We start from the raw sequence: 57,671 nt of genomic DNA on the forward strand, positions 1-57,671 counted from the left end.
GGAATTTATTTTGATTTTAAAAAGATTTGGGGAGATATAAGCGGATATCCGCTTATATCTCCCCAAATCTTTTTAAAATCAAAAATGATCAAATCTGCAAAATCAGTAAAATCAGCGTAATCCTGAGAAAGACAAAATCCGCTACAATAATTTCATCTCGTCAATCAACCGCGTACAGCCCGCGTATTTGTCCACGATAAACAGTACATAGCGGATATCCACCATGATATTCCGGCAAATGGAAGGGTCGAAGTTAATATCGCTCATCGTACCTTCCCAGGTGCGGTCGAAGTTCAGCCCCACCAGGTGGCCGTACGCATCCAGCGCAGGACTGCCGGAATTACCACCGGTGGTATGATTGGAGGCAATGAAACACACCGGCATCTTGCCATTGGCGCCGTAACGGCCATAGTCTTTCTTCTTATAAAGTTCTATTAACCGGGCAGGCACATCAAATTCATAATCTCCCGGAACATATTTTTCCATCACGCCATCCAGGTAAGTATAGAAATCGTAGTGAATAGCATCGCGGGGATTATAGCCATCTACTTTTCCGTAAGTAACCCGCAGCGTGCTGTTGGCGTCGGGATAGAAGCTTTTTTTACTGCCCATTACATCCATTTGCGCCTGCATATAAGTGCGTTGCAGGTTGTTGATGTTCGACTGCAGATCCGCCAGCGGGCGGCTTACATTATCCACATAACCTTTGCGCATAGCCATTACCAGCCGGGTAGCCGGATCTTTCCACATCTGCGCCACCACCGTATTATAGGGTTGTTGTACAAAAGCGGTTAGTTTATCGATAGAGGTTAAGCCGGATATCGCATATAGTTTATCAGTCAATGCGCGGCTGTCTTTGTTGTTTTCCTGCCAGATCTGTGCAAACTCCGCCCCTGCAAATTGCGCCGGAACGCCTTTGGCATACAAGGCAATCAGGCTCACAGCCACATCATGATCTACCTTTGCATTGTAATTCTGATAAAATCCCTGCATAGATGCGAGGAACTGCTGCCGCATGGTTTCATACTGCGCTTCTCCCCTTTCATGCACATCGTTGAGGAAGGTGATGAGGCGGTCGCCGACAGTGAACAGCTCCACATTTTTTACCAGCTCACTGTAATAGTCGCGGGCCTGTGCATAAGGTTGCACCTGCTGATAGTACCCGTTGAGCGAATCCAGTACGCCGTTGTACTTTTGCTTCCATACCGGGTTGCTTTCCAGCTGCTGCCGGTAAACATCTTCATACTGTAGTTTTTTACCTACGCCGTTGGTTTGCTTTACGCCCTGCATTTCTCCCATCCATTTCTTCCAGTAGTTGGCGGTGCCGGCGAATTTAGCTGCATACTGGATTTTTATCTGCGGGTCTTTCCGCATGTAGCTATCCATAATTTTGAGGGCGGCATCGCGCATTTCCACTTTGGCGGCATCGAGCACCTCTACGGTTTGCTTTACTCCTTCGGAGGGCAGATATTCGGTGGTGCGGCCGGGAAAACCCATCACCATAGTGAAATCATTTTGTTTCACTCCCTTCAGGGAAATGGTAAGGGCATATTTAGGCTTTAAAGGCACATTATCCTTTGAATAAGGCGCCGGGCGGCCATCCTTACCAGCGTAGATGCGAAACATCGAAAAATCGCCTGTATGACGCGGCCAAACCCAGTTGTCGGTGTCTGATCCGAACTTACCAATGGAAGAAGGCGGCGCGCCTACCAGGCGTACGTCGCGGTAAGTTTCCGTTACGAACAGGAAATACTGGTTGCCCTCATAAAAAGGCTTTATCATGGTTTCCTGCCAGCTTTCCCTGCGGGCATTCTGGCGGATTTCGTTCAAACGTTTGTCGATAGCCGACTGCCGCTCTCTTTCGCTCATACCGGGCGTTACATCCTGCAGGGCGGCTTTGGTCACGTCATCAATGCGTACAATGAAGGTGGCAAACAAACCGGGGTTAGGCAGTTCTTCTGCCGCCGACTTTGCCCAGAACCCGTTTTCCAGGAAGTTATTTTGTAAGGAAGAGTGCTTCTGAATGGCGTCATAACCGCAGTGATGATTGGTGAGCAGCAATCCCTGCTCAGAGATCACTTCTGCCGTACAAAAACCGCCAAAGCTCACGATGGCATCTTTCAGGCTGCCTTTGTTAATATTGTAAATATCCGCGGCAGTGATTTTCATGCCCATTCCCTTCATCTCTTTTTCATTAAGACCGGAAAGCAGCTGTGGCAGCCACATTCCCTCGGTGGCATAAGTGTGCCCGCCAAGTACCAGGAGTACCAATAAAAGCACCGGTTTCACGATTCGTTGCAACATATCTGATATTCTTTTTATAAAAGAGGCAATTTACTATAATTCGGGGAGCAGCGAAAAGATAACCCCATGTTTCCGATCATTCATCGACATAAACCCGCGATTTACAGAGAAGACAGCTATTATCCGGCTGGAAAGTCAGAATTTCAGCCCTATATCTATCTGTCGCAAATGTTCCGGTTAAAATCTTCGGTAGTAATAGCACACATTACAGGGTGGCTGATATGCCTGAGTTTACCCCTGCTGTTTGTCAGTGGGCAAACGGGCGACCGCAAAGCGCTCTCTATCTTATTCTCAACAGATTACCTGGTATTCCTGGTAACGTATGTAGCACTGTTCTATTTTCATACCACCTTCCTGTTTCCCAGGCTGTACTTCCGGAAACAATATGTTCTTTACTTCCTGTCTGTTTTACTGTTGCTGATCATGGTCAACTATATGCGGCCCTATGATCACCTGTTCTCGTTGTCGCATCCGCGTGGAGAAATGCCATGGCGCCAGCAAATGCCGCCCGGGGCAGCACCAGGCCCGCGGCCGGAAGGAATGCGGCCACCCGGCCGACCACACAGGCCCATCGACATTGTAAGCGACTTCCTTTTCCTGCTCACCATTGCACTGAGTATCGCCATCGAAACCACACGCCGCTGGCGGCAAACCGAAAAAAGAGCACTGTACGCAGAAACCCGCAAAACCCAGGCAGAATTGTCCTTTCTGAAAGCCCAGATCAATCCGCACTTCCTGTTTAATACCCTTAACAATATTTACTCCCTCGCTATCACACGCAGCGATAACACCGCCATGAGCATCATGAAGCTCTCTAACATGCTGCGCTATGTAACCGAGGATACGAGAGATGATTATGTACTGCTGGAAAGCGAAATTGATTGCCTCCGGGATTATATTGATCTCCAGAAACTCCGGCTCACCACTAAAACGAAAGTCAATTTCGCAGTTACCGGCAGCCCGGGCATTAAGTGCATTGCCCCGCTGGTACTGCTACCCTTCCTTGAAAACGCGTTTAAGTATGGCGTCAGTAATCACGAACCGTCTGAAATTACCATCCTGCTACAAACGTCCGAAAACAGGATCCACTTTTACTGCAGTAATAAATTATTCAGAATGGCGCCGGACACAAGCCGCACGGGCATTGGCATTTCCAACACACGGCAAAGACTGGAACACCTCTATCCCGATAAATACGAACTGCAGATCAGTGAAGATAACGGCGCATATTCTATTTCCTTACAATTACAGGTATAAGCGATGGAGATTAAATTTATTGTGATAGACGCCTGCCTTACAGGTGATCAAAACCTATGCACAGGAATTTCCCTGGCTGAAATTACAGCATACTTTTACAGATGCCATTTCCGCAGCGGAATACCTGCGGCAGTATTAATATCATCGGGGAATGCCATCTGCGTAGTTCCTTTCAGTTTATCATTCACGTATACCTGTGCATGAATATGCGTTACCCTGCCTTCATACCAGCCCGGGTAAATGGAAGTAAATTTAACCTGCCCGGCTGTATCCGAATACTGCAATCCCCTGCAGAAAACCAGCGCGGTATTATCCTGCGTACCGAGGTATCCCCGGTTGCTGTAGCCGGAATAATAACCATCCTTATCGCAATGCCAGATATCTACCCTCGCGTTGGCAAGCGGCTTGCAGCTGTTGTTGGTGTTCAGAATGTTAATGGTAATGTGCAACGGGGTACCTGTTTTGCCATCGGTGATATCCACGCGCTGAATGGAGGAGCCCCTGCTGTTGTAGAGTGGATAGGGACCATCTGTTTCTTCCGGGGAAACGGTACAGGCGCCGCTGCTGCTATCTGTTCCGGGATCGGCAGCATCACTTTTTTTACAGGCTTCAATCAGCACCGGCACAGCGGTAGCGCTGATAAACAGTTGTTTCAGGAATTGTTTACGGGAGTTTTCCATCTCATCATTTTTGATCTGCTATAAAGGTTTTGATTATGTAACAGATTTACAAAAAAGATAGATGAACCGGCCCTATGTACCGGAGAATAGCATTTCCGGAGCGGAAATAAAATCCCGGCTCCGGAAATGTTTTAACAGATTAGCTCATGCAACGATTAGTGATACAGATAATTAAGCGCAATGATATCATTGGCATTAAATGTACGGTTGCCGCCATTGGAGCAGGCCAGCATCCAGGAGTTGGCATCCGGTGCAGAAGGAGTGCCCGGAATATATACTGCGCCTACGTTGCTTGCGCCTTCGTTGGTGGCAGTACCGCCGCAGCTGTAGGAACGGTCCATGTAATCGGTATGACGCATACCAATGCAGTGACCAATTTCATGCTGGATAACAGAACCTACATACAATACGTTGGGATTAGATCCGTAGGCGTACTGGTTGGTGTTCATCTTAATGGTGCCATACGGATTACCACCGCTGGTAGGAAATCCGGAAGAACCGAGTGTGATGTAACCACCGCTTGGTCCCTGGTTAAATCCTCTGATGGTAATGTCAGCGGCGCCGCTGGTTACACGCTGAAAGGTCATGCGCAGCCCCAGCCTGTTGTAACGTGCAATGGCAGTGTCAGTGCCTGCGATAAAGGCAGTACCTAAACTGGTCACCTTAATTCTGATAACGCGGGGTAATGCTGTAACCAGGTAATTAGTGCGGTACTGTTCTGTTTTGGCCACCCGTAAAACAGGGCTCGTAACGGTTTCTTTCAACTGTGCAGCTGTAAGCAGGATGTCACCTTCCACAAGGTAGCCATCTTCGGTTTTTACCACGTTCTCTGTGCTAAAGCCATTTGCTTTAATCTGGGCTAACACTTCTGCTGACACGGGATCGGGCTGCGCTTCTTTTTGTGCGCCGTTCTTCTGACAGGACGCAAAGAGGAAAGCCGCTGCCATGCAGCAGAGCACAGGAATTGATTGTGTTCTCATAATTCAGATTTTTGGTTTTGGTTTAGAAAAAAAAGTTCAGATTTTTGGTTTAGATTTTAAAAAAAGATATCCCTGTCGCCTGTTTTTTCAAACAGGCCACTGTTAACAACACTAAATGCCCGCGCTGATCTGTGGCTGAATAAGACGCGGAATAAAAACAATTGCGTACTAAAAGCACATTGTTTTTTTTCTTCTTATTGCCGCAAACGCGATCGCCCAGCTTTGATTATCTTCCGGAAACTGCAGTTGTGATACTGTGCTCTCGTTTTCGGATACATACAACAGCTAATATGCCCTGCTATGGCATAGCATCAGTTTTTAATGGGTTGGTAGTGATTCAGTAATGCCGGTTATTTCCGGTGACTAAGATTTGCTCTATCAATTAAGAAACTGTGTAACAGATTCAGATCGTTGTTCAGATTTAGTTGAATTTTATATTAGGTTTTCCTCTTTCAATATTACAACATTCGTTTAATTTAAAAAAAATATTTTGTTTTAGTATTGATAAAAAATTGTGTTGAAAATCTAAATACAGTAGCTTTAGGTAGCAACACTAAACCAAAATCACTCACCCGTTGTCGACACCTGCATGCGGATAATACCCTCTAAAATATGGCCCTTGCTGTTTTTGCAGCTTTGTTATTTTTACTATGCTGCTGCACAGCGATCACACTATCCCGACAGCCTGGTGCAACGGTATGCTACCGATACATTTTCATTGCAACGGAAAAGTGGTCCTTTCCTGGTGAAGTTTGCAAAACTGCCAAATGAGTCAAAGCTGCAGCAATGGGGACTTGTACAGCCTCTCTCCCGCTATCATTACATATTACAACACGTACCGGAAGATAGTACGCTCGTATATTGTTACAGTGCAGGTTATAATTTTAAAGCAAGCATTCCGCTGCTGCAACAACTGGAACAAACATCCGCGCGGGATAGCATCACCATACAGGTGTCGTGCCACCCGGCAGAAAAGCAATTAATGTATGCCCGCGTGCAGTCGTACTCCACGCAGTACCACGTAGCCAGGGCAAAGGTTAAAAAGCAGGACTGGCCCTTGTTTATCAGTCAGGCGGCCATACAGTTCGCAGACCTTATCCGGCGACCAACCCCTGAAATTATTATCAATACCGGCAACCTGGCAGTGAACCGGATCCCTTTCGCACAACAGCAATTTCCACTTATCACAGGAAAACGTGTAACCGTTTCCGTTAAAGAAGATTTATTTGATACCACTGATATCGATTTACAGGGACGATATATTCCTTCTTCCTATAATTCCTCCCTCCAAACCGCGCATGCTTTGATAATGGCTACGCTGATTGGCGGCGCGGGCAACAGTGGTGCAGGTGGCAAAGGCGTGGCGCCTGAAGTAAAGCTGAGTTCTGCAGACTACAACAGCAGTCTCCTTCCGGATGATGATGCCTATTATCAACAATCCGGCATCACGGTACAAAATCACTCCTATGGTACCGGCATCGAAAATTATTATGGCGCCGAAGCCGTGGCCTATGATCAGCAGATTTATGAAGCAGATACTTTAGTGCATGTCTATTCTTCCGGGAACATTGGTACATCACCAGCCTCCGGCGGGCGTTACCAGGGCATTACAGGGTACGCTAATTTATCCGGCAATTTTAAACAGGCTAAAAATATTATTGTCAGCGGTGGTACAGATGGCGCCGCCCAACTGATCGCACTCAGTTCCAAAGGCCCAGCCTACGATGGCCGCATTGTCCCACATGTAACCGCTTATGGCGAAGATGGCACCTCCGGCGCAGCAGCGCTTACCAGCGGTGTGGTGGCATTACTCCAGGACGCCTGGCGTATGCTGCACAACACGTCCGTTTCCGCCGCCCTCATCAAAGCCGTTATCATTAACAGCGCCTTCCGGCCCGCAGGCGTACATCCATCATTTGGCAGCGGATATGGCAACCTGCACGCATATGGCGCTATCAAAACCATACAGGACAACCGCCTCCTCCAGGGCAGTGCCGGCAACCATACGGCTACGTCCTTCAACATCGCTGTTCCGGAGGGCATACAGGAGGTGAAAGTAACCCTGTGCTGGAATGATCCACCGGCCACTGTTAATACCGTTAAAGCGCTTATAAACGACCTCGACATAACAGCTACCACCGCCGACGGCAAAACCTGGCTGCCGTGGACGCTGAGCACCTATCCGTTAATTGATTCATTATTGCTACCCGCAAAACGTGGCAGGGATAGCCTCAACAATACAGAACAGATCAGTATTGAAAATCCGGTGCCCGGCAATGTGCGGGTGCAGGTATCCGGCGCACAGGTTACTGCCGGCACACAGCCTTTCTACCTGGCTTATGAACTGGTGCCGGTAAAAACCTTCCAGTGGCAAAACCCCGCCACAGGCACTACGGCAGCCGCAGGACAGGCATTGCCGCTGCAATGGGAAACTACGTATAGTGGTAACAGTGAGCTTTCCTACAGCAGCGACAGTGGCCGCACCTGGCTCCCCATTGCACAAAATATCCCGGTAGAAAACGGGCTGTATAACTGGAACGCACCGGATATTTTCAGCCCGGTGATCCTGAAACTAACGTTAACGGATACCTCGTTTATCAGCAACCCTTTTTACATTTCGCCGGCACTCACCATGCGCGCAGGATTTAACTGCATAGATACGGTACTGCTGTACTGGAACGGACAACCGGGCGCAACTGCATACCAGTTGTACACCATGAGCAATACGGCGCTGATTCCGTATAGCCAGGTCCATGATACTTTTGTTTTTATCCCCAAGGCTACGGCGTCGTCGTTGTATTTTGCAGTAAGCCCCGTCGCTGCGGGCGGCTGGACAGGCATCCGCAGCTATGCCGTTAATTACACGCAACAGGGTGTAGGCTGCTATGTACAAAACCTGCTGGCCGATCCTACTACCGATAATAAAGTAGCCCTGTCGCTCACACTGGGCAGCACCTGGCAACTCCAAACGGTTTACTGGGAGCGGTTTACACGGGAAGGCTGGATAACGCTGCAACAACAGCCCGTAGGCGACGCCATGAACTTTAACTACCTCGACGACACCGCACCGGAAGGACTGCTCCGCTACCGGGTGAAGTTGCTCACCTCCAACGGGCAGTATATTTATGCCGACCCGGTTACTGTTACCATCATTGCAGGCAATCATATCTTACTTTTCCCCAACCCCGTAAGCAGCCAGTTCACCGTTTTGGATGGCACCCCACGCAGCCGCCAACTGGTAATTACGGATATGAGCGGACGGATAGTATTGCAGCGGAATCTTGAGGATATCCAGGAAAAGGTGGAAGTGCAGCGCCTGGCAAATGGGATTTATAACTGTAGTATTTATGCAGATAATAAACGGATCTACTCCGCACAGTTTGTAAAGCAGCAATAATTGCTGCACAATGCCGGGTTATGATGAGCTTCCTGCTAAACAAAACAGCTGCTCCGGTAAACCGGAACAGCTGTTATTATACTTACAATGAGATAAGACTACAGGTGAATTGCTTCGCCGTAAGCTACTTCTATGGCGTCTTTTACAGATTCGCTCATAGTTGGATGCGGGTGGATGGAATCCAGCACTTCCTGGTAAGTAGTTTCCAGTTTACGTGCTACCACTGTTTCTGCGATGATTTCAGTAACGTTGGCGCCGATCATGTGGGTACCTAACCATTCGCCGTATTTGGCGTCGAAGATCACTTTTACGAAACCTTCAGTGGCACCAGCTGCAGAAGCTTTACCGGAAGCAGAGAATGGGAATTTACCCACTTTCACTTCATAACCGGCTTCTTTTGCTGCCTTTTCAGTATAACCTACAGAAGCAATTTCAGGTGCGCAATAAGTACAGCCCGGAATGTTCATGTAGTCAATTGGTTCTGGTTTGTGCGCATATTTCTTTTCATTGTATGCGATAGCTTCCACGCAGATGATACCTTCTTTGGAGGCAACGTGTGCGAGGGCCTGACCAGGCACCATATCTCCGATAGCGTAAACGCCCGGGATATTTGTCTGGTAATATTTATCAACCAATACACGGCCTTTGTCGGTTTTGATACCCATTCCTTCCAGGCCGAGATTTTCGATATTGGCAGCGATACCCACCGCGCTCAGTACCACATCTGCTTCCAGGGTGATTTCGCCGGTTTGGGTTTTCACTTTTGCTTTCACACCGTTACCACTTGCTTCAACAGCTTCTACAGAAGCGTTGGTCATGATTTCGATGCCTTTCTTTTTGTATATCTTTTCCAGTTCTTTGGAGATGTCTTCATCTTCCACTGGTACAATGCGCGGGAGGAACTCAACGATGGTTACTTTAGTACCCAGGGTTGCGTAGAAGTAGGCAAATTCAACACCGATAGCGCCGGAACCCACAACGATCATGGATTTAGGCTGCTGAGGGAGGGTCATTGCTTCACGGTAGCCGATTACATTCTTACCATCAATCTTCAGGTTTGGCAACTCACGTGCACGTGCGCCGGTAGCCAGGATGATATGTTTTGCGTCGTGTACAGTGGCTTTACCGTCTTTATCGGTTACTTCCACCTGGCCTTTGGATTTTACCTTTCCATTGCCCATTAACACGTCGATCTTATTTTTCTTCATGAGGAACTGAACGCCCCTGCTCATTTTATCAGCAACACCGCGACTACGTTTGATCACCGCCTCGAAATCCACTTTTGCATCACCGATCGTGATACCATAGTCTTTTGAATGCTGTGTATATTCAAAAACCTGTGCAGTTTTTAACAAAGCCTTCGTTGGAATACAGCCCCAGTTTAAACAGATACCACCCAGACTCTCTCTTTCCACTACTGCAGTTTTAAATCCCAGCTGAGAAGCACGGATAGCAGCCACATATCCGCCGGGCCCACTACCAATTACGATTACGTCGTATGCCATATTGTTTAATTTTTAAATTGAACTTGCCAAAGGTAAATAAATAAGCAGAAAGCACAAAGCCTATTGCAAAAAGCCACCGGAGCGGAGATTACGGGGATGTTTTGCAACATTTACCGCTGTAATCCGCGCTCCGGTGGCTTTTATACTAAAATCTTATACTATCGCAGATCTACTACTTCCACGCCAGGGTAATTTTTGGCATCGAAAGTAAAGGTAGCATCGCTCAGGTTGGTATTTGGTGTAAAATTGGTGATTTCGTAAGTATAATGGTTACCATTCTTCTCAAACACCTTCATCCTGGCAATGCTCTGGTTTTTCTTATCTACAGAAACAATCACCTTAAATATAGTCTTAGATTTATCTGTAGGCGTCAGTTCCACATTCTGGAACACCTTACCTTTTTCCTGCGTTTCTGCTTCCAGTTTGTACAGGTAATCTTTATCGTAGAAGTTGGTGAACAGTTTGGCCGGTGTCATGGCGCCACTGCTCTGATCCACGTTATTAATAGTTACTTCATTCACATCTTTCGCGTATGTCCAGGAAGTTTTGTTATCGCTGATGATTTCCTGTCCTGGCAGCGTTACTTTATATTTAGCTCCCTTCAGGTAAACAGTACCTTTTTTGGAATCAGACACGCTGTTATTAGCGCCTTCTACTTTTAATATAAAATTAGCGACTACTGTTTTTAATGACTTAAATTTATTACTAACACCATCCAGAACGGTTTTTGCCTTTGGGTCGGAAGCGCCCTTAGATTGTGCCATGCCGCTGAAAATGATACCACTCAACAACATTCCGGTTAATACAAATTTCTTCATCGTAGTTTTTTTTAGTTTGTGCTATCCAACAAAGACAAATGCCATGCCGGTATAGCCGTGTAGGTTTTTACAGGGTGCAAAATTCATTATATTTCCTGAAAAAGGGTAATAAATTCCGACCGCCTTAACATATTATAACAAATTATTAAGGATTTCATTCAGCTCGCTTTCTGTTTTCACCAGCACATCCCTGGCCTTGCTTCCCATATTGGGGCCTACGATGTTGGCGGCTTCCAGCTGGTCCATCAGGCGCCCTGCACGGTTGTAGCCCAGCTTCATCCTGCGTTGCAGGAGGGAGGTGGATCCCTGTTGGGTGGTAACAATCACCTGGGCAGCCTCTTCAAACAGCGGATCCCGGTCAGCGATACTCAGTTCGCGGCCATCCGGGTCCTTGTCATCCACGTATTCCGGTAGCAGGAAAGCATCGGGGTAGCCTTTCTGGTTACCAATGAATTCAGCCACGTTTTCCACTTCCGGCGTATCCACGAAGGCACATTGCAGGCGTACCAGTTCCCCGTTGAAGGAAACCAGCATGTCTCCCTGCCCTATCAGCTGTTCGGCGCCGCCGATATCCAGGATGGTACGGGAATCTATTTTTGAAGATACCTTAAAGGCCACGCGGGCCGGGAAGTTCGCTTTAATGGTACCGGTAATGATGTTTACAGAAGGGCGCTGGGTGGCAATGATCAGGTGAATACCTACTGCACGGGCCAGCTGGGCCAAACGGGCAATCGGCATTTCCACTTCCTTGCCGGCTGTCATGATCAGATCCGCAAACTCATCTACCACCAGCACGATGAACGGCAGGTAGCGGTGGCCTTTCAGCGGATTGAGACGGCGTTGCGTAAACTTACCATTGTACTCACGGATGTTGCGGGTACCGGCTTCTTTCAGCAGATCGTACCGCAGGTCCATTTCAATACACAGGGCATTGAGCGTGTGGATCACCTTTTTGGTATCGGTAATGATCGCATCATCTTCACCGGGTAATTTGGCCAGGAAGTGTTTCTCAATGAGCTTGTATAACGACAACTCCACTTTTTTCGGATCTACCAATACAAACTTCAGCTGGGAAGGATGCTTTTTATACAGCAATGATACCAGCAAAGTGTTGATACCAACGGATTTACCCTGACCCGTAGCACCTGCCATCAGCAGGTGGGGCATTTTGGCCAGATCGGCAATAAAGTTTTCGTTGTCGATCTTTTTACCAATGGCAATGGGCAGATCCATGGTGCTGGTCTGGAATTTTTCCGAGGCCAGCATATTTTTAAGAGATACGATGGTTTTCTTCACATTGGGTACTTCAATACCAATGGTACCCTTTCCCGGAATAGGCGCAATGATACGGATACCGAGCGCCGACAGGCTTAACGCAATGTCATCTTCCAGGTTTTTAATACGGGAGATACGAACGCCCGCAGCCGGCACAATTTCGTACAGGGTAACGGTTGGTCCTACTGTGGCACTGATCTTCTGAATGGAAATATCATAGTTTTTGAGGGTATCAATGATCTGGTTCTTATTCTTTTCCAGTTCAGCGGTATCCTGCACAATCACTTTGTCTGCATTATGATTTTCCAGCAGATCCAGGGTCGGGAACTTATAATCTCTCAGATCCAGGGACGGATCGTAAGGATCTACCGGTTCCACGGGCCGTGTGGGCGCTATCTCTTCCACTTCGTCTTCCTCGTCCTGGTAAGTGGGTTTTATTTCGAAGGCCACTTCTACCGGTTCCCCTTTCTTTTTGCTGACAGGGGCAAGCGGTTGTTCGGGCGTTTCTTCTATATACAATAATGGTCCCGGATCTTCTTCTTCCTCTTCTTCCTCCTCCTCTGCAGGCTGCCCGTTTTCGTAAGCAGGTTCGGCAGGCAGGTAAGCTGCATGGGCAGAGGGGATCACGGTGATGTCTTCCCTTTCCACCAACTGCATAGGTGGCAGGTCTTCCTCGTCTTCTTCCGGTTCCGCATGCGGCGGGATTACCATTACGCCACCGTCGTCGCGGAGACCGTTTTTACGTGCGTCTTCTTTCGCCGAGGCGGCGGGTGTTGCCGCAGTGGTTTGCATTACAGGGGCCACCGGTGATGTGGCGGGTATGGGTTTGGGTGCTTTTACTTTTTTCTCCGGCCATTTGAAGTCGAAGTTGAATTTCCAGATAAGCCAGGAGAAGCCAACAACCAGCAACAGCAGGGCGGTTCCTGTTTTGCCTACGAAGCCGGTGGTCCATTTATTCAGGGCATCGCCCAGGGCGCCGCCCCAGGGGAAATCGCCGCCGCCGATGGCAAAGGCCATTGTCATGCTGATAAAGAGCACACCAAACAGGATATATTTTATACTGCGCCAGATACGGAATACCCGGCGGCCAACGATGAAATTTACGCCGATGATAAAAAAGAAGTAGCAGAACAGGTAAGCGGCAATACCTACGCCATAAAAGAAGAAGTTATGCGATACATAAGCACCCAGGCGGCCGAGCAGGTTATCTACTTTTACATCTCCAAAAAATAATTCCCTGGTAGAATAATGGAAAATTTTATCCTGGTCATCTTCCCAGGTAAAAAGATAGGAAGTGAAAGCAATAAAGCAGTAAACAGACAATAAAAGAAAGAACACGCCCAGTACCTTGTGGGTGCGCTCATCTTTTACCAGCTCTTTTACCTTCACCTCGGGCTCCTTCTCTTTCTTCAATACATCCGGGTTCGGTGCGGGGCCTTTCGGTGGTTTCTTGCTTTCCGGTTTTTCGGTTTTCAGTTTATTCTTGGACATATTATAATTTCAGATTTGGGACTACCTGTCCTCCGACGGCGGCAACTGTAAGATCCAGTGTGCCATAAACTCGGGAACCAGGGGATCAATGGTTTGCTCCAGCTCTCCGTATTCGTTCACTTCACATGTTTTGCAGCGCTGAAACAAATGGTTTAATCCATCAAACTTACGGATTGTTGTGAGCAGATTACCATTTTCGTTCAATGCGCGTTCAATTTCTTTCAGATTGGCGGTAGCATCCACCTGTATATCTGCGGTGCCGTTGATTGCCATAAACGGACATTTGATCTGTTTCAGGTAGGTCAGCGGCTTATATCTTAATAACGAAATAGTTTCCGGACTCATATTGGCTCTCCGTATTAATTCATCCTCTGTTTGTACCTTCTTAACGTCTTCGCTTGAATTACGGTATATATCCCGGAGAATTTCCTGTGCCCTTGGCGTTATGGCTACGATGTCGCTGTCGCTTGCCAGGAGGTCCCAGTATGGCTTCATGCGTGCCTGTTCTGCCAGGATCAGGCTATCCGGTTTGCCGGCCACTTTCCCTTTGGCGAAAGCTTGCTGGTCGATCAGTTCCCGGCCGCTTATGCCCACTCCTGCCATGGATATTACAAAGGCCACTCCCGGATTGTTTGCTGCCACTATTTGCGCCACAATAGCGCCTTCGCTGTGTCCGAGTACCCCCATCCGCGAAATATCCACATCCTTCCTGGCTTTCAGGTATTTCAGCGCGGTGAGCGCATCGTGCGAAAAATCGTAGATATCGGATGTATAAAAATCGCCGGTGGAAGCGCCAAATCCCCTGTCGTCGTACCGCAGGGTAGCGATACCGTTACGGGCAAAATAGTCGGCCAGCACCAGGAAAAGTTTATGCCCTGCTATTTCCTCGTTCCTGTCCTGCGGACCGGAGCCGGAGAGCAATAACACTACAGGATACTTGCCCTGAGCTGCCGGGCGGATGAACGTTCCGGCGAGTGTTACACTGTCTTTTATGTTATTAAACCTCACCTGTTCCGTGTAATACGGGAAAGGCGGCTTTGGTTCCTGTGGTCTTTTGTACATCTCGCCGGCCGTAATTTCTTTCCGGCCAAGGTCGGCATGACTTTGATCATCGCCCAACCCGGTAATGCCCCTGAACTGCTTTGCAGCCGGGTCCCATACACCGGTAAAAGAAAACCGCATCCCGTCTATACGCAGCAACAGGGTATCCTTGCGATACACGACTGTTTCAATCTCAAACTGGTCGTCGTCCGACATTTCGGGCAGCTGGAGTGTTCCTTTATAGCCCTCGCCGTCTTTTGCCAGGTCTACGATCATACGGTATTTATCCCCGTAATATAGTTTAAAGGTGCCGTACCATTTACCGGCAATATTTGCATTATCCTGCGCCATTCCCACTGACCCTGTCAGTAAACTCACGATCAACACCCAAAAACCTCTGTACATATACGAGAATGCTTTATGCTTTTAATTTTAAGACTCCTGCCAGCAGGCAGATCCAGCCGGCAATAAAAAACACGCCGCCAACAGGCGTAATGATGCCGATGCCTTTCAGACCTACGTTGCCGGTAGTTTTGAGCAGCGTCATCAGATACAGTGAACCGGAGAACAGGATGATGCCGATAATGAAGCATCTGCCAGCCCAGATTAACTGGTTACCGGGCACATGAGCAAATAAGATGCCGGTAGCGATTAATGCAAATACGTGATAGAACTGATAAGTAACCCCTGTCTGAAAAGTAGATACGGTTTCGGGAGGCACCAGCTCTTTTAGTTTATGTGCGCCGAATGCGCCTAAAATTACTGCCAATGCACCTAATACCGCCGCCCAAACTAAAAAACTCTTATGCATATTAGAAATTTTGCGTAAAGGTATCCAATGAAATATTATCAGATGTAATTATATGCTTCGATTGCTGGTAAAAAGGAAGACGCTCTGCCATTTTCTTCTCTACAAACCCGGTCAGGTCTTCATCTTCCAGACCGGCAATCAACGGCCGTTTGAATTTTTTACGTTGCAGGCGTTCCACCATTACATCTACAGAAGGGTTGATCCAGATGGTAGTGCCATGTTCGTTCATAAAATCCATATTCTCCTGGAAACAGGGCGTGCCCCCGCCGCAGGAGATCAGGAAGTTTTCCTGCTGGGATAACTCCCGGAGCAGCTGACTTTCCTTTTCACGGAAATAATCTTCGCCCTTGCTGGAAAAAATATCAGCAATGGTCATCTCCTCCGCTTCCACAATCACTTCATCCAGATCGTAGTAAGGCAGTTGCCAGTGATCCGCCAGTTGTTTACCCCAATAGGATTTTCCGGCACCCATAAAACCGAGTAAATAAATCTTCATAAATAACGCGACAGTGCTTAATAAATTCGTTCCTCACGCAGGATGAGTCCATGCCAGGCATAGGTCATTTTCCATAATATATTGCAAATATAACCGGGTATTTGTATCCTGTTTGTTAAAATCGGCGGTGATGAAACCGGCCTGTTGAAAAACAAAGGGATGCAATTTCATATTCTCCTTAAAATCAACGCTTCCCCGGCCATACCATTTAAACATCGCTTCTTTGGCGCTCCAGCAGATTGTTTTATGCGACAGCTCCTGTTTGGGATCGATAAACGACCGTTCTGAAGGCGACAGGAACTTGTGAGACACCAGTTCTATTTTAGGTTTTACCTCTTCAATGTCTATGCCCACCGCTGCTTTGGTACTAACGATAGCGGCAGCATAATCGCCGCAATGTGAAATGGAGAAGTGGTGGCTATCACCTGCCAATACCGGTTTACGGGTATGTGTAAACATAATTTCCTGAATGGGGAATTCCGGGAAAAGCGTTACCAGCAAATACCTGCCCGCAAAATGCTGTAAGCGTTTATGCGGATGGTGAATAGCCCGGCTGATGCTTACCTTTTCCTGGAAAAAATTTTCCGTTTCTGTTATCTTCCATACACCCAGCTTCGTTTCCGGATCAATTTGTATCGTTCGTATTAATGGCATATCTTGCCAAATTAAAGCAAAAAAGCAGAAAAAACAGCTTTTGGCAGCAGGTCTTTCACTAAATGCCAACAGCTGAAAAATAAAAGCTAACAATACAGCTCACTAAAACTAAACGAACCTAAGCATGATTCTGTCAGACAAACGGATATTGGAGGAAATTGAAAAAGGCACTATCGTTATTGCTCCCTATGACCGGAAATTTCTGGGTACCAATTCTTATGACGTGCACCTGGGGAAATACCTGGCTACCTACAAAGACCGTGTACTGGATGCGCGCAAACACAATGAAATTGATCATTTTGAAATTCCGGAGGAAGGGTTTGTGTTACAACCCGGCACCCTTTACCTCGGCGTAACAGAAGAGTATACCGAAACGCATGCACATGTGCCGTTCCTGGAGGGCAAATCCAGCACCGGCCGCCTCGGGATCGATATCCATGCCACCGCCGGTAAAGGCGATGTAGGATTCTGCAACACCTGGACCCTGGAAATTTCCTGTGCACAACCTGTACGCATATACGCAGGAATGCCCATTGGCCAGCTGATCTACTTTATGGTAGAAGGCGAAGTAGAAACGCTCTATAACAAAAAAGGAAATGCCAAATATAATGGTCGCACCATAAAACCGGTGGAGAGCATGATGTGGCGGAATGAATTTTAAATAAGGAAGCAGTCAGCAGCCGCCAATGGCTAACTGCTGACTGCTATTTTCAACTCATGTGCTTCTGTAATGGTGGGCACTTCCAGCTTCCTGACCAACCGTTCCATGGCTGCCGCCGGCACTACTTCCTCCCGCTGCCGGTTTTGCTGTAACAGCTTCGCTGCCGGCACTTCCACATACACAATTGTTACCGCTGCCTCATACGTTGTAAAAAGACTGATCACCTGTTCCCTCATCTGCCGTGTAATGTTGGTGGCGTTCCATACAAAGGATTTTTTTTCCCGGAGATAGATCCTGGCTTGTTCCTTCGCAGCCTGGATCACTACACCATTGCCGCTTTTATCAGTAGGACTTATTTTCATGGTTTGCCGGATATGATCCAGGGAGATGACCGGCAGGTGTTTATAATGCCGCTGTATATACGTGTCTTTCCCCGCGCCAGGTAATCCGCTCATCAGTATGACCGGTGTTTGCGGCGTTTCAAAGGGCACATAGTCCGGTGAGCTGCCGGTTTTTAACAGGTATTCCATGCGCGCCTGCGGTGTGGCAAACGGGCGTGGTTGTCCCCAGCAGTTATTTTCCCGGCACAACTCTTCGAAGCAATCCAGCCGGTAGAGCAGGTCTGCCTGATCGGCACAGTTGCGCCCAAGCGCATCGGCGCGGGCCAGCAATGCCAGCAGCTGTGTATTCACTTCCAGGCTGGCGGTGATCAGCGCTTTCTGCGGATCCGGCTTTTCAAAGATCCATAGCGGCAGGCCGTGGTACCTCACCAGTTTGGCGATTTGCTCGCGGACAAGGAAGGGCGCCGGCACATCCCCGTAAAGGATTTGCCGGGCCCGCGCTTCTCCTTTGCGGGCATGACCCGCAGAAGTGATGCGACCATCCGGTTCAATAACCGTAGTGCTGTATTTTTCCACGTCGTGCAGCAGTGCGGCTGCCCACAGCAGTTCCTGGTCTGCCGCCGGCAATTGCCGGTAGCCCGGCAACTGTTGCAAGGCTGCCAGTACCATCTGCGTATGTACGGCCACGTTACCTTCTGCGTGGTGCCGCGCGTCCTGCGGAACTTCCTGCATCACGCGCACCCATTCAAATGTATGTTCCAGGTGCGACCAGTTTTTATTTTCACTGAGCTGCCACATAGTTACCTCCTTCATTATTTAACCTGGCACGGCGCCAATGGCGGGTCCAGTGCTGGTCTGTTTTTACATGTCCTTTGCGGACATACTTAAACACGTTGTCTGCAAAATCGCTTACCGCATACCCGTTGGCATTGCGGGATACAATGCCTTCCATGGTAGCGGGTTTACCGGTATGCACGTCGTGCGGATCAAAGGCGCCGGAACCGTTTACCAGCCCCAGTATATCACGCTCAAACTCCTGGCGTGTAGCCGGCGGCGTTATACGCTTTACTTCCGGCACCACCGGCAGGCCGAGCATTGCCGCGTAGAATTGGGTTTCCTCCCAACTGAGCCACTGCTGGCCTTCCCGGATGCCGAATATATAAAAGTGATGATCCAGGTTGCGGTATTCAATAGAATGTACCGCGTAAAGATTTTCGAGGAAGATCTCCAGGTCACCCAGGTCGTTCTTTATGCTTTGCCAGTAGCGGCGGATGCTTTCTGTCCACGGCGAAGTAGTGGGCGCTGCATGTGAGCGCGCAAATACCCCGTACCGGGATAAGCAGTTATTTTCTCCGTCCAGTTTTTCCGTATGGATCAGCACCGGTATCTGCTGCAACGATTGCCAGTATTCATATTGAATACGGTCGTCGCTCGTAGTGCCGGGCGAAAACGGATAATGCCAGGTACGGCCATATTTCTGAGAAATTGCCATGTCATCAGGGTTTAAGTTAAACAATAGTTTCACAGGCCGGTTCCGGGATGGAACGGCGAAAGGAATGATTTAATATGCCTGTGAAATTACATGGCTCAAGTGTTTGCAGTTTTTAATCAAGTACGCCGCAAAAGTAAAGAAAATAATTAAATAGTATATTACACAGGCTTTTGAAAACAACAACAATCATCTTCTGCAAATGAAAAAATTCCTTCTTTGCGCAACCGCCGCAGCTGCCCTGGCAGCCTGTAATAACGGCAACAGCAGCAACCAAACCAAGGGTACCGACAGTACGCTGAACCAGGCTTTCAGCGCCTACCAGGCACATTTTATTGACGCCCTCTGGAAAGAAAACCCCGACTGGGCTACCAGTGTGGGCTATCATAAATACGACTCGGTGCTGGTAGTGCCGGACAGCGCGGCTGCCGCAGCGCGACTCGCATTTGCGCAGCAACAACTGGATTCCCTGAAATCCTACGATCCCGCTGCATTGAATGACGCCAATAAAATTGATTACCAGCTGATACAGAACTACCTGGAATCGGTACAATGGGGTATTAAAGAGCAGAAAAGCAACGAATGGGACCCATCTTCCTATAACGTTAGTAACACGTTTGCCTTTATCTTAAATGAAAACTACGCGCCGCTGGAAACCAGGCTACGCAGCTTTGGCAGCAGGTTGAAAAATATCCCGGCTTACTACGAAGCCGCTAAAAAACAGATCAAAGATCCCGTACCGGAACTTACTTCGCTGGCAATAGACCAGAACAACGGGGGCATATCGGTATTTGAAAAAGACTTTGCAGATTCGCTGAAGAAAACGGGTATCCCGGCAGCAGAGCAGACCGCCATGCTGGCCAGTGCCCAAACTGCCACCAAAGCGATCCGTGATTACGCCGCGTGGCTGAAGGCATTGAAGCCGGAGCATCCGCGCAGCTTCCGTTTGGGCAAAACGCTGTACGATCAGAAGTTTAAATTTGATATCCAGTCGTCCTTTACTGCCGCGCAGATCTATGATTCCGCGATAGCACGCAAAGCTTTTGTGCATGGTGAAATGACAAAGATCAGCCGCCAGTTGTGGCCGAAATATTTTGGTAATACACCGATGCCATCTGATTCGCTGGAGCTCATAGGCCGTATGATCGATACGCTTTCTGTGAAGCATGTGAAGCCGGAAGAGTTCCAATCGGCCATAGAAAAGCAGCTCCCTTCGCTGATTGCGTTTATCAAAGAAAAGGACCTGTTGTATATTGATCCGTCCAAACCATTGGTGGTACGTAAAGAACCGGCTTACATGGCAGGCGTGGCAGGCGCCTCCATCAGTGCGCCCGGCCCCTACGACAAAGGCGGCAACACCTACTACAATGTTGGCAGCCTGGAAGGATGGCCAAAAGATAAAGCAGAAAGTTATTTGCGTGAATACAATCAATACATCCTCCAGATACTGGATATTCATGAAGCTATACCGGGGCATTATACCCAGCTGGTGTATGCCAACCAATCGCCCAGCCTCATTAAATCGCTCATGAGCAATGGCGCCATGATTGAAGGATGGGCCGTATATACTGAGCAGATGATGCTGGAAAACGGCTATGGTAATAACGAACCCGAAATGTGGCTGATGTGGTATAAGTGGAATCTGCGCACCGTATGTAATACCATTTTGGATTACAGTGTGCATGTAAAAGATATGAGCAAGGAAGATGCAATTCATTTGCTGACCAAAGAAGCGTTCCAGCAGGCCGCAGAAGCAGCAGGTAAATGGAAGCGGGTGAGTGTATCCAGCGTGCAGCTGACCAGCTATTTCACGGGTTACAAAGAAATCATTGATCTCCGCGAAGCTTACAAACAGCAGCAGGGCAAGGATTACAGCCTGAAAGCGTTTAATGAGAAATTCCTGAGCTATGGCAGTGCGCCGGTGAAGTATATTCGCCAGTTGATGCTGGCTCATTAGCGGATGTTGTCTTTCTCAGGATTACGCTGATTTTATTGATTTTAAGGATTTGAACACTTTGGATTTTAAATGATTTGGGGAGATCTGAGTAGATAATTTAAGATAAATAAGCGGATAAAAGATTTGGGGAGATATGAGCGGGTATATCCGCTTATATCTCCCCAAATCATTTAAAATCCAAAGTGTTCAAATCCTTAAAATCAATAAAATCAGCGTAATCCTGAGAAAGACAAAATCCGCGTCAGGTGTCGCACGTAACATCGTCCCAGAACTGGTTCCTGTAGTTGGTGAGCCAGTTGAGGGCGTAGTGCCGTTCGTATACGATGCCGGGATGCAGCGGTTCTTTTTCGCCTTTCAAGCGGGCGTCTACACAGGCCCAGTTGGCGCGGTAGTAGAGGTCGTTGGCGTCGAGAATTTCTGTGGCGCTGCGCAATTCTGTGGCGCCGGCCAGGAATGCTGTGGGATCGGAGGCAGGGCCGCGGAAGGGAAAGGCTTCTTCCGGCACCATATCGAGGTTGCAGAGGGCGTCCATTTCGCCGAGAGACGGTACTTTTTTCAATGCCCAGAGCAATACCCAGATGTCTTCACACTTCCAGGTTTCCCGTGTTTTGGCGTCTTCCTGCGGATCTTCCAGGAAGGCTCTTTCGGCGGGTGTGGTTTTATCCCAGAGCTGATGTTGTTGCAGGTAGCTGATAACGGTGGGGCTTTCGAGGTATCCGAAGGCCACGGTGTTTACGGCGGCGAGTACGGCTACCCGTTGGGCTGTTTCTGCGGCGGTGCGGAGCACGACTTCCTGCTCATCGCGGATAACAGGAAGGTTGACGGTTGTTTTCACCTGCATTTCCTGCAGGAGCTGTATGTTCCGTTGTTTTCTTTCTGTTGCGGCGGAGGAAGGCGTGTCCTGGTTATCGAAATACCGTGCGTTGATATTTACGGTGAGATTGGTAGCGGTAGAATGACCATTTACATCGAGCAGCAGTGCGCCGGTTTTATCCCAGAAGCCTTGTACTTCGGTGTTGAAGATGAAGTTATTTTCGCAGAAGAAGATGCCATCCAGTTCGTCGGCCAGGTCCATGATGGCGGCCCGGAGGTCGCCGTTGAAGGAGGGTGTGGCGAGGATAACGATTTCCGTATTGAGCGTCGCTACTTTTGCGAGCAGCAGTTCTTTCAGGGCCGGGTTTTCTGCCGGCAGCTGCTGTACAAAGCCGTACATGCCGAGCAGGTTGGTGGTTACCGGGTCGTCGTTCCGTACCAGCTGGTAACCGGGCGTGGCGCGTTGCCGGTAGTTGATGGTGAGGGTATGACCTTTTCGCAGCAGTTTTTTCCCTGATGTGATGGTCAGTTGTTCCCAACGGTTCGCCGGTCCGTTTACTTTCACTGCCTGATCTCCAAAATGCGCCCTCATACGGGTCAACACTTTCTCCATTTCCACCTCATGCGTATAGAGCGTACAATTTTCCATGCTATTTCTTTCGAGGGGGCAAAGGTAGCTTAAAGCGGTTAAAGATGGTACCGGATTTGCCTTATTACAGGAAAACGGACGACATACGCATATTTATTCCAAGCATAAACATTTTCATATGAGTAAGCGATCATTGCCTGTACTGGCTGCCTTCCTGTTGTTTATAGCTGCGAGCTGCGTGCCGCCGAGACGTCCCCGGCCGCCTAAACCACCCCGCCCCCGTGTTCAGGTTATTTTGCCTTTTTCGCTCCCGGCCGGTTCTGCAGCAGGTGGAGGATTTTATTCAGCTTAACCGGGTCGTTGATGTAAGGCGACAGGTCGAACAGTTCTACTTTCCGGAAGGCCACCGGGTGACTTTCGCTTTGCAGGGAGATAGAGCCTTCGGATAACAGTTTACCATCTTTTAACAGTCCTGGTTGCGGATGGGAAACATTGCCCCCGCCCATTTGCGGTTTATTGTATACAATAACAGTATCGCCTTCTACAATGTGTTTAATAACGGAGTCGCGCAGCACCAGCGCTTCCGCGCGCACCCAAACATCGCCCTGGTATGTTTTGGAGGTGGAACTGATGCAATGGTCTTTGATAAGTTTTCCATTCATTACCACATTGGTGCCCGGCGTACACAGGTTGGCCGTAGAGCGGGGATCGGTGCCATTACCGCCCAGTAATTGTTCTTCCAGCGAAATGGGGAAGTCCTGGTCTTTGGTCATGCTGGCGGCAGTTTGTCCGTGCAGCATGATACCACTGTTACGGAAAGCCCATCCGGGGCCGCCTTTTACCTGGTCGCCGGTAAATTTATATTCTACTACCACCAGGTAGGCAGAAAAGTTCTTTTTATAGAAGATGTGTCCATATTGTTCCCTGAACTCGTCATAATTTTCGTAGCTCACTTTCAGCATGCCGCTGTCTACCCGGAAGGTATTCCCGAAATTATCGTTCAGGTCATGCCCGGTTATTTTAACGTCCCAGTCTTTCAGGTCCTTGCCATTAAAGAGTTTTAACCATTTATTGGGTGCAATTTCCTTCTGTGCTGAGCTATGGAGGCCGGCCAGCAGTAATAGCGCGGTGAGTGCTTTTTTCATGTGTTCTTTTATTTACCGGGTTAAGATAGCCTATCGCTGAGAGAAATGCAAGATGTGGTTGGCATATAATTCGTGCTGCCACAATCATATTTACTTTCTTATGAAAACACTGTTACGTATACTTCTTCCTTTGGGAGTACTGATTAGTTCCGTTGCTTACGGACAGGAAAACGGCAACTGGCAAAACGTGCTGGAGCAGCAATTACAGGTATTGGCCACTGCGGCGCCGGAGGACTGGCCACCGCGGATAGAAACGCTTACCGCATTGGCGGAGGCGCATCCGGAGGAATGGCTGCTGCAGTATTATGCGGGGTGGTCGGCTACACAGTTATCGTTTAAGTCGGATAAAGCGGCTGCCGACGCGTTGTGTGAAAGGGCAGGACCTTTTGTGAAGAAGGCGCTTTCCATGCAACCGGGTAATACGGAAACGCTGACATTGATGGGGTATTGGCTGTCTGCCAGGATCAATGCTACTCCTTCCCGCGGGGTTTCCCTGGGCAGCCAGAGCAGGAGTTATGCAGAAAAGGCTATTGCGGCTGATTCTTCGAATCCGCGGGCATGGCTGGTAAAAGCGTTGAATATTTACTATACACCCGCTATTTTTGGCGGCGGTAAACAGCGGGCTAAGCCGACAGTAGATATTGTGGCGGCCAAGTTCGCCGCATTCAGACCGGATAATGCGCTGGCGCCTAACTGGGGTCAGCAGATCTTTGATGCGCTGATGGCTTCCTACCAGTAAGCATGTTTTCCCCTTGTGAGCGTAGTGTGTAAGAAATTACGCACCGTATCGGATGTGCCACAGGAACATAAGAGAAGCCATCATATTTATCTTGCTAAATATCAATAAATTAGATCATTTACCACAAAAGTGCAGGGTTTTAGCTGTAAGTTCCCCAAACTGTATATATGAGTTCCTTAACACAACAACTTAGTTTTCAAGATCCACAACAACCAAAAGCAGGGTCCATATATGATAGCTCCAATATCATCAATGTTACACCCGAAGGCCGGATTGTCTCTATTTTTTCCGGTGCATGGCTGCTCGGCAGCGCCATCAGTAAAGTAGATAAATCGCCTGTATCCAGTCTTTTAAAACTCCTGGGAGCCGGTTACCTGTTATACAGAGGTATCAGCGGTAATGACCTGGTAAATGGATTTCTGGGTAAACGGAAACCGGATAAGCATACTGCGTCTGTAAATATCAGGACTACCATCTCTATTGATAATCCGAAGGAGGAGGTGTATTATTTCTGGCGGCAGCTGAACAATCTTCCGGTGTTTATGAAGCATTTGCAGTCGGTAGAAGAAACGGATCCATTCCACTCGCATTGGGTGGTAAAGGGGCCTGGTGGCATTGGTACGCTGGAGTGGGATGCTGAAATTGTGAAAGAGGTACCGGGAGAACTGATTGGCTGGAGATCTTTGCCGGGGTCCTCTATTGCTACTGCGGGCAGGGTTACCTTCCGGGAAACCTTTAACGGGGGAACTGAAATTGATGTGATGATTACCTACCGGCCACCGGCCGGATATGTAGGCTCCGGGCTGGCCTGGTTGCTGAATCCGGCGTTTGAAAATATGCTGGTAAAAGACATCAAACGTTTCAAAAATTATATGGAAACCGGCGAGATACTAAAGTAGTTTTACCCAATAAAAAAGCGGAGATAATGAACCATCTGTTTGTTATCTCCGCTTTTTTTATGTGAACTATCATTACGACAATGCTTCTCTTCTGAACCTGTTGTAAACGCCCTGACTTTTATTAATCAGTTTCAGCACTCTTTGGCGGGCGTCGTCCTGCAGGCCGGTTATTTCGTGTTCGAATACTTCTTTCAGATCCGACAGATCTTCTCCGCCTTTTCCTACCAGGCCATTGATCTTATGGCGCCAATCATCTGCTGTTGTTTTGATTTTTTTGCGGGTTTTATCGCCGCTATCAGGGGCTGTTAATAATCCAATTACTAAACCGGTAGTTAGGCCGGCTATAGCACCTGCAAGAAATTTCGTTGTAGACATAATTTCTGGATTTTTATGGTTTAACAAATGATTTGTGTGCATGGTTCATTCACACGGTAACCAGAAATTTTCAAATATCAGGCCAGTAAAAGTAATGAGCGAAGATCCGATCTTAAAGAAATGTTATTGTGTAAAATAAAGGGAGGAAAAACCACCTGCTAAGAGAGAGTAAATGTACCAGTATCAATATCGTGAAAATTCGAAGGGAACGCTATCCAGGACAACATCAGAGTTGACATTGTCCCGGCAGGTGGATAAGATAAGCGTATTAGATAATGGAATTTATAAAAGTCAAACGGAGCAGTAAAATAATTACATTCTGGTATTTTTCAAACCTTTTTGAAAGAAATGAAATAATAAATTTTATTAAAAAGTAAATCCTCCCCGGAAAGTAAATACCAGAGAGGATTTGTGTGTTCCGGCACAATATTATACAATAGTCTTATATCTTCGGTATAATACCTTTTTAGCCTGAATATCTGAAAAGCACCAGGTATGAAAACGGAATGTTAACAGGAAGATAACCCTTGCGTATACCTTAAGAATACCTCCATTATGCTTTGACTACGCTTTAAACACGCTTTATCCATGCTTCATCCACGCCTTTGAGGTGGACTTGATGTGGACTTGATGCGGAGGTGAGGTGGACTTGATCCGGTCTACTTTGCATCCAGCATATTGGAAACCAGGCGGTTAAAGTCGGCCTGGAATTGTTCATAATGCTCACCTGTTCCGGGGCCGGAAAAGCCGGTATGAACCTCCTGCACGTTCCCTTTTTTATCGATAAAGACAGTGGTAGGGAAGCCTTTGATGCCAGTGAGCTGCGGGAGCGTTTTCTCTCCTTTCTCAGGATCAGCGGGCGTTACGCCGGTGATCAGTACCGGGTAGTGCACATCAAAACGTTTCAGGAAGCCTTCCAGCGCATGTTTCGACTTTTCGAAGTCGGTGGTGCGTTCGTAGGCCAACCCGATCACTTCCACGCCGCGGTCTTTGTTTTTCTCATACCATTTGCTGAGGAAGCCGGTTTCGTCCATGCAATTAGGGCACCAGGAACCCATCAGGGTGATGATCACCACTTTATTTTTGAAGCGGTCGTCTTTGATACTCACCTTGTTGCCGTTGAGATCGGGGAAGGTGAAATCCAGTTGTTGCTGACCAGGTTTCATGGTGGCGATGGTTCTTTCGTCGGGGAGTTTGGCGGTATCATTTTTCACGGCCGACCAGTACTCGAGTCCGTCGCCGATACCAGCGAAGAAGCGACCGTTTGTGATGCTGTCTTTCCCCACGCGGGCGGTAAACAGGTAGGCGTGGGAGCCGTCGAAGGTAGAAAGGCGCAGGGTATCGCCATCCACCACGCCGTCCAGGAAGCGGTAGTCGCCGGTGGTGGTGAGGAACGTGCCATGCACGGTGTTACCGGATTGTTTAAACTCACCGATGGCGGTGGAAGGGGCTTTGTCCTTATCTTTTGCAGATACGAACTGTGTTACCCAGCGGCCGGATACATTGGCGGTGGCCGGTGTATTTACGGCGAAGCGTTCTGCTTTGCCTGCGACGGCAGAGAAAGGAATGCTTACGTCCTTATCGGCGAGGTGCCTGATCCAAAGTCCTTCTGCTGCGCTGTCGGAGGTGAGCTTCGCTTTAAATTCCGAGTCGAAGAAGGGCATTTTAATCAACAGGGAGTCGCCGGTTACAGACACTTCATCTACCAGTAATTTATCTGTCGCATTCAGCACGTACAGCACCTTTTTACCAGCGGTAGTATCTTTTACTTCAAAGTTGAAAACGATGTCTGCCCCGTCGGTGCGGTGCAGTTTGGCCTGCCACACACCATTGGCGGGGTTTTTAGTAGACTGACCGGTATTGCAGGCGGTGAAAGCCAGGCTTATACCCGCCAGGAAGATGCTTAATTTTTTCATAAGACTACGTTTGTGAATAGTTCCTTTCGCCAAAGAGCAGGCTGCCAATACGCACCAGGGTACTCCCTTCCTGCAGGGCGAGGTGATAGTCGGCGCTCATGCCAATGGACAATTCTTTAAAGGACGCTTCGTTGTTAAAGTAAGTGGTTTTAACGGATCCGAATAACTCGCGGAGCTGGTGGAACTCTTCCCGGATCTGTGTTTCATTGGAAGTATTGGTAGCCATGCCCATCATGCCGGCAATGCGTACCTGTGAAAAAGCGGATGGACTGGCCTGGTATGTTTGCAGCAGTTGCTGTAATTCCTGCGTATCCATACCAAATTTCGTTTCTTCTGCTGCAATGTGAACCTGTAACAGGCAATGAATGATGCGCTGATGTTTAGCGGCCTGTTTATTGATTTCCTGCAACAGTTTAAGACTATCCACTGCATGAATCGTATGCACAAATGGCGCAATGAATTTCACTTTATTGGATTGCAGGTGACCAATAAAATGCCATTCTATATCTGCCGGTAAAAGTGTTTGTTTTTCTGTTAGTTCCTGTACGTAATTTTCGCCGAAGATCCTTTGTCCTGCTGCATAAAACGCAGCGATATCTTCCACTGGCTTCGTTTTGGAAACGGCTACCAGCCGGGCGTGATGAGGATGGAGCCGGTCGAGTACTTCGTGGTATGCTGCTAAATTGATTGCCATCGCGCAAAGATAGTGCGAATTTTGTCTTTCTCAGGATTACGCTGATTTTACTGATTTTACTTTTTGGATTTTTTGGATTTTATAACTGATTAAAATATTAGGGAGATATGAGCGAATATATCCGCTTATATCTCCCTGATCTTTTTAAAATCCAAAAAATCCAAAAAGTAAAATCAGTAAAATCAGCGTAATCCTGAGAAAGACAACCTCCGCGAAAATCTACGCTAAGATGCTCCGGCTGATAACGATGCGTTGTACTTCTGAGGTGCCTTCATAGATCTGGGTGATCTTGGCGTCGCGCATGAGGCGTTCTACGTGGTATTCCTTCACGTAGCCGTAACCGCCGTGAACCTGTACGGCTTCGGTGGTTACCCACATGGCGGTTTCAGAGGCAAAAACTTTGGCCATAGAGCTGCTAAGGGTATAGTCCTGGTCCTGGTCTTTATCCCAGGCGGCTTTGAGGCATAACAGGCGGGCGCCTTCTATGCGGGTGGCCATGTCTGCCAGCTTAAACTGGATGGCCTGGTGCTGGGATATTTCTTTACCGAATGCTTTTCTTTCTTTGGAATATTTCAGGGCCAGTTCATATGCGCCGCTGGCGATGCCGAGCGCCTGGGAGGCGATGCCGATACGACCGCCGGCGAGGGTTTTCATGGCAAATTTAAACCCGAAGCCGTCCTCTCCTATCCTGTTTTCCTTTGGCACTTTTACGTCCTGGAACATCACGCTGTGGGTATCGCTGCCGCGGATGCCGAGTTTATTTTCTTTGGCGCCGATAGTGATACCGGGCATTTCTTTTTCCACGATGAGGGCGTTGATACCTTTACTTCCTTTTTCAGGATGGGTTTGCGCCATTACCAGGTATACGCTGGCCGAGTTACCGTTGGTGATCCAGTTTTTGGTACCGTTGAGCAGGTAATGATCTCCTTTATCTTCTGCGATGGTACGCTGGGAGGTAGCATCAGAACCGGCTTCAGGCTCACTCAGCATAAATGCGCCTATTATCTGCCCGGAAGCCAGGGGCACCAGGTATTTCTGTTTTTGTTCTTCTGTACCAAAAGCTTCGAGACCCCAGCAAACAAGGGAGTTATTCACACTCATCACCACGGAGGCAGAGGCATCTATCTTAGAAATTTCTTCCATTGCCAGTACATATGAGATTGCGTCCAGTCCTGCCCCACCATACTTCGGGCTCACCATCATGCCCAGGAAGCCGAGTTCCCCCAGTTTTTTGATCTGTTCAGCAGGGAACTTCTGGTGTTCATCCCTTTCTATCACACCCGGCAGTAATTCCGCGACAGCAAAGTCGCGTGCTGCCTTTTGTATCATCAGATGCTCTTCCGTCAATTGAAAGTCCATGGTTTTAATTTTATGTGGTAATCCACTCAAATTATTTATAAATCATCAGCTAAAAAAATAGCCCGATTAAAATTCAACGTTGTCAACCAGAACAGGCGAAATATTGAACAAATCGCTACAATAACGCTACTGTATTGGATTTGATTCAGATATTATATACAAGTTTTTCACCATTACACGTTCTGCTGCTTTGGGCGTTCACATAAAATCCTGTAGCTTGCCTGTAATGCTATTTTTATGAAGAATATTAAAATAATAGAAGTAAAATCGGAAATAGGAGCAGGTACGCGTGGCGCCAGTTTGGGTGTGGATGCTATTAAGATTGCTGCGCTGGACTTTATGAGCAACTTTTTTGTACACTTTCCCACCGAGGCCATTGAAACGGAAAATAAGCTATTGTTTGAACCTATTGAATCGCCCTATGCCAAAAGGATCAAAGGCACTTTTAACATGTACGAGCGTATCAGCAAGAGTGTATGTGAAACGGTGAAAGCAAACTGGTTCCCGGTATTGCTTTCCGGCGACCACAGTACTGCCGGCGCAACGATTGCAGGCCTGAAGATGGCACATCCCAAAGCCAAGCTGGGCGTGATCTGGATAGATGCGCATGCTGATCTGCATACGCCTTATACCACCCCTTCCGGTAATATGCATGGTATGCCGCTGGCTACGGCTATTGCGGAAGATAATATGGATTGCAAGGTGCATGACCTGGATGAGAATACTGCCAAAATGTGGAATGCCTTAAAAAACATTGGCAAAATAGCGCCGAAGGTACTTCCGGAAGATATTGTATTTATTTCCCTGCGGGATTATGAGAAAGAAGAAGATTACCTGATCAAGCAATATGGTATGAAGGTGATCACTACCAGTGAAGTACGCCGGAAAGGGCCGGAAAATATTTCCCGTTCCGTGTTCCGTTACCTGAGTGATTGTGAGTACATCTATGTTTCTTTTGATGTGGACAGTCTGGATGCTTCCATTTCCAAGGGCACCGGCACGCCGGTAAGTAATGGACTGAGGGAGCGGGAAGCGGAGGATCTGATTGCCAAGTTCATGCAGCACCGTAAGATCTGTTGTTTTGAGATCACTGAAGTAAACCCTACACTTGACCGTGAAAACCTGATGGCAGAAATTGCCTTTAATATTTTACAGCGCAGCGTGAATGTGCTGATGATGAACTGATGTTTGTTATAATTTAAAGTAGGCGATAAGCCAGCCGGTGACTTCGCTGTAGCTGCGGATCCCTTTCTCTTGTTTATTAGCTTTGAGGTAGCGGTCGTACAGCAGGGAGGAATACGCATCTACTTTTCCCGTATAGGGTTCATAAAAATCGATGATCGCTTTATAGTCGGCTTTTACGCCGGGAAGCGCCCTTTTCCAGATGTTGCGGGCGAGGGTGGTATCGCGGAGGGCGAGCTGACGGACGCTATAAAGAAACATATCAAAATTGGCGGCATAACGGAAATGGCTATCCGGAATGCTGGTTGCCGCCAGGTAACCTACAAAGTTCGCTTCTTCTTCCGGTGCATACCCTATCTGGTGTGCAATTTCATGACAGGAAACAAATGGCAGCAATACATCCGGAACGGTGGTATTGACCTGTGCTTCGTTGGTAAACGGGTTAAGGTAGCCGGTAACACCGGGGTAATTAAGCCAGTGCCCGAACATAGCCGGTTTTATGCTGGGTGCTTTATAACGCAGGGCTGGCCAGGTTTTGGCGGCTGCGTCGTAAGCGGCGACGGCTCTTTCAAAAACAGGTTTGCCGGTGGTATCTGTTTTCATAGTGCCGGTGGTATCGCCGGTATTGGTTTTTTCCAGGTTGACGAGTTGCAGTAATGTATCCGATAATTGATAAAGCTGTTGCGTATTATAAGTGCCGGTAACAAGGTGTGTATCGCGGGTGAGTGAGTTGCGTTCGTAGTTAAAACCCCATAGCACGAGGAAGGCGAGATACACACTCAGCAGGAACTGAACACCGCGGAGCAGTTGAAAACCCAGGGCTTCCCAGCGTGCGCGGATGAGTTTATAACATAGTTTTAACAAATAGAGTATTCCTCCGATAATCCAGGCAGTATATATTACATCGCCAATACTGAATGGAACTATACCTGTTACTTGTCTGAACGCCAAACTACTCCAATCGTACCACCTATGGAAGTAGAAATCGCTGAAGCGGTTACTCCAGGCGAATAATCCTTTTAACAATAGTATAGCCGTAAGTGTTAGTACAATACGGACGATTTTCTTTTTAATCCGGACTTTTGTCTCCATATAATGTGGCGGAACATGATAGATGAAATTCTACAAAAACAGTTAAGCGCAGCACTTTCCGAACATTTGAAAGTAAAAATACATATTAATGATGCAAAAAGCGTGCATGGTGGCGATATTAACGAATCTTTTCGTATAGGCACCAACGAGGGGTATTTTTTTATCAAGATGAACGATGCGGGGAAGTACCCGGATATGTTTAAGCAGGAGTATGCGGGGTTGCTGGAGTTGCAGGCTGCCAAAGCGCTGCATACGCCCAGACCGCTGGGTTACGGGAGTGTGAACGGAAGGGCTTACCTGTTGCAGGAGTTTTTGACGAAGGGGCAGGCTGTAGCTGATTTCTGGGACGACTTTGCCGTTTCGCTGGCGAAGCAGCATCGTGTAACGCGGCCTCATTACGGGTATGCGGGTACCAACTATATAGGAAGTTTGAAACAGTATAATACGCCGTACAGCAGCTGGCCGGTGTTTTATGCGTTTAACCGTTTATTGCCACTGATCCGAATGGCTTATGACCAGCAGCTGGTAGACCGGCAGCTGGTGCAGCAGGTAGAGCGGTTGTGCCGGCGGTTGCCGCAGATATTCCCGGCAGAGGCGCCGGCGTTGCTGCATGGTGATTTATGGTCAGGTAATTTTATGGTGGGGAGTAACGGGCGGGCCAGTGTTTTTGATCCGGCGGTGTATTATGGTCACAGGGAAATAGACCTGGCGATGGCGCGGCTTTTCGGTGGTTTTGACACGCGGTTTTATTATGCGTACCAGGCCGCTTTTCCATTGCAGCCGGGGTGGCAGCAGCGGATAGGCATTTGCCAGTTATACCCGTTGATGGTACATTTCATCTTATTTGGCGGCAGTTATTACAACAGCATGAAAGAGGTGCTGCAATCGTATTGATTATTCGCCGGGGGAATCGATAAAGTCGCGCATTTTGCCATATTCTTCTTCCACGAGCGGATAATAGCGGTTTACATCTTCCCGAATTTCATCAAAAAGCCGGCAGATTTCTGTGCTGTGCAGTTCCTGGTTGACGCGCAGATAATTTTCCAGTTCCTGCATTTTGGCGCTGATCCAGGTGAGGCCTACCATAGCAAAATTCGGCTTTAGTTTATGTACCTGGAATTTCATGGCTTCCCATTCGTGGTTATCCACCATTACCTGTAGTTTGGTGATTTCATCCCGGATGGTTCTGATAAAAATTTCAAAGAGGTCTGCGGCATAGGAAATATTGCTCTCATAGAGATCTGTGAGATATTTGACATCCAAATCGTTGTTAAACTCAAATCCGCTTAAGTTCTGCACTTCTTCCATTATTAGTTCTGTTTCGTCTTCGTTGAGATATTTATTAAAAATCTGTAATAGCTGATCCGGTGTATAGGGCTTGGTGAGTATATCTGTTATTCCGGCGGCCCTTGCCATGGTGGCGGTGCTTTCCATTGCTACGGCGGTGGTGGCGATTACCGGCGTGGCCACATTCGGTTGTTCCTCATCTCCCCTTATTTTTTGTGCCAGTTCCATGCCATTCATGCCGGGGATACGGATATCCATGAGGATAAGGTCGTATTGCCTTGATTCGAGGAACCAGGTGGCATCCGGGCCATTTGTGGCGAGCTGGTAGTTGATCTTATATTTTTCCAGCAGGCTCATGATATAGCGCAGGTTCATCTGGTTATCTTCCACTACCAGTACCCTTGCGTCTTCAAATGAGCGTTGCAATAATTTCCTGCTCAGTTTACCGGCATTTGCCGTGAGTGGCCGGCGGCTATCCAGGAAGGGGATATTGAAGCTAAAGCAGGTGTTAAAGCCGGGGAGTTCTTCCACGGTGATGGTACCACCCTGAATTTCCACCAGTTGTTTAACGATGGCGAGTCCCAGGCCTGTGCCGCCGTATTTCTCGCGGATATCGCCTTCTGCCTGTTTGTAGCTCCGGAAGATGAGTTCCAGTTTATCCTTTTTGATGCCGATGCCGGTATCAGATACCCGGAAGCGTATCCAGAGTTTATTTTCCTGCCAGCTTTCCTGGGTAGCGGTAATGGCGATGATACCTTCGTTGGTGAACTTCTCTGCATTACCTAACAAATTGATTAGTATTTGGTTCAGTAGTACATCGTCGCCAATAAGCCAGGTATCGAGCGCAGCGTCCAGTTCGGCGGTTATTTTAACGGGGCGGCGTCCCAGTTTGAGTTCAAAAGTGTTGCGTAATGACTGGATCAGTTCCCGGAGGTTGAATTCGCGTTGGTTAACCTGTATTTCGCGGGCTTCTATGCGTGAAATATCGAGAATATCGCTGACAATGCCCAGCAGTATGCCGGAGGAATTTTTGAGGATATTGACATATTCCTGTTGTTGCGGGTCCAGGTGGGTTTCTTCCAGCAGGTGTGCCATGCCGATGATGGCATTGAGCGGTGTGCGGATTTCGTGGCTCATGCTGGCGAGAAAATCTTTCTGGGCGCGCTGGGCTTCTTCTGCCTGGCGGCGGGCTGTTTCCAGTTCCTGCTGCAGTTTTTTCTGATCCGTGATATCCATGTGGATGCCTGCTCCGCCGGTGATGTTGCCGTGGCGGTCGTAAATATTGGTGGAACTGGCGAGAATCCAGCGATTGGAGCCATCTTTCAGCTTTATTTCCATGTCGTATACGAGGGGTACATTTTCATCGAGGCGTTTTTTGCGGAGGGCGCGGGCGAAGGCGCGGTTGTTTTCCGGTACAAAAACGTCGGTGATGTTCCTGCCGATGAGTTCCTGTTCGTTATAGCCGGAGAGGCGGCAAAAGCTTTCGTATACGCGGGTGATATTGCCTTTTACGTCGGTTTCGCACATAGCGGCGTTGAGATTATTGAGGATGACCCTGAATTTTTCCTCATTGCGTTTTATTTCTTCCTGGACATTGTGGCGGCGGGTGATATCGATGGCCTGCCAGATGCTGCCACTGAAAATTTCGCCGTTAAATACGGGGAGGTAGTTAATTTCCCAGATGTGGCCGTTGCGGAAGGGCACTTCCCAGCCGAACCAGGGCTTTTTTTCCCGGCGGAGGGATTTCATTTTGGCTTCAAGCGGCACATAATCGGCCACCATTGGTTTGAGGTAGCGGATCAGTTCAGGGTATGAGCAGTTCAGGGGGATATTTCCATCCATATACCGGCTGAATATGTCATTTACCCATATGCAGCGGTGCTTTTCGTTGGTCACGAGCAGGCCTGCGCTGGTGCTGTTGAGCCAGGCGGTTATGGGCAGGGAAAAGAGGTCCGGTGCGCCATTTAATGGCACGCCGGTACTACCAGTTATTTTCTTACTGTATTTTCCTGTGGCCTTCATCGTTTTGATGGAATGGGGATACGGGTTTTCAATAAATTCGTTGAATTGTGAAAATCAGGTATAAGATAAAAGCTAATTACGTACCTTTGCGCCTCACGCCTGGATGCCACAACATCAATATGGCTGATATTTTATGATATAAATATATATATAAATAAGATATCGTTGGTGAACAAATTTATGAAATTTTTGCAATTGCAAATATTTAATTACCTTTGCATCCCTCTAAAAGTGAGGATATTGATATGAAACCACTCCGCGAATTTGATATAGCCTTTGTTGGATTAAACCCAGGGGAACATTCATTTCACTATGCTATCGGGGAGCGTTTCTTTGATAATTTCGAGGAGCCGAGGGATTTCAGTGATTGTGAGGTGAGTGTAAATCTCACTTTAGACAAGAAGAGTAACTTCTTCTTACTGAAATTTGCGATAGGTGGTAAGGTAACCGTTACCTGCGACCGGTGTGGAGAGCCCTTTGAGATGCAGCTATGGGATGATTTTAACCAGATAGTAAAGCTGGTGGAGAATCCGGAAGAGCTGGCAAGTGGAGAAGAAGATCCGGATGTATCGTATATACTGAAGACAGAGAGCCATTTGAACGTGGCAGAATTTATATACGAGTTCATCCATCTGAGCATTCCAATGCAACGTATACATCCCGACAATGCGGACGGCAAAAGCGGGTGTAATCCGAAAGTGATTGAAATGCTGGAGCAAATGAACCAGCAGGCAAAAGAAAACGATAACCCAATCTGGAAAGGATTGGATAAATTTAAGGACAATTAAAAATTAAATAAAATGCCAAATCCTAAACGCAGACATTCTCAGCAAAGATCAGCAAAGAGAAGAACGCATTATAAGGCGGTAGCGGATACATTAAGCACAGACAGCGCAACCGGTGAAGTGCACCTGAGACACCGTGCTCATTGGGTGGAAAACAAACTGTACTACAGAGGAAAAGTAGTGTTGGAAAAACAGAGCGCAGCTAAATAATAAATTATTTTACTATTTTTACCCGAGCTAACAAGAACAAACCTTGAGTTACATGAGAATCGGGCTTGATATGATGGGTGGCGATTTCGCTCCCACAGAAGCAGTAAAAGGAGTAAAATTATATTTAGACACTGTTGCATCTGAGGTGCATCTGGTTTTAATTGGAGACGAACAACAGTTAGCTCCTTTAATTGCAGCCGCACAGCTGGACCAATCAAAATATTCAGTTGTTCATTCATCCCAGGTAATCGGGATGGATGAACACCCTACCAAGGCGCTGAAAGAGAAGCCACAATCCTCCATCTCTATCGGTTTTCATTTATTGAAGAATGAAAAAATAGATGCTTTCATCAGCGCAGGTAATACCGGCGCCATGATGGTGGGCACCTATTATTCCATTAAAGCCATAGAGGGAGTGCAACGTCCTACTATATCTACTCTGGTACCCCGTGAAAACGGCACGTACGGCCTCTTGCTTGACGTAGGTATCAACGCCGACTGCAAACCTGAAAACCTGGCACAATTTGCCCTTCTCGGATCCCTATATTCCAAACATATTCTTCAGGTACCCAATCCTAAAGTTGGTTTACTGAATATCGGCGAAGAAGAAGGCAAAGGCAACCTGCTTGCGCAGGCAACTTACCCGCTGTTAAAAGAAAGCAAACAAATTAATTTCGTCGGCAACATTGAAGGAAGGGATATCCTCTCCGAAAAAGCAGATGTAATTGTATGCGAAGGCTTTACCGGAAACATCGTACTTAAGATGGCCGAATCATTCCATGAAATTGCGCTGAGACGTAATATCCAGGATGACTACATGAAGAAATTTGACTCTGAATCATATGGCGGTACTCCCGTTTTAGGCGTTTCCAAACCAGTAATTATTGGTCATGGTATTTCCCAGGAAACTGCCTTTAAAAACATGATACAACTGTCGCAGCAAATGATCGAAAGTAAACTGCTGGAAAAAATTAAAGAAAGCTTTGTAGCGAAAGACGACGCACAACAGCAGTAAACAGCAAGAAATTATTTTGAAGACGCTCTGGTATTCCAGGGCGTTTTTTTTGCGTATACGATCGCCTTCGGCGATTTTAAATTGTCTTGGAGCAGGATTACGCTGATTATACTGATTTTAAGGATTTGAACACTTTTGATTTTAAAAGATCGGGGAGATATGAGCGAAGATTGCTGCGAATTTTGTCTTTCTCAGGATTACGCTGATTTTACTGATTTTACTTTTTGGATTTTTTTGGATTTTAAAAAGATCAGGGAGATATAAGCGGATATATTCGCTCATATCTCCCTAATATTTTAATCAGTTATTAAATCTAAAAAGTAAAATCAGTAAAATCAGCGTAATCCTGAGAAAGACAAAATTCGCAGCAATCTTCGCTCATATCTCCCCGATCTTTTAAAATCAAAAGTGTTCAAATCCTTAAAATCAATATAATCAGCGTAATCCTGAGAAAGACAAAACCCGCTGCATTAGCGCCCTTGCAGTGGCAGCTTTACGTAGAACGTAGTGCCTTCGTTCAGCTTCGTTTCGAACCAGATCTCCCCTCTTGCCTGTTCAGCGATGTTTTTACACATGGCCAGTCCGAGGCCGGTGCCGGACGACTTGGTGGTGAAGTTGGGAACGAAAATGCGGGATTGAATCTCTGTGGAAATGCCTTCGCCGTTGTCGGATACGCTCACGATCACGTGATTGTCGGACGTCATTTGCAGCCGTACCACGATCTGTCCTTTACGGTCGTCGGGGATGGCCTGGATGGCATTCAGCAACAGGTTGGTGAATAGCCTGTTCATCTGGGTTTTATCTGCAAATACATAAAAATCGTGTGCGGGTTGGATGTAGGTAACTTCACAATCTTCATGCCCCTGGTACAAGGAGGTGAGGGAATACAATACTTCATTGAGCAGGAATTCTTCGTTGTTGGGTTCACCGATGCGGGCAAAGGCAGAGAAATCGGACGCAATATTAGACAGGTGTTCAATCTGTTCCACCAGTGTGCCGGCTACTTTGCGCGACAACTCCTTTACATTGGGAGAATCGCCGGCGATAGCGCGTTGCAGGTATTGAATGCTTAGCTTCATGGGTGTGAGCGGGTTCTTGATTTCATGGGCTACCTGCCGCGCCATTTCACGCCAGGCCCCTTCTCTTTCGCTTTTAGCCAGGCGTACCGCACTTACTTCCAGCTTGCGCACCATTTTATTGTATTCTTTTACCAACGCGCCGATCTCATCATCTTTATCCCATTCTATTTCATCGTTGCGCTGACCCAGGTTTACGTGCCGGAGCTTTTCTGTTACCAGCGAGAACGAGCGGGTGATGGAATTGGTGATCAGCAACGCCACCATTCCCGCAATGAGGAAAATGAAAGCGTTGAAATTGATGAGGGCCACGAGGAAGTTGGAGATCTGCTGGTTCAATTCCGTTTGTGTGGCGAAATAAGGAACGTTCAGGTAGGCGATCACTTCATGTGTATCATGATTGCGCAACGGCATGTAACCCGACAGGAACGGCATCACCCCAATGTATTCTGTATGGATAAACTGGATCTGTTCCAACCGGTATAAGCTGTAGAAGGCCTGCGGATCTATCTTCGTGGAGATTAAACCTTTATCGGTCATCATCGGCTGCGTGGTTTGCTGCAGGTTGCCATCACGGTCGTAGATATTAATATCCAGGGCCCTTTCATTGGCAATATCCGAGAGGGAGGCCGACAGCTTTTTCATCAGTTCTGAATCATACATATCCCCTACCTGGTCCAGGTCGCGTTGGTTTTCCAATACCTTTTCCACATCTTTCGATACCTCCCTCATGGTTTTGCTGAGCCTTTCCCGGTTCTGCATTTCCGAGCGGTAGATAAAGAATTTGATGGTGGTGATACCCAATATCAGGAAGGAGAAAATAACAACAAAGATGATGGTGCCATGTACTTTTTTGCGGATGCTGATATTGATCAGTGCCCGGAGGTTGCTGATCCGCATTCTTGCTTTGATGAGCAGGTCGAATGCTTTATATACGGCGATGATGAGCAGGAACAGGCAGAACATGTAGGCGAACAGGGTGATGAATTCCACGAACATCCTGTTTTCCTTTACCACTATCACTACTTTTTCGGGGGTAGCGCGGTAGATCAGTTCTGAATAACCTTTGATGGATTTTACGGTAACATCTGCGGCTGGCAGTTCATGCGCATATAAACGGACCGGGAACGGGAAGTCATTGTTATTGCTTACGAGAATGCCTTTATCATATACGGCAAATGAATAAGCGCCTGCGTATTCGCGGCCCGGATCGCTCATATCCCCTTCCACCAGCAGTTCCGGATAAAGCCGTTCGCTGCTTACCGGCTTTGGCGCCAGGGTGTATACCAGCCAGCCGGTAACTTCTCCGTTGGCGTTGTGAAACTCTTTTTTTGCGATATAGCTGTAGTCGTTGAAGCTGCGTTCATAATAATACAGGTCGTTGCCGGGCACCAGTGCAGGAGAGGCTTCCGATTCGGTAAATATCTGCCGGTTAAAAGTTAACAAGCTAACGGTATCCGAAGAAAACAGGGAGGCGCCGTTTTCGTCATATGCATAAATGTTCACCCGGAAGCGGCTCAGGTAGCCCTGGAAGTATTTGGGCAGGAGGAGGGTGTCGAACGCCGACTTACGGTGGATCCTGCTGCTGCGGTCCTGGAAAAAAAACTGGATGGCCTCATCATGTTCTATCTTTTTACCGATATCATTCAGCAGCATTTCCAGGTAAGGATCCTTTTGCTTGGACAGGTCTTCTGCGAGCTTCTGACGGGCATACAGCTCCTTATGATTGTTATAATGTACCAGTGCGCCGGAGGTGGTAATGGTGAGCAGGAAGAGCCAGAAGAGAAAGGGTACGGTAGCCATACTGCTTTCAAAGCGATCTGCGAGAAAGTCGAGCAGCACGATGTAAATCAGCAGCCAGATCACCATTGTAACCGAAAACGGCAGTTCGGGGTTATGGATACGGAACAGCAGCCAGATGATCCCTACAGCCGCCAGCCAAATGTATTTGGTGCGGTACTGGAAATTGGTGAGTTCATTCAGCAGGTAGTTGATGATCTGGGAGAAGAACAAAAAGCTGAAAGATATAAAGCCCAGTACCATGAAGCCGATAATGCTGTAGATGATACTGTATTCTGTAAGACTGAAGGGGTTGGTAACATCGAAAGAAATCTTGGAATCTATTACAAGGCTCTGGATGAGGTCTGCCAGGAATTGCTCCACGATATAGAGGATCAGGCTGGCGATGATGATCACCACGCTTTGCGCCCATCTTTTTTTGAGCACCGGCGGGTTGATAGTTTTTACGTGTTCCCGGAAGAAGAGGACCATCCAGAAGGTGAGTAATACGTTGATCAGCAGATCGCCGAGTGAGTAAAAGATTTCATCTTTTGCATAGATCCTGGGATCGAAGATATTGAGTTCCTTCAGGTTAAACGGAAACGGGTATACGTAGCTGAGCACCCGCATACCGAACACGATAAGGAACAGGAACAGGAAGCCATACAGCGGGTTGGTGCTTTTTGCCAGCAGGGTGGCAAAGAGGTTGAGGAATATCAGTACGCAGATACAGCCCAGCACCCGCAGCAATATGCTCAGGTTGTTGGAGGGGTGTACGTGCATGCCGGTGTTGTAATCGAGGAAGAACAGCGTTTGTTCCTGCCCGTTATTTACCGGCAGGATAATATGTTCCGGCACCACCAGGGCGGGTTGTTCCCGCAGGATGCTGTACTCCTCTCCCAGTTCTTCCTTGTCATAAAAGTGATTGACGAGGTAGTTGTTCTTAATGGCATATTCCATGCGGACGGGAATGGCTGCCACCAGGTATTGGGCGTGGCCCGGGGCTGATTTCACCCTCCGGGTGATGACTTCGTAATAGCCATTTTTCAGCTTCATGAACCGCTCGCCGTTTTCCAGTGACGTTTGCAGTTCTTCCGGCTGTACCTGGCTGGTATTCCAGAACGTAAGCCAGATGCCGGTGTTATTGGAATCGTAGGCAAAGAGGTAGTACTCCATGCCGGTAAGTTTGTCCAGTGTTTTCTGGTCGTAGCTGCGCCGGAGGAGGGAGGCGGTGAGGCCGGTATCTTTAACGAGTTTTTCGAATGTTTTTTCGCGTTGGTGGATACTCTTTTCCATGCTGCGCTTCACGCCTTGCGGGGACGAGTAGTACGACCAGTAGTTACTGAACAGGAAAGCGAAGGTAAACAACCAGGCTGCAATGATCAGGAGATAGCCATGTCGCAGGAAAAAAAGCCGTATTTCTTTAGTATCGATCAATGCGGGTGTATTAAGGAACTATTTATAATTGCTCTGTGGCTTTCACCTTATTCCAGAGTGTATCCATTTCCGTTAAGGTCATATCGTTGAGGGTACGGCCCTGTTCCAGTGCCAGTACTTCCATTGCCTGGAAGCGGCGCTGAAACTTTTTATTGGTGCGTTCGAGGGCATTTTCCGCGTCGATATTAAGGAACCTGGAATAGTTCACCAAAGAGAACATCACGTCGCCGAATTCATCTTCCATATCATTTATATTCCCGCTGCTCACTGCTGCTTCCAGTTCATTTACTTCTTCTTTTACCTTATCCCACACCTGTGCGGTATTATCCCATTCGAAGCCGGTTTGTTTGGCTTTTTCCTGGAGGCGCATGGCCTTTACAAGCGCGGGGAGCGACAGGGGAACGCCACTGAGCACGGATTTTTTACCTTCTTTCAGTTTAAGCTTTTCCCAGTTTTGTTTTACCTGGTCTTCCGTATCGGCTTTTACATCGCCATAAATGTGCGGATGGCGGTGGATGAGTTTATCGCATACGCCGTTTATCACGTCGTTTATATCAAATTTTTGCTGTTCAGAGCCTATTTTGGCGTAGAACACGATATGGAGGAGGATATCCCCTAGTTCTTCTTTGATGGACTTCCAGTCTTCATCGGTGATGGCATCGGCCAGCTCATAGGTTTCCTCGATGGTGAGCTGACGAAGCGTTTGAATGGTTTGCTTGCGGTCCCAGGGGCACTTTTCCCTTAAATCGTCCATGATCTGCAGGAGGCGATCAAATGTAGCTGTCTTTTCCATATTTTGTAAAAATAGGGATCATTTGGGGATTTTAATATTCATAGATGATTCCGGGCAGGAACGGGTCCGGAGAACCAAATGCGGACGTGTAAAAATGGGGAATACTTTTTCTTGGTAAAAAGGCCATTTTAGTTACATTTGCGAGCTATTAAATGGTAGCGATTTCATGGTTTGGAGATGGTAATTTTTGTAATTATTGTGGTTACAAAACCGGCATCTGGCAATCAAAAAATCCCAAAATGTATTGATTTATGAATCCGAAACACATTGCGCTTATTTCATCGGAGTTGGGTATTTCCGGTAAACAGGCAGAAAACACCATGGCCCTGTTATCTGAAGGCTCAACGGTTCCATTCATCAGTCGTTACCGTAAAGAGGTAACGGGAAGTCTGGATGAGGTGCAGATAGGCCGTATTGAAGACCTGCAGAAGCGTTATAAGGAGGTGGATGACCGTCGTGATTTTATTATCAAAACGATCACTGAGCAGGAAAAAATGACGCCTGAGTTATTATCCAAAATAGAAAACACCTGGGTACTGGCAGAGCTGGAAGACATATACCTGCCTTACAAGCCTAAGCGTAAAACCCGTGCCACAGTGGCCATTGAGAAAGGCCTGGAACCGTTGGCTACCCTGTTGTTTGAGCAGCAGGACGGTGATATTTCGGCGGCGGAAACATTTATCAATGAGCAGGTAGCTACGTCTGAAGAGGCGTTGAAAGGGGCACGTGATATTATTGCGGAGTGGATCAATGAAAACGCGGAGTGCCGTGATAAGCTGCGTAAGTTATTTGCCAATACCGGCAAGCTAACGTCTAAAGTAGTAGAAGGAAAAGAAGCCGAAGGCGATAAATATAAAGACTATTTCGAGTTTTCAGAAGATCTGCGGGAGATGCCTTCTCACCGGGTGCTGGCAATATTGCGTGCGGAGCACGAGGGTATCCTGTTCAGCTCTATTGCGCCGGTAGAGGAAGATGCCAATGCATTGATCAGCAAACAATTTGTGACAGGTAAAGGCAAGGCCGCAGAACAGGTAACCAAAGCGGCGGCAGATGCTTACAAGCGTTTGCTGCGTCCTTCCCTGGAGAATGAGTTCCGGACGGCTGCAAAAGAAAAAGCGGACCAGGAAGCAATCGAAGTATTTGCGGAAAACCTGCGGCAGCTGTTGCTGGCAGCGCCACTGGGACCAAAGGGCGTTATTGCCATTGACCCGGGTTACAGGACAGGTTGTAAAATAGTAGCGCTGGACAACCAGGGCAATATGCTGGACAACGATGTTATTTTCCCGCTGGAAAAAAATTACAAAAGAGATGATGCAGAAGCCCTGCTGAAGAAGTGGGCAGCTAAATATGATACCGAAGCTATTGCTGTGGGCAATGGTACTGCGGGCCGTGAAACAGAAGAGTTTGTGAAGAAGATTGATTTTGGCAAAAAGATCAATGTGTTTATGGTGAATGAAAGTGGCGCATCTGTATATTCTGCTTCAGAGGTGGCCCGTGAGGAGTTCCCGGAGCATGATGTAACAGTGCGTGGCGCTATTTCCATTGGCCGCAGGCTGATAGATCCGCTGGCCGAACTGGTGAAGATAGATCCGAAAGCTATTGGTGTGGGACAGTACCAGCATGATGTGAACCAGTCGTCGTTGAAACAGAGCCTGGACCGTGTGGTGGTGAGCTGTGTGAACAATGTGGGTGTGAACCTGAATACGGCATCCAAGCACCTGCTGGCGTATATTTCCGGTTTGGGCCCTTCCCTTGCGGAGAACATTGTAAAGTACCGTAAAGAAAACGGCGCATTCAGCAACCGTATGCAGCTGAAGAAAGTGCACCGTTTGGGAGATAAAGCGTTTGAACAGTGCGCGGGCTTTTTGCGTATTGAGAATGGCGATAACCCGTTGGATAATTCAGCGGTGCATCCGGAGCGTTATGACCTGATCAAGGAAATGGCGGCCAAACAACACAGCACTGTACAGGATCTGATGGGCAAAGAAGAGCTGCGCAAGCAAATTAACCCGAAGGATTATGTGAGTGCCGAAGTAGGTTTACTGACTTTGGAAGATATCCTGAAGGAGCTGGCTAAGCCTAGCCGTGATCCGCGCGACGAGATCTCTATTTTTGAATATGCCGAAGGCATTCATAAGATGGAAGATGTGAAGCCGGGGATGGTGTTGCCGGGCGTGGTGACCAACATTACTGCTTTTGGTGCATTTGTGGATATTGGTGTAAAGCAGGATGGGCTGGTGCATATTTCCCATCTCTCCAATAAATTTATCAGCAATCCTAATGAAGCGGTTAAATTGAATCAGAAAGTGCAGGTGACGGTACTGGAAATTGATGTGGCGCGTAAGCGTATTTCCTTATCGATGAAAGACAACGAGAAAGGCGGTGGCGGCGGTTCCCAGCAGCAGGGAGCCAGAAGGGAGTCCCGTGGCGAGCAGCCGCATCAGCAGAAGAAGGTGAATAAGCCGGCCGCTAAAGAGGCGCCGCTGAACGACTTCCAGGCTAAGCTGGCCGCATTGAAGAATAAGTTTGATAATTAAGATAAAGAAAGAAGGAAGGCCGGTGGTCTTCCTTCTTTCTTTCAGCGTTCATATTTCTGCATCCACTGCAGGAATTTTTCCGGGTAGTCGGTATCTCCTTTTTCGCTGAAGAGCATGAGACTTCTGTTCACAGTGAAGCCGATATAAATGATGTCCCGGTCCATATCTATGGCAATAACAGCTTCATCGTAGCCTGATTTTCCGGGCATATATCCTTCGTTAAAAAGTATTTTATTTTCCACTTCTATGGGTGGCGTTACTTTTAATCTTTCAAAAAAAGATTTGCGGGCTTTACCTATCAGTGCGTTAAGCCTGCTTTTCAGTGGCTCGGCTTCAAAAAGGCTGCTTTCCATGGCGTATTTGCCATCGAATTGCAGGAAACTGTTCCAGGAAGCGACCATGTCTGTCTGGATAGTATCGCCACCAGCGATCATGGTATCGGTAGGTGGCAGGTTAGACTGGTCGGCCAGTACAATCGCCCTTACTTTCTGGGCGGGGCTATTACATGCAAACGCGCAGATAGTGAGCGATAAAAGCGATGCAACAGGAATCCTTCTCGCACTCATGGTTAAATTTTTTTTGTGATACTAAAGGGGGCGAACAACAACTACCGGGTACCACTTTTCCCGGCAGTTAACAGCATTATTTATCAGTGGAAGGTTAACAAGTCACATATTAAAAATAATGGTTTTCAATAAAGTTCCGGGCTATTTGCCTTTAAATACAGGAGGTCTTTTTTCAATAAACGCCTGCATGCCTTCCTTCTGATCTTCAGATGCAAAGAGAAGATAAAAATTTTTACGTTCAAAATGTAATCCTTCTTCCAGGCTGGTGTCAAAAGTTTTTAAAATGGCTTCTTTGGCCATTTTTAGGGCTACCGGGCTCATGGCGGCTGTTTCCGCAGCCAGTTTTATGGCTTCCTGCAGGAACAGTTCCACGGGCACGATACGGTTAATAAGTCCGGCCCGGAGTGCTTCTTCCGCCGTAATAAAGCGGCCGGTGAGCACCATTTCCATGGCGAGGGCTTTTCCCACAGCGCGGGTTAGGCGCTGGGTACCGCCGGCGCCAGGCATTACGCCGAGTTTTATTTCCGGTTGTCCGAAGCGGGCTGTTTCGCTGGCTACGATCATATCGCAGAGCATCATGAGTTCGCAGCCGCCGCCCAGGGCGAAGCCGCTAACGGCGGCTATAATGGGTTTCTTTATTTTTTTGATAGTGTCCCAGGTACTGAACTGATCGATATTATACATGTCTATGGCCGATTTCCCGGCCATTTGTTTAATATCGGCGCCTGCGGCGAAAGCTTTTTCGTTGCCGCTGAGAACGATTACCCGCACTTCATCGTCCGCATCCAGGGCTTTGAGGGCGGCTCTCAGTTCGCTCATGAGTTGCAGGTTTAATGCATTCAGTTCTTTTGGGCGGTTTAATTGGATGTGGGCAACATAGGGCGCCACTTGCTGGTGTATGATAATAAATTCCGGTTGCATCTTTTAAAGTTAAAGAAATATCATAAACATCAGTAAAATGTAGATGAGGAATACGATGCCTGTTGACATGCCATAAGCTATGCTCAGTACAATACCTTTCAGCAGGGATTTCCTGAAGCTTTGCCGGTAGTTATTCCACAGCGCCAGCACCAGGTAAATGAAGATGATCCACCAGCCTATGGTCATAAAGATATCGTTATGGAAAATAAATTCCAGGAGAAGCCCAGTGAGGCCGATAATAAAGCTAAAGGAATGCAGGTGGATGGCAAAAATGGCGTGGTCGGCATACAGCCATTTTTTCTGTTTGCGGTACATCCATGTCATGAACAGGGCAAAAAGCGGCAGCAGGACAAACATCAACTTGGGCACATTATGGTTGAACATTTCAATAATGGCCTTTTTGGAGTCTTCTCCATATTTCTGGCGCACGCCGATAATCCGCCGGTATACCGACTTTTCTGCGCCGTGAAGGCGTGCCGAGTCCGGCAATTGCCGTTGCGCCGCATCAAATTCTTCCACGGTATGATAGCGGTTCATATTCTTCTTTATACTGGTGGGAGAAGAATCAGAGAGGGCCTGGTCCAGGGTTTCAATGCCTGTTTTTACGTTATCCCCGTTGTTTACCTGGGCCAGGGGGCGTTCCGTAACGAATTCGCCGGATTCCTTTTCGTTGCCATGTGGCAATGTAAACAGGCCAAAAAAGAAAACGAAGGATATAAATACGTATAATTTTATCGGGTTGACGTAGCGTACTCTTTTGCCAGCCATATATTCCCGGGAAAGGAATCCTGGTCTGAAAAGCAGGTATTTGAGGGTAGTGAGGAACTGGGAATCGTAATGAAAGATATCTGCCACGAAGTGTTTAACCAGGTGGGTGAATGTTTCATGTGGTACGGTATTTTCCTGTCCGCAGTGTGTGCAATACCGTTCAGGGACTTCTGTGCCGCAGTTCAGGCAATTTTTCTCCTTACGTAAAGGTTGTGATTTCAAGAGATTTAGATATTTTTGGTTGTAACAGCAGGCAAGATAAAAAAGAAATGACGAATTATAGCCGGATAAGGTCCGGTTAAAAAATTTTAATATGATTTTTGCGTTTTACCTTTGAACATTCAAAAATCAGCGATTTTACGGGCATGAAGAAAACGATCCTACTGGCACTGAGTATACTGGCATTTGCGGCCAGGGGTTTTAGTCAATATTACTTCCAGGACATTTACAACACGCAGCAAACGGTAGCGACTATGGCGCTGCTAAAGGAAAACAAGGTAAAAACGCAGCAGGTGCTGACGCTGGATGCAGATATGCAGCCGGACCGGGACTTCCGTTGTGAACGCAACCTGAATCCCACGTACCGGCAGATGAGGGCGCAGACTCAGTCCAGCTCCACCGGTTATTCGGCTATGACTTCTACGTTTTCTGCGAAGGGGCAGTTGACCAGAACAGTAGACAGTTCCGGTGCAAGTGTGACTACCACGCAGTACCGTTACGACGAAGGGGGGCGGCTGCAATATATCAGCAGCACTTCCATTGCGCGAGATAGTAAGCTTCGTTTTGATGAAAGCCGGACGTACCGTTATGATACGGCGGGACGGTTACAGCAGTTGATACAGCGTAAGGGCGGCGACTCCACGGTGGTAGCGTTTAAAACCGACAGTGCGGGGAATGTGATTGAAGAGCTGGATACGCGTCGTGGGACGAAGATCTATTATAACTACGACAAGGCGGGGCGGCTCACAGATGTGTACCGTTATCAGCCTGCGAAGAAGCGTATGTTACCGGACTATATTTTTGAGTATAATGCACAGGGAAAGCTGGTGAAGATGACTACCGTTAACGCACAAACGTCGTCGTATACAATCTGGCAGTATGAATATCAGCCGAATGGATTACCTTTGAGTGAAACGTGCTATGGCAAAGGGAAAGAGTTGTTAGGGATGGTGAAATACGGCTATGAGCTGAATCCCTGATGCAGTTTAAAAAAAAGGCATTCGTAAAATATTTTAATTCAACGTTAAAAAAATTTTGCAGCTTCGAAAAGATTCCTATCTTTGCAATCCCAACAAAAAAAGTTCTTATTAATAACGCGAAAGTAGCTCATTTGGTAGAGCACGACCTTGCCAAGGTCGGGGTGGCCGGTTCGAGCCCGGTCTTTCGCTCTGATTATTCCCTACAGACCCTGGTGGTGGAATTGGTAGACACGCGGGACTTAAAATCCCGTTCGCAGCAATGCGAGTGACGGTTCAACTCCGTTCCGGGGTACAATGCAGAAGTGACACTTCTGATGGAAAGGTCTCATCGAAATCGATGAGACCTTTTTCTTTTAAAATCAATGAGTTAAACCTGAAGACTCCTTCGATAGTAGCGGTTCGATATAGCCTCTCTTTAAACACCAGATTATGTTTGAACACCTTCTTAATTAAAGATTACTTTCTTGTTACCTTACTTTTAGTGTTTTTAAACTTTCCTTGAAATGGTCCTTTAGCCCGTCCTTGCATTCAGTAACTAATGGTCCACCTGTTTTTCAGAAAAACTTAAAAGCTCCATAATGTCCTCCATCATAGTATGCAATTTCTCACCTGGAAAATTATCGCTCTTATGATGCTGGCATCTGTAATACAGATAATATTTATTTCTACCTTTTGAATAGGCTGCTGTCATAGGAGTAGCACATCAACACCTCACAATACAGGCAGCCGGCAACTGGCAAAAAGTGCAAATAAAAAACGCTTTCATATAAAAACGCTCTTAATATTCGGACGTAAATTAGCTGGTGCAGGCAGGCCAACCGAAGGATACTATTAATTTTTACAAACAATCTTTACCAGCACTGTTATGCCAGTGGGCTTCCGGTGTTCAATTCTATCCCGTTTATGACGCGAATATTGGCAATTATTATCAGTTTCATATTGATCCCCGATCTATGTTTTTCACAAAATGGTATCCTACACAACCGGGCTTCCAAAATAATTACAATTACCACTCCTGATCAAAAGCTTTCCATCAGGATCGACTATTCAAAGGGATGCATTATTAAACAGGTAAACCTGAAAAATAAAAATACGATATCATCTTCGGGTGTATACACCAGTATCACTGCAGGAAGTGGAACCGCCTCATCTGCTGATCAAACAGGCGATATTAAAATAACAAATACCCCGAAAGGCATATCGCTAAGTGGTATCACCTACGGAACCGGGGCGCTTCAAATTAAAGAAACATGGGACTTTACCAGCAAAGGAGATAAAATAACCTGGGATATTACCCGCAACTATAGCACAACAACCGACCTGGAAGACATGGCCTTTCCAAAATGGAATTTTACAGATCTATCCGTTTGGAAAGGAGGAATTATTGATAACGGCGGGATGGTTTGGTGCAAATACCTAAAACAAATTAACGATACCTATGGCGTTCATACCGGTGGCGTAACATTCTGGAATGCTGATTCGGGAGATGCGTTAAGGATATCGCCTCAACCAGGAAGCGCGAATAAAATGGCTTCAAAATATTCCCACAGCGAAAATGGCGAGTTCACTTTTACACAATTGCTAACTGATTCCGATTTGCAGCAACGCCATCACCTGAGCCGCTTCGTATCACAAAAGTACGATGTATTTGCTCCCTTCCAGGTAAAAAAAGGACGCGTAAAGCTAAGCCTGGAACTACAATACATTGATTACAATAAGGAATATGCAAGAGGAACGCTTCCCGGTATTGATGCAACAGCAGTACGCGAGCTTTTAAATACAACCGGGCGGTATGGCGTGGTAGACAACAATATAGTAGGCGCAAATGGCTGGCTCACCAACTGGAAATGTCTCCATGAGCCATTTTTTGCGCAGATCGGGATGGCATTGAATGATCCACACTATATAAAAAACCTGGGTGCAACATTGGACCAGGAAAGAGATCAGGCGATGTTAAACGACGGTCGTGTGTTATCCCGCTGGCATAATGTACCCGGCGATGAAATTCCCGGCACATATAACCCGCAAACAGGCTATTATGAAGCCATGTGGGGATATACCATTGATTCACAAACGGGCTATGTGATCAATACAAGCGAACTGTTTGAGTTGAATGGTGACCTGCAATGGCTGCGTGCACATCAAGCAAGCTGTGAAAAGGCGCTGGACTGGCTGATAAAACGGGATTCCAACAACAACGGGATCTATGAAATGATGAATAACGGCGTAGCGGAAAAAAAGGCAAGCGACTGGTTAGACATTGTTTGGGCAAGCTTTGAAAATGCTTTTGTAAATGCGCAATTATACGAAGCATTAACGCTATGGGCCAAATGTGAAACGATTTTAGGCAATCATAAAATGGCCGGCCATTATTCAGCGATAGCCGCCCGTCTTAAAAGTGCATTTAATAGGCCGGTTGATGAAGGCGGCTTCTGGTCGCCGGCCAAACAACAGTATGTGTACTGGCGTGATAAAGACAACACCATTCATGGCGACAACCTGGTTACTCCTGTAAATTTTGCTGCCATTGCCTTTGGATTATGTGACGACAAGGAACGCATAAAACTCATTCTTGATCAAATAGAACAAAGAACAACAGCAGAACACCTGTTTCACTGGCCGCTTTGCTTCGATTCCTTTAAAAGAGAAGAGGCAAGCGATGGCAACTGGCCTTTCCCTAAATATGAAAACGGGGATATATTCCCCACATGGGGATATCTTGGTATCAACGCCTACGTGAAATATGATAAGCACATTGCGCTTAAATTCATTAATCATCTCCTTGATCAGTATAAAAAAGACGGACTCTCTTCCCAGCGCTACAGCAGAACAACCCAGCTTGGACTAGGGGATGATATCCTGGCTGGCATCTGTACCAGCATTACAGCGTTATACCAGGATATTTACGGCCTTCGTCCAAAATGGAACAGGATGGGGCTGGAACCCAATATGCTTGAAACCCTGAACGGAACGAAGTTTTCATATATCCACAGGCATACCGTTTATCACCTTGAATTGAGCGTTAATGATTATTTAATGAGCACCGGTAGCTTTTCTGTAAAAAGCAGCGAACCTTTTGGTGCGGATAAAAGCGGGAACACGCTTAAGTTCTACCCTGGTAATAAAGATACTGCGCAACTCCTGGTTCGTGCAGATCCGGGCAACCGTATTGACATGAAAATTACTTCGTGGAAGAATGATGTATTTGCATGGACTATTTCATCACACGGCAACTATCAATTCACCATTAATGGATTGCAATCAGGCTCAAAATATGAAGTAGTAACAAACAAAGATATTACCCGGCTTCAGGCGAATAACAATGGCAGCATTTCCCTGAATAAACATTGTAGTATGCCTGTTAACTTTTCCATCAGGAAAACATCTCATTAAGCTCCTCCTTTCAATCCAACATAAACATATAAAACCGGGGCCCTGAAAGAACCCCGGTTTTATATGTTTTACACAGTTTATGGAATGTACTTTGAATCAGCATTACCTGATGGGCCTATTGAACCCCGGCTGTATAAATCAGCGGGTTCTGTGCATCATCATCCAGCAGATCCCCGACTTTCAACCTGGTTACCTGCGCATCACTTAATATATTCTTTATGCCGTTAAATCTAGCGCCATCAGGCATATAAGCGCAGGTCATCGCCCTGCGGAAGCCATTGGTCATATTGGCTCCTGCGCCGTGTATCGTTAAACCATTATGAAAAGAACAGCTACCCGCCTTCATGGGTGCAGCAACAGCGCTTTTAGTTGCAAGCTGTGGGTAAACCTGGAATATTGCATCCATATTTTTCCCGATACCCTGGTTTTCAAAACCGGTTTCATGATAAGATCCGGGAATAAAATACAGACAACCGTTTTCATTTGTAGCGTCGTCTAAAGCTACCCATATTGATAGTGCCCTCTTATCGGTGAACGACCAGAAAGGCGTATCCAGGTGCCACGAAGTAGGATTCGCCCAGGGACGTTTTATGAGCACCTGGTCATGCCAGATCCGGGTACCATCCCACCCTGCTAATTCTGCGGCCATTTTGCCCAATCTCTCATCAAGCATAATCTGCCTTGCCGCATCGTTTGTTTGCCAGATATTAATCATCTGGTCAAACACCTTTCCAAAATATTCACTTTCCTTATTGATCCCGTCGTCTTCCCCCATTTTTTTATCACTACCAGGCATTTTCCTGCCATCCCTCTGTTCAACGGCCTCCATAATAACCTGCCGCCAATGGGAAAGTTCTTCCTGGTTAAGAAAGTTCTCAATTAATAAAAATCCATCTTCCCGATAAGATTGAATCTGCTTTTGCGTGAGTAACGTGTTCATATATCTGCAACTTTTTTTGAAAAATATCAGGCACACCAGGCAAATACCTGCAGGCCCATAGTATTATTATTTTGCCTGTATTAACTTAACGGGGCCTAACAAACCAGCGTCATATTTACTAAAATCGGGCACACCTACCCAGCCCCAGGTGCGGAGCTTGCCCAGATCCGATTTCATCCACATTTCATTGACCATCAGGTTCCCGACCCGTATTCTTATTTTATTTTCTCCCTCCTGCAGGTATTTGGATATATCAAATACAAAGGGCGCCCATAGCCGGTCTCCAACGGGTTTATCATTTACAAACACTTCCGCCATATATTTTACATCACCAAGGTCAATAGAAGTCCGGGTATTTACATCTTTCAGCACAACAGGTATTTCATAATCAATATATCCTGAATACTGCTGAAGTCCATAAGCATACCAGGATTGCAGGGTGCAGTTTGCTTTACTGCCAACAATAAATTTCAACGGGGCAGTCAGCGTCTGCTCACTTTTGACGGCCCTTGCAAACGACAGCAATCGTGCATCAGCAGGCAAGTCAATTGACGCCGCAGCCACGTCTGTTTTTACGCCATCCATCCAAACCGTTGTGCCAATCATATTATCAGGGAACACTACTGTTTTTGCACCAACTGGTATATTGACCCTCCAGTAGTGGTAACCGGTGGCATCATTATCCTTTATTTCATCCTTCTGCCCATCCCCGTTCCGTTTTTGCGCTGTCATAAAACTGGTATACTTCCATTTTGAGTCATTATATGCCAACAACATAAGATCTTCATTTAACCCGTTGTCGGCTAACGTGAATGAAGTGGCCGTGGTTTTATAAACAGTGTCTTTCCCCGGATAACTGATGGTCCATTTATCATCGAGCTTAATTTCTTTTAAATCAGATTCATGCTGTACCAATGGATTCATATCGCTTGTTCCGGGCTCAAATACAAGCCAATAACCTTCATAAGGTTGTAAAGTCATTTTTACTTTGTTATATCCCTTCTCCTTCACGTATGCAACGGGTGTACGTTCCCCGGTTTCACAATTCCATATCTGCGCCATGCCATCGCCATCCCTGAGCCAGGCTGAAAAATTTCTCACGGTATCGGAGTTATTGGCAAGCCAGTAAAAGTGGTTATTGGAAATAGTTCTGTGAGCAGTGTAGAGCCGGCCTGAGTTTTCCAACCTGATTTGTGGCCTGACCCTTTCATTCAAAGCAGTAACCATTTTACTCAGCCTGTCTTTGTCTCCCGACAGATCAATAACATTGGGCAACCGCTTTAATGCATTCATCTGGCTAATAACCAACGCATCTTTCATACCTTTCTCCGGCGATCCTTCTGGTGTTGTACCCAGGAGCAGCACAACGCCTCCCTTTTTAGCAAATTCAAGTATCTTACCTGAAACGGCATGAGAAATAACACAAGCCGGTGGAAGAACGATCGCCGAAAAGTTGTGGTCATTAATAGTGATCTTTGCACCGCTATTAATGGCTCCTGTTTTTCCTTTATCCAGGTAATATTTATCAGCGATTAAAAAGTCGATGTTATTTTTATTTAATTCTCTCATAGCATCGGAATACACCTGGTTGATCTCGAGTGAAAGCGTATCCCAGACTTCTTTGCCTTCCAGCAAGCCAAAATTTTCCTCATGTGTAAAAAAGCCTTCAGCATTTGCCCAGATACTTTCAAGCGGGTTTACCAGGAGAACATCCGCCACAAGCTTACTTTGCCTGTTCACAAAAGCAGTCCGCCTGGAAAAGTCCGTCCAGTTATGCAAATAAGGCCAATATGGATTTTCGGTAAACCAATCCGGCGGATACGGATCCTGTTCAATTTTCCGGTTAACGTTAATTCCATGTGGCACCACGTGGTTAATACCAAATGATGTAATAGCATTAATGGTCATTTTCATCATAGCGGGTGTTTGCTCCCATCCTGCAACGCCCATAATTTCACTCATAAAAGGACGATCTTCCAATTCGGCTATTGTTTGCACTTCCTTAAAATCATGAACATCCTGCGATTTCATTAAAAGACAATCTGTTCCGGGCATAGTTGCTGTTCTTGTAATGCGCATAAAATCGCCCATGGCGGCAGTTTGTAACAACAATGATTCTTCCCACAGATTGGAGATGTAATACATATTGTATTGTTTGAGCCAGTTCACCAAAGGCTCAAAGTAACATTTGTTATATACGTCTGAAACAACATCAAACCAATCACAACGGGCTTTTGCAAACAAACCGTTGTTGTCCTTTTCTGTTAAAAGGGGAAGCCATAAACGAATATCCTGGTTTTTCATTTCCTTATACCGTTTGGCAAGATATTCTGACCACGCCATACGCCAGCCATAGTCGCCTTCATTGTCAACAAAAACGCCAGGAATTGTTTTCCCCATATCATTTGCAAAATGTTTGGCATACTGCGCGTGAACAAGCGGGATGAAAACTTCCATTAATCTGGGATCGAGATAGTTAACTTTCCCACCGTCAATTCCGGGATGGAATCTTTTTGTGTAAGTATACACCACCCATTCGCCCGGTGGCGCCGTCCATTTGAAATGGCTTCCTTCTCCAATGATCCGCAGCGATGAGGCATCAATGGCATTGCCGGCTATTTTACCTGCCACGGCAAAATCTGTTGAATCATAATAAACGGTCGATTTCCCCGTTACCTTATACCGTTTCCAATCCAGGTATTTTGCCTCCAGCTCAGGATGCTGCGCTAATACCCGTCCTGCTGCCTGCCCACTTGGCCAGTCGTATTCATCACAATAACCCAGGGTAAATCCTTTGTTCCTTGCTGCCTGCATAGCATTCCCGAAACTGCTGAACCAGGGTTTTTCCAGGTATTGCTTATATGGCAATGAAGAAAATGCCGGGTTTAAACGATCCATTGAACCCCGGGGATGTGCATATCCGGGGTTCAGTCCCTGCTTCATCATTTCCTCTGCCATAGTAGCCGTAAAATGCTCATCCCTGATGGTATCATCCCAGAACCAGAAAGTATGGGGAGCATAGAACATTGGGGGGCTAACAAACATTTGTTGAACCGTTTTAGGGTCGCTATATTTTTTTTGCCATTCAGATTGCCCGGATATATTCAAAGTAATTGTCAGCAAGCAACCGGTAAAAAAGATGTTCAGATATGTATATTTCATTATTGTTTTGAGTTAATAACTGGTATGAATATTATTTTCAATAGAAATCCATCAATGCTACACGCGATATTAATTATAGCCGGGGTTCTGCACTAACTTATCGTTCTTATTCATTTCACTCCTTGCGATTGGTAAAAAGTAGGCCTTATTATCCCACTTTCCACTTGTGATCTCCACGGGGGTAATATCAGGAATGGTGGCAGTTGTATGATCGGGATTCAGTTTGTACACCACCTTAACCCCATGCATTGGGTGATAGGCTTCCGGCCCGATCATCCAGCGGCGCACATCAAAAAAGCGGTGGTTTTCGTACACCAGTTCAATACGCCTTTCATTCCGGTATCTTGTTGACAAGGCTGCGCCGGCATCCATTACATCAGGCATGGCCGCTTTTTTCCTGATCATATTAATGTAGGTGCGTGCTTCCGCCTCCTCTCCCAATCCAATACAGGCCTCTGCATAATTGAGTATGATTTCGCTGTAACGGATGAAGCGCCAGGTGAGGTCATCCTGGTGATTTACATACATATCGGTTTTGCGGTTTATAAATTTAAGCATACAGGTACCGGTATTATTATAACCGCCTCCATAAACCACGCTGTTCCTGCTATCTAACCCATACGTATACACGATTTTATTAGCGGCGGCATCCCACTTTTCCCAGGTACCTACCTGCAAAACTCCTACGGGATCGGCTGCCAGTAAGCTGGATGGCCTTGACCTGAACCTTGCCCCTTCGTATAAAATGGAAGCATAAAAACGCGGGTCCCTGTTTTTATATGGTTCGAGGTTCTGTGCAGGGTTGGTTCTGGAGAATTTAGTGCCATCACTCATTTCATAAGCATCTACCAATTCGCTGGGGGCGCCGTTTGTTTCAATACCGCCATATCCATTTGGGAAAACCTGCCAGTAGTCAACTCCCTGGCTTACGGAGGCATTGTAATAACGAATAAAGATGTCTTCTATACTATTTTTTGAGATAAACAGGTCCTCATAATTCTGAACAGCCTCCTCTGTTGATGCAGGACCGGGCTGATACAAACCATATATGCCCAGGTCTATTACAGCCTTAGCGGCCGCTTTGGCTGCCTGCCAGCGTTGCTTCCTGTCGCCATCTACATATCCCAGGAGCTCAGGGTTGGAAAACCCGGAAAATGTTGTATTATGAAGATCGCTGGCCGCATAAAGCAATACTCTTGATTTAAGCGCCAAAGCGGCGCCTTTTGTTACTCTTCCTTTGTTGACACCTGTATTCACCAGGGGTAATAATGCAGCTGCCTTATCACATTCACCGGAAATAAATTGCACGCACTCTGCATAGCTGTTCCGGGCGGCGGAAAAGTTGTCTGTTAATTTATAGGATTTCGTAACCAGGGGTACACCGCCAAAATAACTGATGAGCAACTGATAATACCAGGCCCGGAAAAAAGTGGCTTCGCCCTTCAACCTGTCTTTTAGTGTAACGCCATCAATCAGCGCCGGATCATCCGGCAATTTGTCTATATTTTCCAGGAATATATTGCAGTCCCGGATAGCGCTGTACCTGCCGTTCCAGTCGCCCCAGCCTGCATTATCAGGCGACATCAGCATGTTGCTCATATTATAATCATTTCCCGCATCATAGCATCGGGCCTCATCTACAGCCAGCGAAGTCATGAAGAACGACCAGGGGTTCTGGTTATAAATGCTGTTCATGTTCAGTTGTATGAGGTTGGGATCAGACCAAACATCCGCTTCTGTAAATTGCGTGGAAGGTTTTGTATCAAGGAAACTTTTGCCACATGATGTTAGCAGCAGTGACATAAACCCGATAGCGATATA

The 57,671-nt window shown here is 47.0% G+C and carries 42 protein-coding genes and 2 tRNA genes (1 of these 44 running past the window's edge); 16 read left to right on the forward strand and 28 right to left on the reverse strand.

Going from position 1 to position 57,671, the window contains the following annotated elements:
• Nucleotides 1-141: 141 nt before the first annotated feature.
• Nucleotides 142-2,304 (reverse strand): S46 family peptidase, encoded by a 2,163-nt coding sequence (locus ACLHR0_RS30380; RefSeq protein ID WP_429050407.1) that lies wholly within the window; start codon nucleotides 2,302-2,304, stop codon nucleotides 142-144.
• Between the two features lie 168 nt (nucleotides 2,305-2,472).
• On the opposite strand from ACLHR0_RS30380, the gene ACLHR0_RS30385 reads away from it, so the two are divergent.
• Nucleotides 2,473-3,561 carry a sensor histidine kinase gene (locus ACLHR0_RS30385; protein ID WP_436491564.1) on the forward strand — a complete coding sequence of 363 codons (1,089 nt, stop codon included), beginning with the start codon at nucleotides 2,473-2,475 and terminating at the stop codon, nucleotides 3,559-3,561.
• A gap of 95 nt (nucleotides 3,562-3,656) precedes the next feature.
• Here the strand turns inward: ACLHR0_RS30385 and ACLHR0_RS30390 are convergent, their stop codons facing one another.
• Both ACLHR0_RS30390 and ACLHR0_RS30395 read right to left on the reverse strand, forming a co-directional pair.
• Complete coding sequence (locus ACLHR0_RS30390; RefSeq protein ID WP_436491565.1) at nucleotides 3,657-4,241, reverse strand: intradiol ring-cleavage dioxygenase; 585 nt, start codon at nucleotides 4,239-4,241, stop codon at nucleotides 3,657-3,659.
• A gap of 155 nt (nucleotides 4,242-4,396) precedes the next feature.
• Nucleotides 4,397-5,221: a M57 family metalloprotease gene (locus tag ACLHR0_RS30395; protein ID WP_370907970.1), complete on the reverse strand. Its 825-nt coding sequence runs from the start codon at nucleotides 5,219-5,221 to the stop codon at nucleotides 4,397-4,399.
• Nucleotides 5,222-5,840: 619 nt separating this feature from the next.
• Here ACLHR0_RS30395 and ACLHR0_RS30400 point away from each other — a divergent pair.
• Nucleotides 5,841-8,618, forward strand: a complete 2,778-nt coding sequence (locus ACLHR0_RS30400; protein ID WP_436491566.1) for a S8 family serine peptidase — start codon at nucleotides 5,841-5,843, stop codon at nucleotides 8,616-8,618.
• Nucleotides 8,619-8,716: 98 nt separating this feature from the next.
• On the opposite strand, the gene lpdA is transcribed toward ACLHR0_RS30400, so the two are convergent.
• The 7 genes from lpdA to ACLHR0_RS30435 form a co-directional block, all read right to left on the reverse strand.
• Nucleotides 8,717-10,123, reverse strand: a complete 1,407-nt coding sequence (gene lpdA, locus ACLHR0_RS30405; RefSeq protein ID WP_370907972.1) for a dihydrolipoyl dehydrogenase — start codon at nucleotides 10,121-10,123, stop codon at nucleotides 8,717-8,719.
• 158 nt (nucleotides 10,124-10,281) lie between these two features.
• Nucleotides 10,282-10,941: a LolA family protein gene (locus ACLHR0_RS30410; RefSeq protein ID WP_429050413.1), complete on the reverse strand. Its 660-nt coding sequence runs from the start codon at nucleotides 10,939-10,941 to the stop codon at nucleotides 10,282-10,284.
• 132 nt (nucleotides 10,942-11,073) lie between these two features.
• Nucleotides 11,074-13,707: a DNA translocase FtsK gene (locus tag ACLHR0_RS30415; protein ID WP_436491567.1), complete on the reverse strand. Its 2,634-nt coding sequence runs from the start codon at nucleotides 13,705-13,707 to the stop codon at nucleotides 11,074-11,076.
• 21 nt (nucleotides 13,708-13,728) lie between these two features.
• On the reverse strand, nucleotides 13,729-15,153 hold the full coding sequence (locus ACLHR0_RS30420) for an alpha/beta hydrolase family protein (protein ID WP_436491568.1): 1,425 nt from the start codon (nucleotides 15,151-15,153) through the stop codon (nucleotides 13,729-13,731).
• 13 nt (nucleotides 15,154-15,166) lie between these two features.
• Nucleotides 15,167-15,559 (reverse strand): DUF423 domain-containing protein, encoded by a 393-nt coding sequence (locus ACLHR0_RS30425; RefSeq protein ID WP_429063305.1) that lies wholly within the window; start codon nucleotides 15,557-15,559, stop codon nucleotides 15,167-15,169.
• Between the two features lies 1 nt (nucleotide 15,560).
• The gene (locus tag ACLHR0_RS30430) at nucleotides 15,561-16,055 is read right to left on the reverse strand and encodes a shikimate kinase (protein WP_370907977.1); all 495 of its coding nucleotides are present in this window, start codon (nucleotides 16,053-16,055) and stop codon (nucleotides 15,561-15,563) included.
• Between the two features lie 33 nt (nucleotides 16,056-16,088).
• On the reverse strand, nucleotides 16,089-16,709 hold the full coding sequence (locus ACLHR0_RS30435; protein WP_429050417.1) for a 4'-phosphopantetheinyl transferase family protein: 621 nt from the start codon (nucleotides 16,707-16,709) through the stop codon (nucleotides 16,089-16,091).
• A gap of 124 nt (nucleotides 16,710-16,833) precedes the next feature.
• On the opposite strand from ACLHR0_RS30435, the gene dcd reads away from it, so the two are divergent.
• Nucleotides 16,834-17,370, forward strand: coding sequence for a dCTP deaminase (gene dcd, locus ACLHR0_RS30440; RefSeq protein WP_370907979.1), 537 nt, complete (start codon nucleotides 16,834-16,836; stop codon nucleotides 17,368-17,370).
• Nucleotides 17,371-17,399: 29 nt separating this feature from the next.
• Here dcd and ACLHR0_RS30445 read toward each other — a convergent pair whose 3' ends face one another.
• Both ACLHR0_RS30445 and ACLHR0_RS30450 read right to left on the reverse strand, forming a co-directional pair.
• Nucleotides 17,400-18,524 (reverse strand): AAA family ATPase, encoded by a 1,125-nt coding sequence (locus tag ACLHR0_RS30445; protein WP_436491569.1) that lies wholly within the window; start codon nucleotides 18,522-18,524, stop codon nucleotides 17,400-17,402.
• Nucleotides 18,493-19,203: an RNA ligase family protein gene (locus ACLHR0_RS30450; protein WP_436491570.1), complete on the reverse strand. Its 711-nt coding sequence runs from the start codon at nucleotides 19,201-19,203 to the stop codon at nucleotides 18,493-18,495. Before ACLHR0_RS30450 ends, ACLHR0_RS30445 begins: the two co-directional genes overlap by 32 nt.
• Before the next feature lie 199 nt (nucleotides 19,204-19,402).
• Between ACLHR0_RS30450 and ACLHR0_RS30455 the strand changes: the two genes are divergently transcribed.
• Complete coding sequence (locus ACLHR0_RS30455; protein ID WP_436491571.1) at nucleotides 19,403-21,157, forward strand: DUF885 domain-containing protein; 1,755 nt, start codon at nucleotides 19,403-19,405, stop codon at nucleotides 21,155-21,157.
• A gap of 241 nt (nucleotides 21,158-21,398) precedes the next feature.
• Here the strand turns inward: ACLHR0_RS30455 and ACLHR0_RS30460 are convergent, their stop codons facing one another.
• Together ACLHR0_RS30460 and ACLHR0_RS30465 are read right to left on the reverse strand one after the other, a co-directional pair.
• Nucleotides 21,399-22,619 (reverse strand): DUF4272 domain-containing protein, encoded by a 1,221-nt coding sequence (locus tag ACLHR0_RS30460; RefSeq protein ID WP_436491572.1) that lies wholly within the window; start codon nucleotides 22,617-22,619, stop codon nucleotides 21,399-21,401.
• A 230-nt stretch (nucleotides 22,620-22,849) separates the two neighbouring features.
• A complete protein-coding gene (locus ACLHR0_RS30465) occupies nucleotides 22,850-23,704 on the reverse strand; it encodes a 3-keto-disaccharide hydrolase (RefSeq protein WP_370907984.1) in 855 nt (284 codons plus the stop codon).
• Nucleotides 23,705-23,804: 100 nt separating this feature from the next.
• On the opposite strand from ACLHR0_RS30465, the gene ACLHR0_RS30470 reads away from it, so the two are divergent.
• Nucleotides 23,805-24,443 carry a hypothetical protein gene (locus tag ACLHR0_RS30470; protein WP_436491573.1) on the forward strand — a complete coding sequence of 213 codons (639 nt, stop codon included), beginning with the start codon at nucleotides 23,805-23,807 and terminating at the stop codon, nucleotides 24,441-24,443.
• Between the two features lie 167 nt (nucleotides 24,444-24,610).
• On the forward strand, nucleotides 24,611-25,342 hold the full coding sequence (locus ACLHR0_RS30475; protein ID WP_370907986.1) for an SRPBCC family protein: 732 nt from the start codon (nucleotides 24,611-24,613) through the stop codon (nucleotides 25,340-25,342).
• Between the two features lie 72 nt (nucleotides 25,343-25,414).
• Here ACLHR0_RS30475 and ACLHR0_RS30480 read toward each other — a convergent pair whose 3' ends face one another.
• The 4 genes from ACLHR0_RS30480 to ACLHR0_RS30495 form a co-directional block, all read right to left on the reverse strand.
• Nucleotides 25,415-25,717: a YtxH domain-containing protein gene (locus tag ACLHR0_RS30480; RefSeq protein WP_370907987.1), complete on the reverse strand. Its 303-nt coding sequence runs from the start codon at nucleotides 25,715-25,717 to the stop codon at nucleotides 25,415-25,417.
• Nucleotides 25,718-26,376: 659 nt separating this feature from the next.
• Entirely contained in the window at nucleotides 26,377-27,633 is a 1,257-nt protein-coding gene (locus ACLHR0_RS30485) for a TlpA disulfide reductase family protein (protein WP_436491574.1), read from the reverse strand.
• A 4-nt stretch (nucleotides 27,634-27,637) separates the two neighbouring features.
• Nucleotides 27,638-28,327, reverse strand: coding sequence for a YggS family pyridoxal phosphate-dependent enzyme (locus ACLHR0_RS30490; protein WP_429050425.1), 690 nt, complete (start codon nucleotides 28,325-28,327; stop codon nucleotides 27,638-27,640).
• A 219-nt stretch (nucleotides 28,328-28,546) separates the two neighbouring features.
• Complete coding sequence (locus tag ACLHR0_RS30495; RefSeq protein WP_370907990.1) at nucleotides 28,547-29,686, reverse strand: acyl-CoA dehydrogenase; 1,140 nt, start codon at nucleotides 29,684-29,686, stop codon at nucleotides 28,547-28,549.
• A gap of 237 nt (nucleotides 29,687-29,923) precedes the next feature.
• Between ACLHR0_RS30495 and ACLHR0_RS30500 the strand changes: the two genes are divergently transcribed.
• Nucleotides 29,924-30,871: an arginase gene (locus ACLHR0_RS30500; RefSeq protein ID WP_079473296.1), complete on the forward strand. Its 948-nt coding sequence runs from the start codon at nucleotides 29,924-29,926 to the stop codon at nucleotides 30,869-30,871.
• 6 nt (nucleotides 30,872-30,877) lie between these two features.
• Here the strand turns inward: ACLHR0_RS30500 and ACLHR0_RS30505 are convergent, their stop codons facing one another.
• Nucleotides 30,878-31,960 (reverse strand): DUF3810 domain-containing protein, encoded by a 1,083-nt coding sequence (locus ACLHR0_RS30505; protein ID WP_429050426.1) that lies wholly within the window; start codon nucleotides 31,958-31,960, stop codon nucleotides 30,878-30,880.
• 15 nt (nucleotides 31,961-31,975) lie between these two features.
• Between ACLHR0_RS30505 and ACLHR0_RS30510 the strand changes: the two genes are divergently transcribed.
• Complete coding sequence (locus ACLHR0_RS30510) at nucleotides 31,976-32,854, forward strand: fructosamine kinase family protein (RefSeq protein WP_370907992.1); 879 nt, start codon at nucleotides 31,976-31,978, stop codon at nucleotides 32,852-32,854.
• Here the strand turns inward: ACLHR0_RS30510 and ACLHR0_RS30515 are convergent, their stop codons facing one another.
• On the reverse strand, nucleotides 32,855-35,269 hold the full coding sequence (locus tag ACLHR0_RS30515) for a PAS domain S-box protein (RefSeq protein ID WP_436491575.1): 2,415 nt from the start codon (nucleotides 35,267-35,269) through the stop codon (nucleotides 32,855-32,857). It lies immediately after the preceding gene.
• 245 nt (nucleotides 35,270-35,514) lie between these two features.
• Between ACLHR0_RS30515 and ACLHR0_RS30520 the strand changes: the two genes are divergently transcribed.
• From ACLHR0_RS30520 to plsX, 3 genes are read left to right on the forward strand one after another with little or no spacing between them, the layout of a single operon-like run.
• Nucleotides 35,515-36,057 (forward strand): YceD family protein, encoded by a 543-nt coding sequence (locus ACLHR0_RS30520; RefSeq protein ID WP_370907994.1) that lies wholly within the window; start codon nucleotides 35,515-35,517, stop codon nucleotides 36,055-36,057.
• A gap of 12 nt (nucleotides 36,058-36,069) precedes the next feature.
• The gene (gene rpmF / locus ACLHR0_RS30525) at nucleotides 36,070-36,264 is read left to right on the forward strand and encodes a 50S ribosomal protein L32 (RefSeq protein ID WP_079473289.1); all 195 of its coding nucleotides are present in this window, start codon (nucleotides 36,070-36,072) and stop codon (nucleotides 36,262-36,264) included.
• A 52-nt stretch (nucleotides 36,265-36,316) separates the two neighbouring features.
• Nucleotides 36,317-37,279, forward strand: a complete 963-nt coding sequence (plsX, locus tag ACLHR0_RS30530; RefSeq protein WP_370907995.1) for a phosphate acyltransferase PlsX — start codon at nucleotides 36,317-36,319, stop codon at nucleotides 37,277-37,279.
• 470 nt (nucleotides 37,280-37,749) lie between these two features.
• Here the strand turns inward: plsX and ACLHR0_RS30535 are convergent, their stop codons facing one another.
• Together ACLHR0_RS30535 and mazG are read right to left on the reverse strand one after the other, a co-directional pair.
• Nucleotides 37,750-41,571, reverse strand: a complete 3,822-nt coding sequence (locus ACLHR0_RS30535; RefSeq protein WP_429050429.1) for an ATP-binding protein — start codon at nucleotides 41,569-41,571, stop codon at nucleotides 37,750-37,752.
• Nucleotides 41,572-41,593: 22 nt separating this feature from the next.
• Nucleotides 41,594-42,364, reverse strand: coding sequence for a nucleoside triphosphate pyrophosphohydrolase (mazG, locus tag ACLHR0_RS30540; RefSeq protein WP_429050430.1), 771 nt, complete (start codon nucleotides 42,362-42,364; stop codon nucleotides 41,594-41,596).
• A gap of 251 nt (nucleotides 42,365-42,615) precedes the next feature.
• On the opposite strand from mazG, the gene ACLHR0_RS30545 reads away from it, so the two are divergent.
• Nucleotides 42,616-44,901, forward strand: a complete 2,286-nt coding sequence (locus tag ACLHR0_RS30545; protein ID WP_436491576.1) for a Tex family protein — start codon at nucleotides 42,616-42,618, stop codon at nucleotides 44,899-44,901.
• Nucleotides 44,902-44,942: 41 nt separating this feature from the next.
• Here ACLHR0_RS30545 and ACLHR0_RS30550 read toward each other — a convergent pair whose 3' ends face one another.
• From ACLHR0_RS30550 to ACLHR0_RS30560, 3 genes are all read right to left on the reverse strand, one after another.
• On the reverse strand, nucleotides 44,943-45,467 hold the full coding sequence (locus ACLHR0_RS30550) for a hypothetical protein (RefSeq protein ID WP_436491577.1): 525 nt from the start codon (nucleotides 45,465-45,467) through the stop codon (nucleotides 44,943-44,945).
• 141 nt (nucleotides 45,468-45,608) lie between these two features.
• Nucleotides 45,609-46,388: an enoyl-CoA hydratase-related protein gene (locus ACLHR0_RS30555; RefSeq protein ID WP_436491578.1), complete on the reverse strand. Its 780-nt coding sequence runs from the start codon at nucleotides 46,386-46,388 to the stop codon at nucleotides 45,609-45,611.
• Between the two features lie 9 nt (nucleotides 46,389-46,397).
• On the reverse strand, nucleotides 46,398-47,378 hold the full coding sequence (locus tag ACLHR0_RS30560) for a DUF3667 domain-containing protein (RefSeq protein WP_436491579.1): 981 nt from the start codon (nucleotides 47,376-47,378) through the stop codon (nucleotides 46,398-46,400).
• A 143-nt stretch (nucleotides 47,379-47,521) separates the two neighbouring features.
• Here ACLHR0_RS30560 and ACLHR0_RS30565 point away from each other — a divergent pair, with 143 nt between their 5' ends.
• The 4 genes from ACLHR0_RS30565 to ACLHR0_RS30580 all read left to right on the forward strand — a co-directional run bounded on the left by ACLHR0_RS30565 (nucleotide 47,522) and on the right by ACLHR0_RS30580 (nucleotide 51,748).
• Nucleotides 47,522-48,355, forward strand: coding sequence for an RHS repeat domain-containing protein (locus ACLHR0_RS30565; RefSeq protein ID WP_429050434.1), 834 nt, complete (start codon nucleotides 47,522-47,524; stop codon nucleotides 48,353-48,355).
• Between the two features lie 116 nt (nucleotides 48,356-48,471).
• Nucleotides 48,472-48,544, forward strand: a tRNA-Gly gene (locus ACLHR0_RS30570).
• A gap of 17 nt (nucleotides 48,545-48,561) precedes the next feature.
• Nucleotides 48,562-48,647 (forward strand) — tRNA-Leu (locus ACLHR0_RS30575).
• Nucleotides 48,648-49,258: 611 nt separating this feature from the next.
• Nucleotides 49,259-51,748, forward strand: a complete 2,490-nt coding sequence (locus ACLHR0_RS30580; protein WP_436491580.1) for a hypothetical protein — start codon at nucleotides 49,259-49,261, stop codon at nucleotides 51,746-51,748.
• Nucleotides 51,749-51,863: 115 nt separating this feature from the next.
• Here ACLHR0_RS30580 and ACLHR0_RS30585 read toward each other — a convergent pair whose 3' ends face one another.
• From ACLHR0_RS30585 to ACLHR0_RS30595, 3 genes are all read right to left on the reverse strand, one after another.
• Nucleotides 51,864-52,688, reverse strand: coding sequence for a phytanoyl-CoA dioxygenase family protein (locus ACLHR0_RS30585; RefSeq protein WP_436491581.1), 825 nt, complete (start codon nucleotides 52,686-52,688; stop codon nucleotides 51,864-51,866).
• Between the two features lie 66 nt (nucleotides 52,689-52,754).
• A complete protein-coding gene (locus ACLHR0_RS30590) occupies nucleotides 52,755-55,733 on the reverse strand; it encodes a glycosyl hydrolase (RefSeq protein WP_436491582.1) in 2,979 nt (992 codons plus the stop codon).
• Between the two features lie 186 nt (nucleotides 55,734-55,919).
• Nucleotides 55,920-57,671, reverse strand: partial view of a RagB/SusD family nutrient uptake outer membrane protein gene (locus tag ACLHR0_RS30595; RefSeq protein ID WP_436491583.1) — the 3' portion only. It continues 27 nt past the right edge of the window; the window shows 1,752 of its 1,779 coding nt (coding positions 28-1,779); its start codon lies beyond the right edge, outside the window; the stop codon is at nucleotides 55,920-55,922.

It is taken from the genome of Chitinophaga sp. ARDCPP14, from assembly GCF_051362515.1.
Lineage (GTDB): Bacteria > Bacteroidota > Bacteroidia > Chitinophagales > Chitinophagaceae > Chitinophaga.

What these genes read in the sequence shown, in the direction of transcription:
- ACLHR0_RS30380 (WP_429050407.1), bottom strand. Translation starts at nt 2,304, where the DNA reads ATGTTGCAACGAATCGTGAAACCGGTGCTTTTATTGGTACTCCTGGTA.
- ACLHR0_RS30385 (WP_436491564.1), top strand. Translation starts at nt 2,473, where the DNA reads ATGTTCCGGTTAAAATCTTCGGTAGTAATAGCACACATTACAGGGTGG.
- ACLHR0_RS30390 (WP_436491565.1), bottom strand. Translation starts at nt 4,241, where the DNA reads ATGGAAAACTCCCGTAAACAATTCCTGAAACAACTGTTTATCAGCGCT.
- ACLHR0_RS30395 (WP_370907970.1), bottom strand. Translation starts at nt 5,221, where the DNA reads ATGAGAACACAATCAATTCCTGTGCTCTGCTGCATGGCAGCGGCTTTC.
- lpdA (WP_370907972.1), bottom strand. Translation starts at nt 10,123, where the DNA reads ATGGCATACGACGTAATCGTAATTGGTAGTGGGCCCGGCGGATATGTG.
- ACLHR0_RS30410 (WP_429050413.1), bottom strand. Translation starts at nt 10,941, where the DNA reads ATGAAGAAATTTGTATTAACCGGAATGTTGTTGAGTGGTATCATTTTC.
- ACLHR0_RS30415 (WP_436491567.1), bottom strand. Translation starts at nt 13,707, where the DNA reads ATGTCCAAGAATAAACTGAAAACCGAAAAACCGGAAAGCAAGAAACCA.
- ACLHR0_RS30420 (WP_436491568.1), bottom strand. Translation starts at nt 15,153, where the DNA reads ATGTACAGAGGTTTTTGGGTGTTGATCGTGAGTTTACTGACAGGGTCA.
- ACLHR0_RS30425 (WP_429063305.1), bottom strand. Translation starts at nt 15,559, where the DNA reads ATGCATAAGAGTTTTTTAGTTTGGGCGGCGGTATTAGGTGCATTGGCA.
- ACLHR0_RS30430 (WP_370907977.1), bottom strand. Translation starts at nt 16,055, where the DNA reads ATGAAGATTTATTTACTCGGTTTTATGGGTGCCGGAAAATCCTATTGG.
- ACLHR0_RS30435 (WP_429050417.1), bottom strand. Translation starts at nt 16,709, where the DNA reads ATGCCATTAATACGAACGATACAAATTGATCCGGAAACGAAGCTGGGT.
- dcd (WP_370907979.1), top strand. Translation starts at nt 16,834, where the DNA reads ATGATTCTGTCAGACAAACGGATATTGGAGGAAATTGAAAAAGGCACT.
- ACLHR0_RS30445 (WP_436491569.1), bottom strand. Translation starts at nt 18,524, where the DNA reads ATGAAGGAGGTAACTATGTGGCAGCTCAGTGAAAATAAAAACTGGTCG.
- ACLHR0_RS30450 (WP_436491570.1), bottom strand. Translation starts at nt 19,203, where the DNA reads ATGGCAATTTCTCAGAAATATGGCCGTACCTGGCATTATCCGTTTTCG.
- ACLHR0_RS30455 (WP_436491571.1), top strand. Translation starts at nt 19,403, where the DNA reads ATGAAAAAATTCCTTCTTTGCGCAACCGCCGCAGCTGCCCTGGCAGCC.
- ACLHR0_RS30460 (WP_436491572.1), bottom strand. Translation starts at nt 22,619, where the DNA reads ATGGAAAATTGTACGCTCTATACGCATGAGGTGGAAATGGAGAAAGTG.
- ACLHR0_RS30465 (WP_370907984.1), bottom strand. Translation starts at nt 23,704, where the DNA reads ATGAAAAAAGCACTCACCGCGCTATTACTGCTGGCCGGCCTCCATAGC.
- ACLHR0_RS30470 (WP_436491573.1), top strand. Translation starts at nt 23,805, where the DNA reads ATGAAAACACTGTTACGTATACTTCTTCCTTTGGGAGTACTGATTAGT.
- ACLHR0_RS30475 (WP_370907986.1), top strand. Translation starts at nt 24,611, where the DNA reads ATGAGTTCCTTAACACAACAACTTAGTTTTCAAGATCCACAACAACCA.
- ACLHR0_RS30480 (WP_370907987.1), bottom strand. Translation starts at nt 25,717, where the DNA reads ATGTCTACAACGAAATTTCTTGCAGGTGCTATAGCCGGCCTAACTACC.
- ACLHR0_RS30485 (WP_436491574.1), bottom strand. Translation starts at nt 27,633, where the DNA reads ATGAAAAAATTAAGCATCTTCCTGGCGGGTATAAGCCTGGCTTTCACC.
- ACLHR0_RS30490 (WP_429050425.1), bottom strand. Translation starts at nt 28,327, where the DNA reads ATGGCAATCAATTTAGCAGCATACCACGAAGTACTCGACCGGCTCCAT.
- ACLHR0_RS30495 (WP_370907990.1), bottom strand. Translation starts at nt 29,686, where the DNA reads ATGGACTTTCAATTGACGGAAGAGCATCTGATGATACAAAAGGCAGCA.
- ACLHR0_RS30500 (WP_079473296.1), top strand. Translation starts at nt 29,924, where the DNA reads ATGAAGAATATTAAAATAATAGAAGTAAAATCGGAAATAGGAGCAGGT.
- ACLHR0_RS30505 (WP_429050426.1), bottom strand. Translation starts at nt 31,960, where the DNA reads ATGGAGACAAAAGTCCGGATTAAAAAGAAAATCGTCCGTATTGTACTA.
- ACLHR0_RS30510 (WP_370907992.1), top strand. Translation starts at nt 31,976, where the DNA reads ATGATAGATGAAATTCTACAAAAACAGTTAAGCGCAGCACTTTCCGAA.
- ACLHR0_RS30515 (WP_436491575.1), bottom strand. Translation starts at nt 35,269, where the DNA reads ATGAAGGCCACAGGAAAATACAGTAAGAAAATAACTGGTAGTACCGGC.
- ACLHR0_RS30520 (WP_370907994.1), top strand. Translation starts at nt 35,515, where the DNA reads ATGAAACCACTCCGCGAATTTGATATAGCCTTTGTTGGATTAAACCCA.
- rpmF (WP_079473289.1), top strand. Translation starts at nt 36,070, where the DNA reads ATGCCAAATCCTAAACGCAGACATTCTCAGCAAAGATCAGCAAAGAGA.
- plsX (WP_370907995.1), top strand. Translation starts at nt 36,317, where the DNA reads ATGAGAATCGGGCTTGATATGATGGGTGGCGATTTCGCTCCCACAGAA.
- mazG (WP_429050430.1), bottom strand. Translation starts at nt 42,364, where the DNA reads ATGGAAAAGACAGCTACATTTGATCGCCTCCTGCAGATCATGGACGAT.
- ACLHR0_RS30545 (WP_436491576.1), top strand. Translation starts at nt 42,616, where the DNA reads ATGAATCCGAAACACATTGCGCTTATTTCATCGGAGTTGGGTATTTCC.
- ACLHR0_RS30550 (WP_436491577.1), bottom strand. Translation starts at nt 45,467, where the DNA reads ATGAGTGCGAGAAGGATTCCTGTTGCATCGCTTTTATCGCTCACTATC.
- ACLHR0_RS30555 (WP_436491578.1), bottom strand. Translation starts at nt 46,388, where the DNA reads ATGCAACCGGAATTTATTATCATACACCAGCAAGTGGCGCCCTATGTT.
- ACLHR0_RS30565 (WP_429050434.1), top strand. Translation starts at nt 47,522, where the DNA reads ATGAAGAAAACGATCCTACTGGCACTGAGTATACTGGCATTTGCGGCC.
- ACLHR0_RS30580 (WP_436491580.1), top strand. Translation starts at nt 49,259, where the DNA reads ATGACGCGAATATTGGCAATTATTATCAGTTTCATATTGATCCCCGAT.
- ACLHR0_RS30585 (WP_436491581.1), bottom strand. Translation starts at nt 52,688, where the DNA reads ATGAACACGTTACTCACGCAAAAGCAGATTCAATCTTATCGGGAAGAT.
- ACLHR0_RS30590 (WP_436491582.1), bottom strand. Translation starts at nt 55,733, where the DNA reads ATGTTTGTTAGCCCCCCAATGTTCTATGCTCCCCATACTTTCTGGTTC.